General features: G+C 65.3%; 41 protein-coding genes, 2 pseudogenes and 1 riboswitch (1 of these 44 running past the window's edge). Of the genes and pseudogenes, 22 read left to right on the top strand and 21 right to left on the bottom strand.

Annotated features, from left to right (window positions below; genetic code table 11):
- From lpdA to AC1DQR_RS25010, 13 genes are all read left to right on the top strand, one after another.
- On the top strand, positions 1-1,584 hold the 3' portion of the coding sequence (gene lpdA / locus AC1DQR_RS25070; protein ID WP_416051930.1) for a dihydrolipoyl dehydrogenase. The gene continues 186 nt to the left of window position 1, outside the view; 1,584 of the gene's 1,770 nt are visible here — the last part of the coding sequence; its start codon lies beyond the left edge, outside the window; its stop codon occupies positions 1,582-1,584.
- 116 nt (positions 1,585-1,700) lie between these two features.
- On the top strand, positions 1,701-3,995 hold the full coding sequence (locus AC1DQR_RS25065) for an NADP-dependent malic enzyme (RefSeq protein ID WP_477133987.1): 2,295 nt from the start codon (positions 1,701-1,703) through the stop codon (positions 3,993-3,995).
- 57 nt (positions 3,996-4,052) lie between these two features.
- Complete coding sequence (locus AC1DQR_RS25060; protein ID WP_477133986.1) at positions 4,053-5,405, top strand: dicarboxylate/amino acid:cation symporter; 1,353 nt, start codon at positions 4,053-4,055, stop codon at positions 5,403-5,405.
- 13 nt (positions 5,406-5,418) lie between these two features.
- Positions 5,419-6,777 carry an NAD(P)/FAD-dependent oxidoreductase gene (locus tag AC1DQR_RS25055; protein ID WP_416051927.1) on the top strand — a complete coding sequence of 453 codons (1,359 nt, stop codon included), beginning with the start codon at positions 5,419-5,421 and terminating at the stop codon, positions 6,775-6,777.
- Between the two features lie 59 nt (positions 6,778-6,836).
- Positions 6,837-8,528 carry a class I poly(R)-hydroxyalkanoic acid synthase gene (gene phaC, locus AC1DQR_RS25050; RefSeq protein ID WP_416051926.1) on the top strand — a complete coding sequence of 564 codons (1,692 nt, stop codon included), beginning with the start codon at positions 6,837-6,839 and terminating at the stop codon, positions 8,526-8,528.
- A gap of 62 nt (positions 8,529-8,590) precedes the next feature.
- Entirely contained in the window at positions 8,591-9,766 is a 1,176-nt protein-coding gene (locus AC1DQR_RS25045) for an acetyl-CoA C-acetyltransferase (protein WP_416051925.1), read from the top strand.
- A gap of 43 nt (positions 9,767-9,809) precedes the next feature.
- Complete coding sequence (gene phbB / locus AC1DQR_RS25040) at positions 9,810-10,556, top strand: acetoacetyl-CoA reductase (RefSeq protein WP_043354246.1); 747 nt, start codon at positions 9,810-9,812, stop codon at positions 10,554-10,556.
- A gap of 66 nt (positions 10,557-10,622) precedes the next feature.
- Positions 10,623-11,282 carry a DUF6781 family protein gene (locus AC1DQR_RS25035; protein WP_416051924.1) on the top strand — a complete coding sequence of 220 codons (660 nt, stop codon included), beginning with the start codon at positions 10,623-10,625 and terminating at the stop codon, positions 11,280-11,282.
- An 85-nt stretch (positions 11,283-11,367) separates the two neighbouring features.
- Complete coding sequence (locus AC1DQR_RS25030) at positions 11,368-12,771, top strand: cytochrome ubiquinol oxidase subunit I (protein WP_416051923.1); 1,404 nt, start codon at positions 11,368-11,370, stop codon at positions 12,769-12,771.
- Between the two features lie 5 nt (positions 12,772-12,776).
- The gene (locus AC1DQR_RS25025; protein WP_477134011.1) at positions 12,777-13,772 is read left to right on the top strand and encodes a cytochrome d ubiquinol oxidase subunit II; all 996 of its coding nucleotides are present in this window, start codon (positions 12,777-12,779) and stop codon (positions 13,770-13,772) included.
- 196 nt (positions 13,773-13,968) lie between these two features.
- Positions 13,969-15,744, top strand: a complete 1,776-nt coding sequence (locus AC1DQR_RS25020) for a sensor histidine kinase (RefSeq protein WP_416051922.1) — start codon at positions 13,969-13,971, stop codon at positions 15,742-15,744.
- Positions 15,737-17,095 (top strand): sigma-54-dependent transcriptional regulator, encoded by a 1,359-nt coding sequence (locus AC1DQR_RS25015; RefSeq protein WP_416051921.1) that lies wholly within the window; start codon positions 15,737-15,739, stop codon positions 17,093-17,095. The genes AC1DQR_RS25020 and AC1DQR_RS25015 overlap by 8 nt, the downstream gene beginning before the upstream one ends.
- Before the next feature lie 111 nt (positions 17,096-17,206).
- Positions 17,207-18,448 carry a polyhydroxyalkanoate depolymerase gene (locus AC1DQR_RS25010; protein ID WP_043354240.1) on the top strand — a complete coding sequence of 414 codons (1,242 nt, stop codon included), beginning with the start codon at positions 17,207-17,209 and terminating at the stop codon, positions 18,446-18,448.
- A 90-nt stretch (positions 18,449-18,538) separates the two neighbouring features.
- On the opposite strand, the gene AC1DQR_RS25005 is transcribed toward AC1DQR_RS25010, so the two are convergent.
- The 6 genes from AC1DQR_RS25005 to AC1DQR_RS24980 all read right to left on the bottom strand — a co-directional run bounded on the left by AC1DQR_RS25005 (position 18,539) and on the right by AC1DQR_RS24980 (position 27,825).
- Complete coding sequence (locus tag AC1DQR_RS25005) at positions 18,539-19,423, bottom strand: amino acid ABC transporter substrate-binding protein (protein WP_477134010.1); 885 nt, start codon at positions 19,421-19,423, stop codon at positions 18,539-18,541.
- Positions 19,424-19,577: 154 nt separating this feature from the next.
- The gene (locus AC1DQR_RS25000) at positions 19,578-20,891 is read right to left on the bottom strand and encodes a dicarboxylate/amino acid:cation symporter (RefSeq protein ID WP_477133985.1); all 1,314 of its coding nucleotides are present in this window, start codon (positions 20,889-20,891) and stop codon (positions 19,578-19,580) included.
- A gap of 196 nt (positions 20,892-21,087) precedes the next feature.
- Positions 21,088-22,152 carry a C45 family autoproteolytic acyltransferase/hydolase gene (locus tag AC1DQR_RS24995; protein ID WP_477133984.1) on the bottom strand — a complete coding sequence of 355 codons (1,065 nt, stop codon included), beginning with the start codon at positions 22,150-22,152 and terminating at the stop codon, positions 21,088-21,090.
- Positions 22,153-22,185: 33 nt separating this feature from the next.
- Positions 22,186-23,703 (bottom strand): biotin carboxylase, encoded by a 1,518-nt coding sequence (locus AC1DQR_RS24990; protein ID WP_477134009.1) that lies wholly within the window; start codon positions 23,701-23,703, stop codon positions 22,186-22,188.
- 77 nt (positions 23,704-23,780) lie between these two features.
- Positions 23,781-26,588: an aminotransferase class I/II-fold pyridoxal phosphate-dependent enzyme gene (locus AC1DQR_RS24985; RefSeq protein ID WP_416051918.1), complete on the bottom strand. Its 2,808-nt coding sequence runs from the start codon at positions 26,586-26,588 to the stop codon at positions 23,781-23,783.
- A gap of 340 nt (positions 26,589-26,928) precedes the next feature.
- Complete coding sequence (locus AC1DQR_RS24980) at positions 26,929-27,825, bottom strand: carbon-nitrogen hydrolase family protein (RefSeq protein WP_416051917.1); 897 nt, start codon at positions 27,823-27,825, stop codon at positions 26,929-26,931.
- A gap of 260 nt (positions 27,826-28,085) precedes the next feature.
- Here AC1DQR_RS24980 and pdxR point away from each other — a divergent pair, with 260 nt between their 5' ends.
- On the top strand, positions 28,086-29,588 hold the full coding sequence (pdxR, locus tag AC1DQR_RS24975; RefSeq protein WP_416051916.1) for a MocR-like pyridoxine biosynthesis transcription factor PdxR: 1,503 nt from the start codon (positions 28,086-28,088) through the stop codon (positions 29,586-29,588).
- Positions 29,589-30,123: 535 nt separating this feature from the next.
- On the opposite strand, the gene AC1DQR_RS24970 is transcribed toward pdxR, so the two are convergent.
- A complete protein-coding gene (locus AC1DQR_RS24970) occupies positions 30,124-30,459 on the bottom strand; it encodes a DUF1484 family protein (RefSeq protein ID WP_416051915.1) in 336 nt (111 codons plus the stop codon).
- A gap of 177 nt (positions 30,460-30,636) precedes the next feature.
- Complete coding sequence (locus AC1DQR_RS24965; RefSeq protein WP_416051914.1) at positions 30,637-31,188, bottom strand: DUF1484 family protein; 552 nt, start codon at positions 31,186-31,188, stop codon at positions 30,637-30,639.
- Between the two features lie 184 nt (positions 31,189-31,372).
- On the opposite strand from AC1DQR_RS24965, the gene AC1DQR_RS24960 reads away from it, so the two are divergent.
- The gene (locus AC1DQR_RS24960; protein WP_416051913.1) at positions 31,373-31,810 is read left to right on the top strand and encodes a hypothetical protein; all 438 of its coding nucleotides are present in this window, start codon (positions 31,373-31,375) and stop codon (positions 31,808-31,810) included.
- 443 nt (positions 31,811-32,253) lie between these two features.
- Here the strand turns inward: AC1DQR_RS24960 and AC1DQR_RS24955 are convergent, their stop codons facing one another.
- The 4 genes and pseudogenes from AC1DQR_RS24955 to AC1DQR_RS24940 all read right to left on the bottom strand — a co-directional run bounded on the left by AC1DQR_RS24955 (position 32,254) and on the right by AC1DQR_RS24940 (position 36,329).
- A complete protein-coding gene (locus AC1DQR_RS24955) occupies positions 32,254-33,057 on the bottom strand; it encodes an ABC transporter permease (RefSeq protein ID WP_477133983.1) in 804 nt (267 codons plus the stop codon).
- Between the two features lie 5 nt (positions 33,058-33,062).
- Positions 33,063-33,897: pseudogene (locus tag AC1DQR_RS24950) on the bottom strand (ABC transporter permease).
- Positions 33,898-33,903: 6 nt separating this feature from the next.
- Positions 33,904-34,761: an ABC transporter ATP-binding protein gene (locus tag AC1DQR_RS24945; RefSeq protein ID WP_477133982.1), complete on the bottom strand. Its 858-nt coding sequence runs from the start codon at positions 34,759-34,761 to the stop codon at positions 33,904-33,906.
- A gap of 164 nt (positions 34,762-34,925) precedes the next feature.
- The gene (locus AC1DQR_RS24940; protein ID WP_477133981.1) at positions 34,926-36,329 is read right to left on the bottom strand and encodes an aminotransferase-like domain-containing protein; all 1,404 of its coding nucleotides are present in this window, start codon (positions 36,327-36,329) and stop codon (positions 34,926-34,928) included.
- 306 nt (positions 36,330-36,635) lie between these two features.
- Between AC1DQR_RS24940 and cyoA the strand changes: the two genes are divergently transcribed.
- The 4 genes from cyoA to cyoD all read left to right on the top strand — a co-directional run bounded on the left by cyoA (position 36,636) and on the right by cyoD (position 40,551).
- The gene (gene cyoA, locus AC1DQR_RS24935) at positions 36,636-37,517 is read left to right on the top strand and encodes a ubiquinol oxidase subunit II (RefSeq protein ID WP_477133980.1); all 882 of its coding nucleotides are present in this window, start codon (positions 36,636-36,638) and stop codon (positions 37,515-37,517) included.
- A gap of 80 nt (positions 37,518-37,597) precedes the next feature.
- Positions 37,598-39,574, top strand: coding sequence for a cytochrome o ubiquinol oxidase subunit I (cyoB, locus tag AC1DQR_RS24930; RefSeq protein ID WP_174425386.1), 1,977 nt, complete (start codon positions 37,598-37,600; stop codon positions 39,572-39,574).
- A 3-nt stretch (positions 39,575-39,577) separates the two neighbouring features.
- Positions 39,578-40,180, top strand: coding sequence for a cytochrome o ubiquinol oxidase subunit III (gene cyoC / locus AC1DQR_RS24925; RefSeq protein WP_043354234.1), 603 nt, complete (start codon positions 39,578-39,580; stop codon positions 40,178-40,180).
- Entirely contained in the window at positions 40,177-40,551 is a 375-nt protein-coding gene (gene cyoD, locus AC1DQR_RS24920) for a cytochrome o ubiquinol oxidase subunit IV (protein ID WP_441631173.1), read from the top strand. Before cyoC ends, cyoD begins: the two co-directional genes overlap by 4 nt.
- Before the next feature lie 102 nt (positions 40,552-40,653).
- On the opposite strand, the gene AC1DQR_RS24915 is transcribed toward cyoD, so the two are convergent.
- The 5 genes from AC1DQR_RS24915 to AC1DQR_RS24895 all read right to left on the bottom strand — a co-directional run bounded on the left by AC1DQR_RS24915 (position 40,654) and on the right by AC1DQR_RS24895 (position 48,310).
- Positions 40,654-41,295: a hypothetical protein gene (locus AC1DQR_RS24915; protein ID WP_477133979.1), complete on the bottom strand. Its 642-nt coding sequence runs from the start codon at positions 41,293-41,295 to the stop codon at positions 40,654-40,656.
- A gap of 188 nt (positions 41,296-41,483) precedes the next feature.
- Positions 41,484-41,723: a DUF2789 domain-containing protein gene (locus AC1DQR_RS24910; protein ID WP_174427886.1), complete on the bottom strand. Its 240-nt coding sequence runs from the start codon at positions 41,721-41,723 to the stop codon at positions 41,484-41,486.
- Between the two features lie 77 nt (positions 41,724-41,800).
- A complete protein-coding gene (locus AC1DQR_RS24905) occupies positions 41,801-42,958 on the bottom strand; it encodes an acyl-CoA dehydrogenase family protein (protein ID WP_477134008.1) in 1,158 nt (385 codons plus the stop codon).
- 124 nt (positions 42,959-43,082) lie between these two features.
- Positions 43,083-43,742, bottom strand: coding sequence for a response regulator transcription factor (locus tag AC1DQR_RS24900; protein WP_416051906.1), 660 nt, complete (start codon positions 43,740-43,742; stop codon positions 43,083-43,085).
- 221 nt (positions 43,743-43,963) lie between these two features.
- Positions 43,964-48,310 (bottom strand): ATP-binding protein, encoded by a 4,347-nt coding sequence (locus tag AC1DQR_RS24895; RefSeq protein WP_477133978.1) that lies wholly within the window; start codon positions 48,308-48,310, stop codon positions 43,964-43,966.
- A gap of 343 nt (positions 48,311-48,653) precedes the next feature.
- Here AC1DQR_RS24895 and AC1DQR_RS24890 point away from each other — a divergent pair, with 343 nt between their 5' ends.
- Both AC1DQR_RS24890 and AC1DQR_RS24885 read left to right on the top strand, forming a co-directional pair.
- Positions 48,654-49,052, top strand: coding sequence for a response regulator transcription factor (locus AC1DQR_RS24890; RefSeq protein WP_477133977.1), 399 nt, complete (start codon positions 48,654-48,656; stop codon positions 49,050-49,052).
- Between the two features lie 20 nt (positions 49,053-49,072).
- Positions 49,073-50,260 (top strand): MFS transporter, encoded by a 1,188-nt coding sequence (locus AC1DQR_RS24885; protein ID WP_416051903.1) that lies wholly within the window; start codon positions 49,073-49,075, stop codon positions 50,258-50,260.
- Between the two features lie 16 nt (positions 50,261-50,276).
- On the opposite strand, the gene AC1DQR_RS24880 is transcribed toward AC1DQR_RS24885, so the two are convergent.
- Together AC1DQR_RS24880 and AC1DQR_RS24875 are read right to left on the bottom strand one after the other, a co-directional pair.
- The gene (locus AC1DQR_RS24880) at positions 50,277-51,908 is read right to left on the bottom strand and encodes an MFS transporter (protein ID WP_477133976.1); all 1,632 of its coding nucleotides are present in this window, start codon (positions 51,906-51,908) and stop codon (positions 50,277-50,279) included.
- A gap of 167 nt (positions 51,909-52,075) precedes the next feature.
- Positions 52,076-53,074, bottom strand: a complete 999-nt coding sequence (locus AC1DQR_RS24875; protein ID WP_416051901.1) for a helix-turn-helix domain-containing protein — start codon at positions 53,072-53,074, stop codon at positions 52,076-52,078.
- Between the two features lie 356 nt (positions 53,075-53,430).
- On the opposite strand from AC1DQR_RS24875, the gene AC1DQR_RS24870 reads away from it, so the two are divergent.
- Positions 53,431-55,857, top strand: a complete 2,427-nt coding sequence (locus AC1DQR_RS24870) for a DUF3772 domain-containing protein (RefSeq protein ID WP_416051900.1) — start codon at positions 53,431-53,433, stop codon at positions 55,855-55,857.
- A gap of 13 nt (positions 55,858-55,870) precedes the next feature.
- Here AC1DQR_RS24870 and AC1DQR_RS24865 read toward each other — a convergent pair whose 3' ends face one another.
- Positions 55,871-57,139, bottom strand: a complete 1,269-nt coding sequence (locus AC1DQR_RS24865) for a D-amino acid dehydrogenase (RefSeq protein WP_416051899.1) — start codon at positions 57,137-57,139, stop codon at positions 55,871-55,873.
- A gap of 168 nt (positions 57,140-57,307) precedes the next feature.
- A riboswitch (glycine riboswitch) is annotated at positions 57,308-57,404 on the bottom strand.
- A gap of 98 nt (positions 57,405-57,502) precedes the next feature.
- Positions 57,503-57,649: pseudogene (locus AC1DQR_RS24860) on the bottom strand (hydrolase); the annotation flags it as partial.
- Positions 57,650-57,671: the final 22 nt, after the last annotated feature.

Below are 57,671 nucleotides of genomic sequence, written 5' to 3'. Positions count from 1 at the left end.
AAGGTCAACGATAAGGTGAGCGAGGGATCGGTGATCCTGGTGGTGGAGGCTGCCGAGGCCGCCGCAACCGTTGCCGCGCCCGCCGCGCCAACGCCTGCGGCCCCAACGGCGCCGCCCAAGCCAGCGCCAGCCGCCGCGCCCGTCCCCAACGCTGCCAGCTACACCGGCAAGGCGGACATGGAATGCGAAATGCTGGTGCTGGGCGCCGGCCCCGGTGGCTACTCCGCCGCGTTCCGCAGCGCCGACCTGGGCATGAAGACTGTCCTGGTGGAGCGCTACGACACGCTTGGCGGTGTCTGCCTCAACGTGGGCTGCATCCCCTCCAAGGCGTTGCTGCACACCGCATCGGTCATGGATGAAGTGGCGACCCTGCCGGACCACGGCATCCGCTACGGCGCGCCCGAGATCGACCTGGACAAGCTGCGCGGCTTCAAGGACAGCGTCATCAAGAAGCTGACCGGCGGCCTGGCCGGCATGGCCAAGGCACGCAAGGTCGAGGTGGTGACCGGCGTCGGCAGCTTCCTCGATCCGTATCACCTGGAAGTGGTGGCGGCCGATGGCGGCAAGCGCGTGATCAAGTTCGCCAAGGCCATCATCGCCGCGGGCAGCCAGGCGGTGAAGCTGCCGTTCATGCCCGACGACGAGCGCGTGGTCGATTCCACCGGCGCGCTGCTGCTCAAGTCGATCCCCAAGCGCATGCTGGTGGTGGGCGGCGGCATCATCGGGCTGGAGATGGCCACGGTCTACTCCACGCTGGGCACGCGCATCGACGTGGTGGAGATGCTGGATGGCCTGATGCAAGGCGCGGACCGCGACCTGGTCAAGGTGTGGGAGAAGAAGAACGCGCACCGCTTCGACCACGTCATGCTCAAGACCAAGACGGTGGGGGCCAAGGCCACCGCGGCGGGCATCGAGGTCAGCTTCGAGGGCAAGGAGGCACCCGCACCGCAGGTCTACGACGCGGTGCTGGTGGCAGTGGGCCGCAGCCCCAACGGCAAGTCCATCGGCGCGGACAAAGCCGGCGTGGCCGTCACCGAGCGCGGCTTCATCGAGGTCGACAAGCAGATGCGGACCAACGTCGGGCATATCCATGCGATCGGCGACATCGTCGGCCAGCCGATGCTGGCGCACAAAGCGGTACATGAAGCGCATGTGGCCGCCGAGGCCGCGCACGGCGAGCCCGCCTTCTTCGACGCGCGGCAGATCCCGTCGGTTGCCTACACCGATCCCGAGGTGGCCTGGGCCGGCAAGACCGAAGACCAGTGCAAGGCAGAGGGCATCAAGTTCGGCAAGGCCGTGTTCCCGTGGGCCGCTTCGGGCCGGGCCATCGCCAACGGCCGCGACGAAGGCTTCACCAAGCTGCTCGTCGACGAAGCCACCCATCGCGTGATTGGCGGTGGCATCGTCGGCACGCATGCCGGCGACCTGATCAGCGAGATCTGCCTGGCCGTGGAGATGGGCTGCGAACCCGCCGATATCGGCAAGACCATCCACCCGCATCCGACGCTGGGCGAATCCATCGGGATGGCGGCCGAGGTGTTTGAAGGGCATTGCACCGATTTGCCGCCTGTGAAGAAGAAATAAGAAGAAGAAATAAGCGACAGGCGCACGGCGCGGCAATTGCGCCGTGCGCTACGTCCAAGAGATCACAAGAACGTCTATCGCCGATCTGGCGCCCTGACCGAGCCACAGAGACAACCATGACCGAAAACCTTCGCGAAGCCGCACTCGACTACCACCGCTACCCCACGCCCGGCAAGATCTCCGTGACGCCGACCAAGGCAATGGCCACGCAGCGCGACCTCGCCCTCGCCTACTCGCCCGGCGTGGCCGACGCCTGCATGGAGATCGTGCGCGATCCGGCCGAGGCGATGAACCTCACGTCGCGCGCCAACCTGGTCGCCGTGATTACCAACGGCACCGCGGTGCTGGGCCTGGGCAATATCGGGCCGCTGGCGGGCAAGCCGGTGATGGAGGGCAAGGGCTGCCTGTTCAAGAAGTTCGCGGGCATCGATGTGTTCGACATCGAACTGGCCGAGGACGATCCGGACGCGCTGATCGACACCATTGCCCGCATGGAGCCGACCTTTGGCGGCATCAACCTGGAAGACATCAAGGCGCCCGAGTGCTTCTACATCGAGAAGAAGCTGCGCGAGCGCATGAAGATCCCGGTSTTCCATGACGACCAGCACGGCACGGCCATCGTGGCCGCCGCGGCCATCCTGAATGCGCTCAAGCACGTTGGCAAGGATATCGCCGAGGTCAAGCTGGTGGCATCCGGCGCCGGCGCCGCGGCACTGGCCTGCCTGGACCTGATCGTCAACCTGGGCCTGCCGATCGGCAACGTGTTCGTTTCCGACAGCAACGGCGTGGTCTATCAGGGCCGCAAGGAGGCGATGGACCCGAACAAGGCGCGCTATGCGCAGGACACATCCGCGCGCACGCTGGCCGACATCATCGGCGGCGCGGACATCTTCCTGGGGCTGTCGGCCGGCGGCGTGCTCAAGCCGGACATGGTCAAGGTGATGGCGCGCGACCCGATCATCCTGGCCATGGCCAACCCCACGCCGGAGATCGCGCCGGAGGATGCGCTGGCGGTGCGTCCCGATGCCATCCTGGGCACCGGGCGCTCGGACTATCCGAACCAGGTCAACAACGTCCTGTGCTTTCCGTTTATCTTCCGCGGTGCGCTGGACGTCGGCGCCACCACCATCAACGAGGAGATGAAGCTGGCCGCCGTGCGCGCCATCGCCGAACTGGCGCACGCGGAAATCCCCGAAGTGGTGGCCCAGGCCTACGGCGCGGTGGGCCTGCGCTTCGGCGCCGAATACCTGATTCCCAAGCCGTTCGACCCGCGCCTGATCGAAGCGGTCGCGCCCGCCGTGGCCAAGGCCGCGATGGACAGCGGCGTGGCAACGCGCCCGATCGCTGACATGGAGGCGTATCGCCAGCGCCTGGGCCAGTTTGTCTACCAGTCGCGCAGCGCCATGGGGCCGGTGTTTGCCGCTGCCAAACGCGCGCCCAAGCGGGTGATCTACGCCGAAGGCGAGGACGAGCGCGTGCTGCGCGCCGCCCAGGTGGTGATCGATGAGGGCATCGCGCGCCCGTTGCTGGTGGGCCGCCCCAATGCGATCGTCCAGCGTATCGCGCAGTTCGGCCTGCGCCTGCAGCCCGGCGTGGATTGCGAGTGCGTGGATCCACTGGACCCCGCCGTCTACCGCGACGCGGCCGAGGCGTACTACCGGCTGAGTTGCCGCGACGGCGTCTCGCGGGCGCTGGCACAGGCGGAGGTGCGCAGCCGCGGTACGCTGCTGGGCGCCATGCTGGTACGCCAAGGCCGGGCCGATGCCATGCTGTGCGGCACCGTGGGCCGCTTCCAGGACCACCTTGGCTATGTGCGGGACACCATCGGCCTCAAGCCCGGCAGCGAGACGCTCGCCGTCATGCAGATGCTGATGCTGCCGGGCCGCCAGCTGTTTATCTGCGACACCCACGTCAACCTGGATCCGACGGCGCAGCAGATCGCCGACATCACGTTGCTGGCGGCCGAGGCGGTCAGGCGTTTCGGCATCACGCCTAGCGTGGCCCTGCTCTCCCACTCCAACTTCGGCGGCTCCACCGCGCCGGCCGCGGTGAAGATGCGCGAGGCGCTGGCGCTGGTGAAGGCGCGCGAGCCGTCGCTGGCCGTCGAAGGCGAGATGCGCGGCGATGCGGCGCTGTCCAAGCACATCCTGGAGCACGAGTTCCCCGAATCCTGCCTGCCCACCGAAGCCAACCTGCTGGTGATGCCCAACGTGGATGCCGCCAACATCTCCTACAACCTGATGCGCATCGCCGCGGGCGGCGGCATCACGGTGGGCGGCATCCTGCTCGGCGCCGCGCGCCCGGTGCACATCCTGACGTCGTCATCGACGGTACGCCGCATCGTCAACATGAGCGCCGTGGCAACGGTCGACGCCAGCGCGCAGCGTGCAACGGCCTGGGCAATCGACTGACCTGACCCGCTACGGCGCCGGCGCCGGCGACCACGACACCCCAAAGAGGAGACACCCATGGACAATGACAATCATCCCAAGCCGCTGTACCGATCCCTGTACTTCCAGGTCATCACCGCGATCGTCATCGGCGTGATCCTCGGCCACTTCTACCCGCAGGCCGGCGAGGCGATGAAGCCGTTGGGCGATGGCTTCATCAAGCTGATCAAGATGATCATCGCGCCGATCATCTTCTGCACGGTCGTGGTCGGCATCGCCGGCATGGAGGACATGAAGAAGGTCGGCAAGACCGGCGGGCTGGCGCTGCTGTACTTCGAGGTGGTGAGCGCCGTTGCGCTGGTGGTGGGTCTCGTGATCATCAACCTCGTCAAGCCCGGGGCGGGCATGAATGTCGACGTGAGCACGCTCGATACCAAGAGCATCGCCGCCTACACCGAGCCCGGCAAGATGCAGGGCACGGTGGATTTCCTGCTGCATGTGATCCCCAATACCGTGGTAGACGCCTTCGCCAAGGGTGAGATCCTGCAGGTGCTGCTGTTTGCCGTGATGTTTGGTTTCGCGCTGCACAAGTTCGGCGGGCGCGGCACGCTGGTGTTCGACTTCATCGAGAAGTTCTCGCATGTGCTGTTCACCATCGTCGGCTACATCATGAAGGTGGCCCCCATCGGGGCGTTCGGGGCCATGGCGTTCACCATCGGGAAATACGGCGTGGGCTCGCTGCTGCAGCTTGGCCAGCTGATGGCAACGTTCTACGCAACCTGCCTGTTCTTCATCTTTGTCGTGCTTGGCGGCATCGCGCGCGCGCATGGGTTCTCGATCTGGAAGTTCATCAAGTACATCAAGGAGGAACTGCTGATCGTGCTGGGCACGTCGTCGTCCGAATCGGTGCTGCCGCGGATGATGGCCAAGCTGGAGAACCTGGGTGCGCGCAAGTCCGTCGTGGGGCTGGTGATCCCCACCGGCTACTCGTTCAACCTGGATGGCACGTCCATCTACCTGACCATGGCGGCCGTGTTCATCGCCCAGGCCACCAATACCGACATGAGCCTGATGCAGCAGCTGACGTTGCTGGCCGTGCTGCTGCTCACCTCCAAGGGCGCGGCCGGGGTCACCGGCAGCGGCTTCATCGTGCTGGCGGCCACGCTGTCGGCGGTGGGCCATGTGCCGGTGGCGGGCCTGGCCCTGATCCTGGGCATCGACCGCTTCATGTCGGAGGCGCGCGCGCTGACCAACCTGATCGGCAACGGCGTGGCCACGGTGGTSGTRGCGAAATGGACCGGCGACCTGGACGTGGCGCGCATGCACCGCCGGCTGGACAACGAATCGGACGCCGAGGCCGACGAGCCGGAGGCCGTGCTCGATCCGATGGTGGCACGCATGCCGGCCTCCGGCACCACGCTGACCCGGTGACCGGCAGGCCGCGATGAAACCTTCCACCTATCGTCCCGACGCCAGCGTCAAGGCACCGCACCGCATCGTCATCGTCGGCGGCGGCGCCGGCGGGCTTGAGCTGGCCACCCGGCTGGGCAACACCCTTGGCCGGCGCCGGCAAGCCGAAGTCACCCTGATCGAGAAAACCCGCACCCACGTGTGGAAGCCCAAGCTGCACGAGATCGCCGCCGGCAGCATGGACATGAGCGCCCATGAAGTGGGCTATCTCGCGCAATCGCACTGGCACCACTTCCGCTACCGCGTCGGCGAGATGGTGGGACTGGACCGGGAGCGCCAGGAGGTGCTGGTGGCGCCCTATGTGGATGACGAAGGCACGCAGATCACGCCGCCGCGCACCTTTGGCTATGACACGCTGATTATCGCGGTGGGCAGCCAGAGCAACGACTTCGGCACCCCTGGCGTCTACGAGCACGCCATGCGGCTGGAGTCCGCCGCGGACGCGCTGCGCTTTCACTCGCGCATGGTCAATGCCTGCATCCGCGCGCATGCGCAGACCGCGCCCCTGCTGGCCCAGCAGCTGCACGTTGCCATCATCGGCGCCGGCGCCACCGGGGTGGAACTGGCGGCCGAGCTGCACCGCACCACCCGCGAGGTGGTGGCCTTCGGCCTGGACCGGGTCGACGCCGACAAGGACATCCGCGTCACGCTGATCGAAGCCGCGCCGCGCGTGCTGCCGGCGCTGCCGCCGCGCCTCTCAAGCGCCACGCAGGGCCTGCTGCGCAAGCTGGGCGTGGAAGTACTCACCGACGCCAAGGTAGCCGAGGTGCTGCCCGGCGGCGTGCTGCTGGGCGATGGCCGCCTGCTGCCGGCGGAGCTGGTGGTATGGGCAGCGGGCGTGAAAGCGCCCGACTTTCTCAAGGACCTGGCGGGCCTTGAAACCAACCGCATCAACCAACTGGTGGTGCATCCCACGCTGCAGGCCAGCCGCGACGAGAACATCTTCGCGATCGGCGATTGCGCGGCGTGCGCATGGCCCGAGGCCAACCAGGGCAAGGGCGGGTTCGTGCCGCCGCGCGCCCAGGCCGCGCACCAGCAGGCCTCGCACATGGTCAGGCAGGTCCGCGCCCGCATGGCGGGCAAGCCGCTGGCCGACTACCGCTACCGCGATTTCGGCTCACTGGTGTCGCTGGGCGAGTTCAGCACCGTGGGCAACATGATGGGCGGCCTGATCGGCGGCAGCCTGATGGTGGAGGGACTGTTCGCCCGGATGATGTACCTGTCGCTCTACAAGATGCACGAACTGGCCTTGCACGGCTTTGCCAAGGTGGCGCTGGACACGCTGGCGCGCTCCATCGTCCGGCGCACCGAGCCACATGTGAAGCTGCACTGAACCCGGTGCCGCTGTCCCGCACACACACACGCACACGCAACCGCACAAATCCGGACCCCATGACCACGCCCACGCCCGACCCCTCCCGCTGGATTGCCGAGCTCTTCAGCGCGCAACAGACCATGCTGCGCGCGTTCGGCGCCGCTCCCGGCCAGGCACCGCAGGACGCCGACACCACGCCCGCGCCGGTCTCCATGCTGGCGGCAGCGCGCGCGCTCGCCGCCTGGCCGGAACAGGCCTTCAGGCAAATGAGTGCGCTCTGGCCGGCGGGCGAGCCTGCCGGCACCGCGGACCGGCGCTTTGCCGCACAGGCCTGGCGCGATGACCCGCGCTTCGCGCTGGCGGTGCGCCACTACCAGAGCTACGCCACGCTGCTGCAAGGCGCGATCGAGCAAGCGCCGGCCGATGCGCAGACCAAAGGCCAGTGGCAATTTGCACTGCGCCAGGTGCTGGACGCGCTCAGCCCGGCCAACTGCCTGGCCACCAACCCCGAGGCGCTGCAGCTGGCCGTGGACTCCGGCGGCGCCAGCCTGGTGGAGGGCATGCGCCTGTTCCTGCAGGACCTGGCCAAGGGGCGCGTCTCCATGACCGATGAGCAGAGCTTCGAGGTTGGCCGCAACGTGGCCACCACGCCCGGCGCCGTGGTGCATGAGAACGAGCTGATGCAGCTCATCCAGTATGCGCCGGGCGCGGGCAAGGTCCATCAGCGCCCCCTGCTGATCGTGCCACCCTGCATCAACAAGTTCTACATCCTCGACCTGCAGCCCGAGAACTCCTTCGTCGCCCATGCGGTGGCGCAAGGACATACGGTCTTCCTGGTGTCCTGGCGCAACGTGGCGCAGGCGCAGGGGCACCTGACCTGGGATGACTATCTCGAGCAAGGCGTGCTCCGCGCCATCGACGTGGCGCAAGACATCACGGGCGCCGACCGCGTCAACACGCTGGGCTTCTGCGTGGGCGGCACGCTGCTGGCCTGCGCGCTGGCCGTAGCCGCCGCGCGCGGCGAGGACAAGGTGGCCAGCGTCACGCTGCTCACCACGATGCTGGATTTCCACGACACGGGCGAGATCGGGCTGCTGGTCAACGAAGCCATGGTCGCCATGCGCGAGGCCGCGATCGGCCGCGGCGGGCTGCTGCGCGGCCGCGAGCTGGCCCATGTGTTCGCGGCGCTGCGCGCCAACGACCTGATCTGGCCCTATGCCGTCAACAGCTACCTGAAGGGGAGCGCGCCGCCCGCATTCGACCTGCTGTCCTGGAACTGCGACGACACCAACCTGCCCGGGCCGATGTACTGCTGGTACCTGCGCAACACCTACCTGGAGAACCGCATGCGGGTGCCCGGCGGCACGGTGCAGTGCGGCGAGCCGGTGGACTTTGCCCGGGTCCAGGTGCCAGCCTTTCTCTATGCCTCGCATGACGACCATATCGTGCCGTGGGGCAGCGCCTATGCCACCACGCGCCTGCTGGGCGGGCCCACGACCTTCGTGCTGGGCGCCAGCGGCCATATCGCCGGCGTGATCAACCCGCCGGCCAAAGGCAAGCGCCACCACTGGACCGGGCCGCTCCAGAGCGATCCGCAACGCTGGCTCGACGGTGCCGAGCGCGCCGAAGGCAGCTGGTGGCCGGCCTGGACCCGCTGGCTGGCGCAGCACGCCGGCGCGCGCACCGCTGCGCGCCGGTCGCCCGGCAACGCCGCTTACCCCGTGATCGAGCCCGCACCCGGGCGTTACGTCAAGGCGAAGGCCAGCTAGCTAGCTAGCCGCCCCGTCAATCCGCTATCCACCCTACCCCCAGATTCACCCAGGAGAGTCACATGGAAGATGTTGTTATCGTCGCCGCAGCCAGAACCGCCGTGGGCAAGTTCGGCGGATCGCTCGCCAAGGTGCCGGCCCCCGAGCTGGGCGCCACGGTCATCAAGGCCTTGCTCGAACGCAGCGGCCTGAAACCCGAGATGGTCGACGAAGTGCTGCTGGGCCAGGTGCTGACCGCTGGCAGCGGGCAGAACCCCGCGCGCCAGGCCGCCATCAAGGCCGGCTTGCCCAACACCGTGCCCGCCATGACCATCGGCAAGGTCTGCGGCTCCGGCCTGAAGGCCGTGCACCTGGCGGCCCAGGCCATCAAGTGCGGCGACGCCGATATCGTCATCGCCGGCGGCCAGGAAAACATGAGCGCGTCGCCGCACGTGCTGGCAGGCTCGCGGGACGGCCAGCGCATGGGCGACTGGAAGCTGACCGACACCATGATCGTCGACGGCCTGTGGGACGCCTTCAACCAGTACCACATGGGCACCACCGCCGAGAACGTGGCCAAGGCCTACAACATCTCGCGCGAACAGCAGGACGCGTTCGCGGCCGCGTCGCAACAGAAGGCCGAGCTGGCACAGAAGACCGGCCGTTTCAAGGACGAGATCGTGCCGGTCTCGATCGTCTCGAAGAAGGGCACGGTGGTGTTCGATACCGACGAGTTCATCAAGCACGGCACCACGGCCGATGCCCTGGCGGGCCTGCGGCCGGCGTTCGACAAGGCCGGCTCCGTCACCGCGGGCAATGCCTCTGGCCTGAACGACGGCGCGGCGGCGGTACTGATGATGTCGGCCAGCAAGGCGCGCGAGCTGGGGCTGACGCCGCTGGCCCGCATCGCCTCCTATGCCAGCGCCGGGCTTGACCCCACGATCATGGGCATGGGCCCGGTCCCGGCCTCGCAGCGTTGCCTGCACAAGGCGGGCTGGAGCATCAACGACCTGGACCTGATGGAAATCAACGAGGCCTTCGCCGCCCAGGCGTGCGCGGTCAATCAGGAAATGGACTGGGACGCCAGCAAGATCAACGTCAATGGCGGCGCCATTGCCATCGGCCATCCCATCGGTGCGTCCGGCTGCCGCATCCTGGTCACCCTGCTCCATGAAATGGCGCGGCGCGATGCCAGGCGCGGCCTGGCGTCGCTGTGCATCGGCGGCGGCATGGGCGTGGCGCTGGCCGTCGAGCGCTAATCGAGCGCTAAGACAACATACATTCCACAAGGAGAAAACAACCATGAGCAAGCAACGCGTAGTACTGGTCACGGGCGGCATGGGCGGCCTGGGCGAAACCATTTCCACCAAGATGGCCGATGCCGGCTACCGGGTGGCGGTCACCTATTCGCCCGGCAACACCACCCATGGCGAATGGGTTCAGCAGATGAAGGCACGCGGCTACGACATCCTCGCCGTGCCCTGCGATGTGGCGGACATCGATTCGTGCGCGAAGGCGGTGGCGGCCGTGACGGAAGTCGCCGGCCCGGTCGATGTGCTGGTCAACAACGCCGGCATCACGCGCGACATGACGTTCAAGAAGATGGACAAGGTGAACTGGGACATGGTGCTGCGCACCAACCTGGACAGCCTGTTCAACATGACCAAGCAGGTCGCGGACGGCATGGTCGAGCGCGGCTGGGGCCGCGTGATCAACGTGTCGTCGGTCAACGGCTCCAAGGGCGCGTTCGGCCAGACCAACTATTCGGCCGCCAAGGCCGGCGTGCACGGCTTTACCAAGGCACTGGCCCTGGAGGTCGCCAGGAAAGGCGTGACGGTCAACACCATCTCGCCCGGCTACATCGGGACCAAGATGGTCACCGCCATTCCCGAGGAGATCCTGAATACCAAGATTCTCCCGCAGATCCCGGTAGGCCGCCTGGGCAAGCCGGAGGAAGTGGCGGGCCTGATCATCTACCTGGCCTCGGAAGAAGCCGCCTTCCTGACCGGCGCCAACATTGCCATCAACGGCGGCCAGCACATGCAGTGACGCGGGCGCAGCGATGACGGCCATCTGGCAAGACAACAACAAGGCAAGGCAGCAACCGGAGACCATATGAAATCCATGGGCATCGATCACGACGCGCTGATCAAGCAGTTCGCGCAATCGTCGCAAAAGCAAGGCGAATCCCTGCAACAGGCTGTCCAGCAGGCGACCCTCAAGGCGTTGCAAGGCCGGGAGCTGACCCTGAAGAGCATCAAGGACACGCTGAAGATGGTCACCCAGGCGGCCTCCGCCGGGGCGGCCAGCAGCGGGCTCGCCGGGCCGGGGCTGGAGCCGATGTTGTCCCAGGTCGCGCAGGGCTTGGACGCCGCGCTGGTGCAGGCGGTGGAAGCCAATCGCCGGGCGTTGCAGCAGATCGTCGACCAGGGCGCGCAATTGCGCGAGACCCACCTCAAGAAGGCCGTGGCCGACATCGAGAAGATGGAGGACGCGCTGTTCAGCACGGTGGCCAAATCCATCGGCGAGTTGCCGCAGTCGGTGCAGGGGCCGTGGTCGTCGGTGCTGGAGGGCATGAAGCTCAAAGGCACGGCGACCGGCGCCAGCGCCACGGCAGTGGTCGAGCAACTGACCACCCAGGCGCGCGAGCTCGCGCGCGAGGGACGGGCCTTTGCGCAAAGCAGCACCGAAGCCTGGCTCGAGCACTACGCCACGCTGGTCAGCGGCGTGCTGATCGGCATGTCGAACGGCCTGAACGGCGAAGGCAAGCGCTGACCTCGCGCTAGCCGCGCCACCATGCAGCAACCGGGACGCCGCACGCGCGGCGTCCCGTCCACAACCCACGGAGGAGCCCGGACAGATGGATCCCATCCTGCTGGCGCGCATGCAGTTTGCTGCCAACATCACCTTCCATATCTTGTTCCCGACCATCAGCATTGCCCTGGGATGGTTGCTGCTGTTCTTCCGCTGGCGCTATCTGAAGGCGGACACGCCACCGCTGCGCCATGCCTGGCTGAATGCTTACCGGTTCTGGACCAAGGTGTTCGCGCTGACGTTCGCGCTTGGCGTGGTCAGCGGCATCACCATGAGCTTCCAGTTCGGCACCAACTGGCCGGGCTTCATGGAAACGGTCGGCAATATTGCCGGGCCCCTGCTCGCCTATGAAGTGCTGACCGCGTTCTTTCTCGAAGCCGGCTTTCTTGGCGTGATGCTGTTCGGCCACGGCAAGGTGGGCGAGCGGATACACCTGATGTCGACCTTCTTCGTCGCCTTCGGCACCACGCTCAGCGCCTTCTGGATCCTGGCGCTGAACTCCTGGATGCAGACGCCACAGGGCTACGAGATCATCCGTGGCGAGTTCCATGTGCAGAGCTGGCTCGCCATCATCTTCAACCCCTCCTTCCCCTACCGCTTCTGCCACATGCTGCTGGCCTCGGCGCTGACCTGCGCCTTCCTGCTCGCGGGGCTGAGCGCGTGGCAGTTGCTCAAGGGCACCGGGCAGCTGTCCGCGCCCAAGGTGCTGCGGGTCGGGCTGACCCTCGCCGCTATCGCGATCCCCCTGCAGATCGTGGTCGGCGACATGCACGGGCTCAACACGCTTGAGCACCAGCCCCAGAAGATCGCGGCCATGGAGGGCGTGTGGGAGACCGAGCGCGGCGCGCCCTTGCTGCTCTTCGCCATTCCCGATGCCAGCGCTCGCACCAACCGCGCGGCGATCGGCATCCCGCATCTCGCCAGCCTGATCCTGACGCACCGCGCTGACGGCGAGATCCGCGGGCTGAACACGTTCGGCGACGCGCATCCGCCCGTCCTCCCGCTGTTCTTCGCGTTTCGCGTGATGGTGGGCATGGGTGTGCTGATGCTGGCGGCCAGCTGGCTGGGCTGGTGGTGGTACCGCCGCGCCGGCTGGCAGCCGCAGCGGCTGCCGCGCGCGCTGCTGTGGGGATTCGCGGGCATGACCTTCTCCGGCTGGATTGCCACGGTGGCCGGCTGGTACGTCACCGAGATCGGACGCCAGCCCTTTATCGTCTACGGCCTGGTACGCACCGCCGACGTTGCCTCCAACGTGCCGGCGCCCCATATCGCCCTGACGCTGGCGCTGTTTGCGACGGTATACCTCGCGCTGATCGTCGCCTATGTCAGCGTGCTCAAGTACCTGGCGGAGAAACCGGAAGCCCCGCTCGGGGCCGATTACGCCGGACAACCCACACCGGCGTCCGGCACGATCGCCGCGCGCCCCTTGCCTGCCGGGAGCCAACCATGACCTGGATGCGTTTTGACGACGCCCTGCCCGTGATCTTCATGGCGCTGATGGGCGTGGCCATGCTGATCTACGTGATCAGCGATGGCTATGACCTGGGCGTCGGCATGCTGATGCACCGGGCGACCCCGGCCGAGAAAGACGTCATGGTGGCGTCGATCGGTCCGTTCTGGGATGCCAACGAAACCTGGCTGGTGCTCGGCATCGGCATCCTCCTCGTGGCTTTCCCTAAGGCGCATGGATTGATATTGACCGAGCTCTACCTGCCTGTCACGCTGATGCTGGTAGGGCTGATCCTGCGCGGCGTGGCGTTCGACTTCCGGGTGAAGGTTAAGAGCGCGCACAAGCCGATGTGGGACCGCCTCTTCTTCGCCGGCTCGACGATCGCGTCGGTCTCGCAAGGCTGGATGCTGGGACGTTACATCAGTGGCTTCGGTACCGGTTGGAACTATCCCCTGTTCGCTGCGGCCATCGCCGTGGCGTTGCCGATGGCCTACGTGCTGCTCGGCGCTTGCTGGCTCGTCATGAAGACCGAGGGCGAACTCCAGCAGCGCGCCGTGCGCTGGGCCAGGATCGCGTGGGCGCCGATGGTGTGCGGGCTGGCATTGATCTCGATTGCCACGCCTTGGATCAGCCCGGCGATGCGCGAGCGCTGGTTCGTGCTGCCGCAGATTGTCGCCCTGGTCTCCATCCCGCTGGTGACCGGCGTCGCGCTCGTGGCCGTGCGCATGCTGCTGAACACCCGCGTGGTGCGCGGGCCAGTGAGCTGGCTGCCCTTCGTGCTGCTGATCGGGGTCTTTGTGCTCAGCTTCCTCGGGCTGGCCTACAGCATCTTTCCGTTTGTCGTGATCCACCGCCTGACGATCTGGCAGGCCGCCAGCAGCCCGGAGGCCTTGAAGGTGATCCTGGTGGGCGTGTGCATCTCGGTGCCGGCCATTGCCGGCTACACGGTGTTCTCGTACCGGGTATTCCGTGGCAAGACCGGCGAACTCCGCTATGCCTAGCTGGCCTTGGAACATGCTGCGGCGCGACACAACGCAAGGCCCCGCCGACGGCTGCGCGGGCTTCGCGCAACCGTGCTCCGGGAGTACACTGCATTCACCTGACCTGTGCCTGGACGAGCACAGGTCTCGCTTCTATCACTGGTATCCGGACGACAAGTCCTGCATCCTTGAGGACCGCGGAGAAAGGGCTCGCGACATGAATCTCGGCCGTATGCGCATGGGGATCTGGTGCGGTATGGCATTGGTAGCGATCGCGCTGGCCACGTGGCTGGCCTATGCCATGGCGTTGCGTGCCGGGCTCGATCAGCTGCGGGTTGCCGCCCAGCATCGCCTTGATGTCGTGTCCGCGCGGCTTGACGGCGAGCTGTCCCGGTTCGACTACCTGCCATCGTTGCTCGAATCCACCACGGATGTCTTCGCGTTGCTCAGCCGGCCCGATGACGTGGCGCTCAAGCAGCAGGTCAGCCGTTACCTGCACGGCATCACCGCAACCGCCGGCGCGGACAACCTGTACGTCACCCAGCGCTCCGGCCTGACCCTGGCGGCGGCCGACTGGGACCAGCCGGGCACCCCGGTGGGCGCGGATCTCTCGTTCCGGCCGTATATGCGCGATGCGCTCGAGCACGGCCGGGGCCGCTTCTACGGCGTAGGGTTTACCTCCGGCCGGCCCGGCTATTACCTCGCCTACGCGCTGCAGCAAGGCGGCGCGCAGCGCGGCGTGGCCACGGTCAAGGTCAACCTCGACGCGGTGGAACGCAACTGGGTCCAGATCCCGGGCAAGGTGATGGTGGTCGATGCCCGCGATGTGGTCATCCTCGCGTCGCTTGCGCCGTGGCGGCTGCGCCCGCTGGCGCCGCTGACGCAGGCGATGCTGGCCGAGGCCGGCCTGGCGCGCACCTACGGCAAGTCCGACCTGATGCCGCTGGACTGGCAGGTACGCGCCAGGCTGGATGCGCACACCACGCGCGTGCGCCTGGATGGCGTGGATTACCTGGCCTCGGAGCGCACGGTCAACCACGGCCTCTGGCGCATCATGCTGCTGGATGACGAACTGCCGGCGCGCAACCTGGCCCGCAACGCCGCCATCGGCGCCCTGCTGGCCTGCATGGTGATCCTGTTGCTGGCGCTGGTAATTGCGCTACGCCTGCGCGCCGCGCAACAACAAGCCGCCGCGCAACGCGCGCTGCGCGCCGCGCACGATGGCCTGGAGGCCAAGGTGCTGGAGCGCACGGCCGAGCTGCGCGCGCTGCAAAGCGACCTGGTCCACGCCGGCAAGCTGGCCGCGCTCGGGCAGATGTCCGCCGGCGTGGTGCATGAACTCAACCAGCCGCTGGCGGCCATGCGCACGCTGTCGGACAACGCCGAGGTGCTGCTGGAAAAAGGCAGGCTCAAGGATGTGGCGGGCAACCTCCAGCGCATCGCCAAGCTGATCGATCGCCTCGGCCGGCTGACGCAGCAGCTCAAGGTCTTTGCCTTCAAATCCCAGGATGCGGTGCAGCCGGTCCTGGTACGCCAGGCGGTGCAGGACGCACTGCTCCTTGTCAGCACCCGGATGCGGGAGCGCGATATCACGGTCAGCGTGGTGATCGACCCCGACGACATCAGCGTCCTGGCCGACGAGATCCGCGTCGAGCAGGTGCTGGTCAACCTGCTGGGCAATGCCGCCGATGCCTTGTCGGGCGCGCCGGTGCGGGATCTGGAGATCCATGCGGCCCGGCAGGACCAACTCTGCATCATCACCATCCGCGACACCGGCCCCGGCATCCATCCCGACGTGCTGCCGCGCCTGTTCGACCCATTCATTACCACCAAGCCGGCGGGCAAGGGCCTGGGCCTTGGCCTGATGATCTCGGCGCACATCGTGCGCGAATTCGGCGGGCGCCTGTACGCCCGCAACCTTGCGCCTGCCGGTGCCGAGTTCGTGGTCGAGCTGCCGCTGGCGCCGTCGCATGAGAGACAAACCAATGACTGACACCCATCCCATCCGCGTGGTTTTTGTCGAGGACGAGGAGGATGTGCTGGTCGGCAGCTCGCAGGCCCTCGAGCTGGCGGGCTTCGCCGTGAACGGCTTTGCCTCGGTGGAGCAGGCGCGCAGCAGCATCGGCATCGGCGAGCCGGTAGTGGTGGTCTGCGATGTGAAGCTGCCGGGCATGAACGGCGTGGCCTGGCTCAACGAGATCCGGCACATCGACCCCGACCTGCCCGTGATCCTGATGACTGGGCACGGCGACATCTCCATGGCGGTGCAAGCCATGCGCGAGGGCGCGTACGACTTTATCGAGAAACCGTGCTCCTCCGAGCGTCTGGTCTCCGTGGTCAGGCGCGCCGCCGACCGGCGCAAGCTCAGCCTGGAAGTACTGGGCCTGCGCGAGCAGCTGGAAAGCTGGCACGGGATCCAGGCCTGCCTGATCGGACGCTCCGCGCAGATGGAGCGGGTGCGCCGCGCCGTGCGCGCGCTGGCCGATGCGCCGGCGGACGTGGTGATCTATGGCGAGACCGGCACGGGCAAGGACCTGGTGGCGCGCTGCCTGCATGACCATAGCGCGCGCCGCACCGGCAACTTCGTGCCGCTGAACTGCGGTGGCCTGCCCGAAGCCCTGGCCGAGAGCGAGCTGTTCGGGCATGAGGTGGGTTCCTTCACGGGCGCCACGCGGCGGCGTTGCGGCAAGTTCGAGCATGCGCAGGGCGGCACCCTGTTCCTCGACGAGATCGAAAGCATGCCGATGTCGGTGCAGGTCAAGTTCCTGCGCGCGCTGCAGGAGCGCTCCATCGAACGGGTGGGGTCCAACGAGCCCATCGCGGTGGATTGCCGGGTCATTGCTGCCAGCAAGGAAGACCTGAAACTCCTCAGCGAGCAAAAGAAGTTCCGTGCCGACCTGTACTACCGCATTGGCGTGGCCTTTATCGACCTGCCACCACTGCGCGAGCGGCGCGAAGATATCCCGCTGCTGTTCGAGCATCTCATCCTGCAGGCCGCTACCCGCTTCAACCGGCCGGCGCCGGTGCTCGGGAACGCGCAGTTCGAGCTGCTGCTGTCCCATTCATGGCCTGGCAACGTGCGGGAGCTGCGCAATGTGGCCGACCGTTTCGTGCTCGGGCTGCTGTCCGATGATTTCGAGCTGCATGGCGGCCATGCCGAGCACGGCAACAGCCTGCCCGACCAGCTCGAACAGTTTGAACGGGTGGTTGTCATGGAGGAACTCAAGCGGAACAACTGCGACGTGGCGGCTACCGCCAGGGCACTTTCCATCCCCAAGCAAACGCTGTACTCCAAGCTGCGCCGTCTGCAAATCGCCTATGACAAGGTGCAGGCCGAGGAGTGACCCAGGCGTAATCCAACTGAGCCAACTGGCCCAACTGATCCACCTGATCCACCATCGCCCCCCGGTAGCGCGGGGGACGCCCCCTATTTTCAAGACTGACAGGTATTTCCCATGCTTTACCAATTCCACGAACTCAAGAGCGCCTTGCTGTTGCCGCTCACCGCTCTGGCGCAAGCCACGTCGCGCACCTTTACCAATCCGCTCAGCCCGCTGTCCATGATGCCGGGCGCGAACCGGATGGCCGCCGGCTACGAACTGCTCTACCGCCTCGGCAAGGATTACAAGAAGCCGCCCTTCGACATCAAGTCGGTGCAATGCCACGGGCGGGACGTTCCCATCGTCGAGCAGACCATCGTGGAGAAGCCCTTCTGCAAGTTGCTGCGCTTCAAGCGCTATGCCGACGATCCGCAGGTCATCCAGTGGCTGAAGGACGAGCCGGTGGTGCTGGTGTGCGCCCCGCTGTCAGGCCATCACGCAACCCTGCTGCGCGATACGGTGCGAACCCTGCTGCAGCATCACAAGGTCTACGTGACCGACTGGATCGATGCCCGCATGGTGCCGGCGGAGGACGGCCCGTTCCACCTGACCGACTACGTACACTACATTCAGGACTTCATCCGCCACATCGGCGCGGAAAACCTCCATGTCGTCTCCGTGTGCCAGCCGGCCGTGCCTGTGCTTGCCGCCATCTCGCTGCTGGCTTCCGCCGGCGAGGCCACGCCGCGGACCATGACCATGATGGGCGGCCCGATCGATGCGCGCCGCAGCCCCACTGCCGTGAACGCGCTGGCCACCGACAAGTCCTTCGAGTGGTTCGAGAACAACGTGATTCATGCCGTGCCGGCCAACTACCCGGGACACGGCCGCAAGGTCTACCCGGGCTTCCTGCAGCACGCCGGCTTTGTGGCCACCAACCCGGATCGCCACCTCTCCTCGCATTACGACTACTACCAGAACCTGGTCGATGGCGACCTGGACGACGCCGAGGCCCACGTGCGCTTCTATGACGAGTACAACGCCGTGCTCGACATGGCCGCCGAGTATTACCTGGATACGATCCGCGATGTGTTCCAGGAATTCCGGCTGGCCAGCGGCACCTGGGAGATCGACGGCAAGCCGGTACGGCCGCAGGACATCACCGGCGCGGCGCTGCTCACCATCGAGGGCGAACTGGACGACATCACGGGAGCGGGCCAGACCGCCGCGGCGCACGATCTTTGCGCGGGCATTCCCGGCGCGCGCAAGCAGCATGTGACGGCGCAGGGCTGCGGGCACTACGGCATTTTCTCCGGCCGGCGCTGGCGCGAAGAGATCTATCCGCAGCTGCGCGCGTTCATCGCCAGCTATCGCTGAACAGTCCGGCTCGCCATTCCAAGGGCCGAGGAGCGCGCCCTTGAGCGGCGCTCCCCAGCGATGGCATGAAACTCTGGATGCGCGAGCGGCTTAATCCGACTGGTCCGGGATGGCCCGTATCAGCTCATCGAGCTGCGCGCTCATGGGCAACCCGAGCCGCTCGCCGGTGGGCAGCTTGTTCATGAACCATTGCTTGTACGTGCGATCCAGTTCCCCGGACACGGCCATCTCGCGCACCGCCTTGTCCACCACGGCGGCGAACTGCGGATCGCCCTTGCGGAACATGATCCCGTAGGGATCGTAGGAGAGGAAATCGCCGACGATCTGGAACCTGCCGCCGGCGCTGCTGCTGCGCAAAAATCCATACAACAGCACATCGTCGCCCGCATAGGCGTCCGCGCCACCGTGCTGCAAAACCTGGAACGCATCGGCATGGTCCCGCGCCGTGATGACGTTCAGCTGCAGGCCGAAGCGCGCCGAGAGCCGCTCAAGCGCCTCCACGTTCGTGGTGCCGCCGGTCGCGACCACGGTCTTCCCCTTCAGGTCCTTGAACGACTTGATCGGCGATCCCTTCGGCACCATCAGCTTGGTCCCGGCCACGAAGATCACCGGTGAGAACGACACGCGCTTCAGGCGCTCGACGTTCCTGGTGGTCGAGCCGCATTCCAGGTCGACCTTGCCGGACGTGACCGCATCGAAGCGATTGTCCGAGGTGACCGGCACCCACTGAATGCTGACCTCGCGGCCCACCTCCGCCGCCGCCGTATCCACTATCGCGCGGCAGACATCGATGGAGTAGCCGACCGGCTTGCCGAGCCTGTCCAGGTACGAGAATGGCAAGGACGACTCGCGATAGCCGATGGTCAGGGTGCCGCTCTCCTTCGCCTTCTTCAGCGTGCCGGCCAGTTCCCCCGCCTGTTGCGCCAACGCCGCGCCGGCGGCCAATGCCGCGCACAGCGCAACGGCCGCCCACATCACGATTTGCCGGTCGCCGCGGCTGCCGCGCCCGCCACCCACGCGTGCTCCATTTGAACGCATTTGATTTGCACTCCTGCAGTGATCGTTCGCACAATGCCCGGCACACCGCGCGCGAGGCCGCCTGCGAGGCGCCCTCGCGCGCGCTGGCCGGTCAGGCCTGGACCGGGCCTGGCTTGCCGAGTGGGGCGCGCGCATCCGATGCCGTGCTGTCGCCCTCGCCGTCCAGATCCGACTCGCTCGCCAGCTGGCCCTCCCACTTCGCCACCACGGCAGCGGCAATCGAGTTGCCGACCGCATTGGTGGCCGAGCGGCCCATGTCCAGGAACTGGTCGACCCCCATGATCAGCAGCAAGCCAGCTTCCGGAATGCCGAACTGGTTCAGCGTGGCGGCAATCACCACCAGCGATGCGCGCGGCACCCCGGCCATGCCTTTTGACGTCAGCATGAGCAACAGCAGCATGGTGATCTGGGTACCGATCGGCAGGTGAATGTCGTAGGCCTGCGCGATGAACAGCACGGCGAACGTGCAATACATCATGGTGCCGTCGAGGTTGAAGGAGTAGCCCATCGGCAGCACAAAGCTGGAGATCTTGCGGCTGACGCCGAACCGGTCCAGCGCGGTGAGCATCTTCGGATAGGCGGCCTCCGAGCTGGCCGTGGAAAAGGACAGCAGGAAGGGCTCGCGAATCAGCCGGATCAGCGTGAACACCCGCTTGCCCAGGAAGAAGAACCCGGCCGCCACCAGCAGGCCCCACAGCACCAGCAGGCCAAGATAGAAGCTGCCCATGAACTTCGCGAAGGTGATGAGAATGCCCAGCCCTTGCGTGGTCACGGTGGAAGCAATGGCCGCGAACACCGCCAGCGGCGCCATCCACATCACGGCGCCGGTGATCTTGAGCATGGTCTGCGCCAGGTCGTCGATGACGCCGGCCAGCCGCTTGCCCGTCTCCCCCAGCGTCGACAGCGCGGTACCGAAGAAGATCGAGAACACCACGATCTGCAGGATTTCATTGGTGGCCATGGCCTCCGCCACGGACCTCGGCACCAGGTGCGTAATGAAATCCTTCAGCGTGAAGGCGTTGGTCTTCAGGTTGGTGRCCGCCCCCACGTCCGGCAACGGCAGGCCGATGTTGTGGCCGGGCTGCAGCAGGGTGGCCAGTATCAGGCCTAGCGTGAGCGAGAGAAACGAAGCCACGATAAACCAGCCGAGCGCCTTCACGCCGACGCGGCCAACGGTGCTCGCATCGCCCATGTGCGCGATGCCAACCACCAGCGTGGAGAACACCAGCGGTGCGATGATCATCTTGATCAGGCGCAGGAAGACATCGGTGAAGATCGATATATAGCCGGCGATCTCCTTGGCGGTACCGGGATCCGGGAAGGCCTTGTTACAGCTATAGCCGACGATGACGCCGAGAATCATCGCGATGACGATGTAGGTGGTGATTGGGCGCTTTTTTTTCATGACTGCTCCTTGGATTCTTGCGAGCCTGCTTTTCCGAAGCCGCCACCCCCGGATATGTTCTGGCGAATTGGGCCGCTGCGGTCCGGACCGGGCCGCGTCCTGCTTGCGTTTGTGCGTATTCGATGGTTAGCCTGCGGCCAAAGGCAGCCCGGATTCGCCATGCATGCCTTTCCCCATGACTATGAGACTAGGAAACTCACTGAAAACTGCCAACATCGTCGAGCATCCACCGGCGCGCCGGCGCCACCGCATGCGGCAGCGCGGTGCTTTCCACGTCGAACTCGATCATCCGGGCGCCGGGCAGGAAATGGCTGCAGGACTGCCGCCAGACGGCATCTGGCCAGACCATTTCGACGGAACCGTCATAGGGGTGATAGACGGCGCTGTACAACGTGCCGTGGCCACGCCCGTAGGCAGTTTGAAACAGCGGCGGGCGCAGCAGCGCGCGCAGGACAGCCTTGGCATCCTCGGCCTGCCGCACCGCAACAGCCAGCGTCTGCTCCCTGGCCTCGGCCAGGGTCGCATTGGCGTGCGCCGTCCACTCGACGCCATGCTGCAGGTTGCTCACCGCCTGCTTGCGCACCACCTCCAGCGGCCGGTCCGGCGTGACAAACACCGTTGCCCACTGTGCGCGGCGGTCAAGCAGGCTCACCGTGTAGCTCATATGCACCGGGATGCGCGCGAGCATTTCCACGGCCTGGTCGACGTTCTCCGCGAACTCCAGCACGTAGCGCAAGACCAGTGGAATGCCGAATCCATTACCCACCGCCTTGCGGCCCCCAAACGACAGCGACGCGGCCAGGCCGCTCTCGTTGATGCCGTCGAGCGCGCCCCACAGGCAGTCGTTGACCGCCACCACCCGCTTGCCATGCCATCTGGACGCCAGCCATACGCCCTCGAGCAAAGCCGGGGCGAAATCGTAGTTGCGCAACAGCGCGGGCGTGGCACCGGCGGCCTGCTGCCCGTCCACCGGCAGCCACACCGCCTGCGAGCAGCCGGCAATGTAGGGCGGCGGCCCCCACATCGACAGGAAGCGCGCTTCCAGGTCGCCGCCGCCGGACAGCTCGACCAGCCGCTCCCAGGTCGGGACCAGCTCCGGCATGTGGTGCCGCAAGGCCTTGCGGCACATCAGGAAGCCGGGCCGCGCGCGATCGCCGTCGCGCAGATACCATTGCCGGTACCCGGGCCAGAACTGCCGGAAGATGTTCTGCCATCGCTGGCCGGGCAAGTCTTCACTGATCGCTTCGAATGTACAACGCATGAATTCCTGGCCTCTCGTGGTTGGACCTTCGGCCTACAGGATCTTGAACGCGCCCGGCTGCGGCGCCAGCTCGGCCTGTGCGGCAACCAGGGGCTTGGCCACGTAATACTGCTTGATGCCCCGGATCCATTGGTGCGCGCGCTCGTTGAGCTTGAACTCGTCGTTCATCGAACGGCCCCGCGTGATCAGGATGCCCAGATCCGCGCCTTCGTAGCGATAGTCGCCGGGCCCGGTGATACGCAGGAAGAAGGCTTCTTGCTCGCTCTCGATCTCGCGACGGTTGGAGTCGAAACGGTGGTAGGACACGGAGCCGTCGGATGCCATGCGATAGATGCCCGAGGGCGGCGCATGGGTCACGATATCCACGTTGTCCTCGGTGTACTTGATGACCAGCTGGGACCAGCCGTCGATGAACGACTTCTCGGCCCAGCGCTCATTGAGCTCGCGCACATTGAGGTCGAATGGCACACCCGAGAATTCCAGCAGGTGGAACAGGAACAACGGCGCGTCCGCATAGGCGAAGGCAGCATGATTGGTCATTGGGCTGGCGCCGCAGATGCGGGGATTCAGCTCACCGAGATACACCTCGCCGCTATCGACGTCGATCAGGAAGTCCAGGTCAAAGTAGCCGCGATAGCCCTCCTCCAGCAACTGGTTGCCGAAACGGAAGGCCATGTCGCGCGCCTTCATCCTGACGTCTTCCGAGAACGCCCCGGGGAAGATCTCGTTGCCGCACCAGCCGCCCTTGTAGGGGGTCAGTTCACGCGCGCCCACCACCTCGGTCAGCAGCGGCCCGACCAGCGTGCCTGACTGCGTGGCGCAGGCCTCCAGGGTCGCGCCGCGGCAGTTGATGCGCTTCATGATCTTGACTTCGGGGTCGTTGACGATCTCATCCTTGTGCTTGTTGAAATCGTCAACGCTTGCGATAAAGAAGGTGGTGTGGCCGGAGTCGCCGAACGCGCTCTGCACCACCAGGTCATTGCCCAGACCGTGGTGCTCCGCGATCTGCATCAGATGCTCGTAGCTGTCCACCTTCTCCAGTGCGTTGGGCACCGAGTGCACGCCAGCTTTGTTGCCGATGCGCACAGTCTCCATCTTGTTGTCGCAACGGCTGCGCAGCGCGGCCGGCGGGAACCACACGTCAAGCCCCAGCTCGTCGGCCAGCTCTTCGGTTTTCTCATCGAACATCAGGAAGGTCGCGGCAGGCCGTCCCCCCCGCTGCTCGATCATTTCCACCGCGTCCTTATGCTGCAGCAGGTAGTTGTTGATGTCCTCGATCGAGGTGAACTCCTCGTGCGGCAGCGCCTGCGGCACGAAGACATTGGGATGGCGGCCGTCGAAGCAATCGATGTAGTTGATGTACTTGAAACGGTTGACCCACTGATCGATGCCCAGGAGATTGAAGTTAGTGGCGCTGATGAAGTAGATGGGCTTCTCGTTCCTGTGGAACATCACGCGCAGATCTGAGACATTACGGACTTTTTGCATCGCGGCTTTCTCCTGATGAACTCGGGGCCGGCTGGACGCGGGTTTCCCGCGGTTCCTGGACATCCAGGTCCGGCATTCTTTTTTTGTCGACATGGGCTCTGTTGCGAGAAGCCGGGCGCCTGTCCCAGCCTCCCGCCTCGCTACTTTTTTGCCGCGGGGCGTTCCGCCAGGGCCGCCGCCGCCACTTCATCGACCGTTGCCGTCGAGACTTCCACAACGGCCGAGACCGACGCCTTCGCCGCGGCCGCGACCGCCGCAGCTGCCTCGCCGGCGGCCTGGAGCGCCAGTTGCTGGAGCGCCCCGTCGCTGAACACACGGAAGCCCAACTCCGGGCGGTAACCGTGGATCTCCCGCACATCCAGCGCCTGCATGAACTCCAGAATCTCGGAGCTGATCACCTGCCCCGGCACCAGGATGGGGAAGCCCGGGGGGTAGGGAATCACGAACAAGGCCGATACCACTTCACGGCCCTTGGAGATGGCCTTGGCCACCTCGGCCATGTTCAGGTACTCGCAGTTCTCCTCGTCATAGGACATGAAGAAGGCTTTGCGGATATCGCCGTCCGGCGTCTCGATCTGCCCGCTGTTGCACACGCTGCGGAACGCAAAATGGAAGTGCGAGAAGTCCGGCAGCGGCGGCAGTTCCTTGGTCAGCGACGAAACGCGCTTCTCGTGCAGGCGGCGCTCGATCACGCTCATGTCCGCCGTGCGCTCCTCCAGCTCCCTGGCAATCTTGATCAGCACCTCGATCAGGTAAGCCACCGACGACCGCGTGGTACCGATATTGGTCATGAACAAGACGGTGTTGCGCGACGTCTTGTTGATCTGGATGCCGTACTTGTCCATCAGGTACTTGTTCTTGAACGTGTCACCGTCAATGCCGGAGGTGCCAATCGACAGGGTCAGCCGGGTCGGGTCCAGCGCGAATTCATCGACGCGCCACGCGGCTTCCATATTGGCCCAGCCGGATTCCGGGCTGTAGTACGCCTCGATGCCGGATGGCCGGTACGCGGTCGGCACCACGCGGGAGACGTTGAGGAACTGGAAGTACTTCTTGAGCAACGGGTGCGTGTGGATCCACTCACGCAGTGTCATGGCCAGTTCCATCTGGCGCTGCACCAGCTCGTAGCCCTCCAGCTCCACCTGGCGGCGGCCGACATCGAGCGAGGCCAGGATCTGGTAGTTCGGCGAGGTGGAGGTGTGCGTCATGTACGCCTCGTGGAACGCCTCTTCCGCCTTGTCCTTGAAGTCCTGGTCCCACACGTGAATCATGGAGCCCTGGCGCAGCGAGGTCAGGGTTTTGTGGGTGGACTGGGTCGCGTAGACCCGCACCCGCGCGCGGTCGGGATCCGGCATCAAGCGGGTGGCGACAAGCTTCTCCTCGTCATCCCAGTCCGCCCCGCCGAACGATGCGGTGAATGCGTCGTAGCGCCGGCGATAGTCCTCGCTATCGAGCTCGCGGCGCAGGCGCGACGCCGAATCCATGCCGGTGCGCTGGCGGTAGGTGGGATGAAAGCGGGCGAAGGCAAACCAGGCCTCGTCCCACAGGAAGATCAGGTCCGGCTTGATGGCCAGGCACTCCTCCATGACGCGCTTCACGTCGTAGACCACGCCGTCGAACGTGCAGTTGGTCAGCAGCACCATCTTGACCTTGTGCAGCGTGCCCGCCCGCTTGAACCGCAGCAGCGTGCGCTTCATCTGGGCGATAGGGACCGCCCCGTACATCGAGAAATCGTCCAGTGGATAGGAGTCGAGATACGCCACCTTGGCGCCCGCCAGCACCATGCCGTAGTGGTGGGACTTGTGGCAGTTGCGGTCCACCATCACGATATCGCCCGGCTTGACCAGCGCCTGCACCACGATCTTGTTGGCCGTCGAAGTGCCATTGGTCGCGAAGAAGGTGCGGCGCGCGCCAAATGCGCGCGCGGCATACTCCTGCGCGACCTTGATGGGGCCGATGGGGTCCAGCAGCGAGTCGAGCCCGCCCGACGTAGCGGAGGTCTCGGCCATGAACAGATTCAGGCCGTAGAACTGCGCCATGTCCTGAATCCAGTGGGAGTTCATGATCGACTTGCCCCGCGCCAGCGGCAAGGCGTGGAACACCCCGGTCGGCTGCTTCGAGTACTCCTTCAACGCCGTGAAAAACGGCGTCTTGTAACGCTCCGACACGCCTTTCATGATCGACATGTACAGCTCGGTGTGGTCCTCCTCCCGGAAAAAGATCCGGTTGAAGACCTCGCCCAGCCGCGACGCGATCTCTTCGGCCTTCACGTCCGTGACCAGGTACAGGTCCAGTTCCGGCCGCAGCTCCGCAATCTTCTGCCCCAGCAAGGGGCCGCGCTCGGATTCCGGCTGCTCCTCGATGCCCTCGTCCAGCCCTTCCAGGAACTTGCGCAGCAGGTCCAGCTCATACTCGGACTTGAACGGAAAGCCATGCCGGATCACGCAAGCCTGCAGGTTGAAGTTGAAGAGCGTGGCGATCAGCGCATCCTCGAAGCTTGGCACCACCACCACGTCCCACACGAAGGGATCATCCACGCGCTGCTTGCGCTGAACGCGCCGGCGCAAGGCCTCTTCATCCTCGCGCGTCATGTCGTCGACGATCAGGACCTCAAAGTACGGTCGTGCTATTTGCGCCTGCATCTCCTCTTCCGTCTCGATCTCGGACGGCTCCTCCGACTCCGCATCCAGCGACAGCTTCTTATGGCGATAGGTATCGCTGGCCAGCATGCGGTTGATACGGTGCACGGCGATGTTCAGCCGGCCCAGGTCGCCAGCCTCGAACCACGCGGTCAGCTCCTCGAACAATCTGTGCCCCGGGAACGCCCAGAACCGCTCGATCGGCTCAAGCATGGCCAGCGTCTCTTTTACCCGGGCGTGGCGCTCGATGAATTCCTTGCACTCCCGCGCGAGATTGACCAGGCGGCCCAGGTCGTCAGTCAGATTCATCCAGCCATCCGCGCGCATTTCCCAAACGCTGCGGTAACGGTTTAGGGAAATGTTTTGCCCGGTCTTTGCTTTTCGTGCCGTGCTGCGTGCCATGTTATTCCTCTGCTAACGAGATAATCTCAATGCGCGGATCTGCAACTGCGAATCCGTTTAATCGAACGACCGTTTTATTTCCGTCCCGATATTCACCGGCACCTGTTTATCAAGCGGGTCAATAGCAACCTTGAAGGCAAGCGCTATCCATTGGGCCAGCCATCACGCTTTCCCTTGGATATTTGAATTCTTTTTTTTTGCCGCGCCGGAATAACGTGGCGGCCTGCCGGGGCTTTTCCCCCGGCGGCTACTCGCCCGCTGGCCCGGTCACTTCCGGCTGTGCGTCTTCCAGGACACCCGGCTTCACCAGCTTGCCAAGCGTGTGGAGATAGGCATCCGCGCCGCTGTTGCGCTGGTAGACCGGGAACTCCACCGCCCGGTCGCGGAAGCTCTTGAGCGGCTGGCCAAGCCCGCGCAAGCCGCGCTCGCGCTCGCGCCGGACCTTTTCGAAATCGATCTCCACGGGGATGATCTCCGCGGTGCCCGGGCCGGCTTCATGCAGCACATAGCCAGCGGGATCCACCACGATGGAGCGGCCCACGCCACCGTCCCCGACACCGTTGATATCGAAAAAATAGACCTGGTTGGTTGCCGCCGATGCCCGCACGATCGACAATTCGATGTCGCGGTCAATGGTGTCCGTCATGGTCGGGTGCAGGATCACTTCAGCGCCCATCGCAACCAGTGTCCGGGTCGTCTCCGGGAACCACATGTCATAGCAGATCGAGATGCCGAAGCGCCCCGCCTCCGGCACATCGAACACCACGAACTCGCTGCCCGCGGCGATGCCTTGCTCATAGGGCCGGAAGGGAAACAGCTTGCGGAAACGGGCAACCACGTTCCCGGCGGGGTCGATCACCGGCGCGGTGTTGTAGATCGCGCCGCCGCGACGCTCGAACAAGGATCCGGGGATCAGCCACAAGCCGTACTTGGCAGCCATCTCGCACAGGCGGGCCTCGGCTGCGCCCGGCATTTCCTCGGCCTTGGCCGGGCTCGGGCCAAACGCCGCCAGCTCGGAGAACATCACCATGTCGACCCACGGAAAGCGGTGCCTGACATGGGCCAGGTAGCGATTCATCTGCGTGATGTTCTCTTCGAATGCCGACACCGGCATCTGGATACCTGCTACTGCAAAACGCTTCATTTAATGCCTCGATAAATACAGCATACTGGTGCATCAGCACGCACCGATATGGGGATATTCGCCATTGCCCCATCGCATTTATATAGCGAATTAAGTGCCCGCTCAATAGCTGGTCTTTCACACTTTTTGGGGCGACGCCGGCGGTCTGTTACTTAGTTGAAATGGTTATGTGGTAATGCCGCGACATGATGGGATCTACTCTACAAGCCCGTTGGCTCCACTGTATAGTGCCGGTACAAATTTTCAGATGGAGCCAAGAATTGAGAGAGACGCCGCTGACCGATTGGCTTCTCGCGCGCAGTCATTGGAGCCAGCCCGAACGATCCGGCGCTCCCCTGAACAGGCAGTTGTTCGACGACATCCGCGAGGCCATCCTCGCCGGCCAGCTATCCCCGGGCACACGGTTGCCACCCACCCGCGAACTTGCCCGTGAACTGAGCATTGCCCGCAACACGGTCCTCTATGCCTACGAGCGGCTCACCGACGAGGGCTACACGCACACGCACGGCGGCAGCGGCACCTACGTTGGCGACACCGCCCCCGACCCCGCCCTGCTCGCCCGCATCGTCGACCCCGGCCGGGCCGGCGAACCCGCGCTTCCCGGCGATCAATCCAGGCTCTCCCTTCGCGCGCGCGAACTGCTGGCCAGCGTTGGCGCATCGGACCTGCAAGTGGGTGCGTTCGTGCCCGGCATTCCGGATGTCAGCCAGTTCCCGCGCGGCGTGTGGCAGCGCCTGATCACCAAGGTCTGGAAGACCGCCAGCCAGGAGCAACTGGGCTATGGCAGCCGGCATGGCCATCCGCCGCTCAAGCGCGCGCTGACAGAGTACCTGTCGCTCGCCCGCGGCGTGGATTGTTCGCCGGAGCAGATCATCGTGACACAGGGCAGCCACCAGGCCATCGATCTCTGCGCCCGCCTGCTCGCGGACCCGGGCGAACTGGTCTGGGTCGAGGACCCATGCTATTGGGGCGCGCGCAGTGTCTTTCGCTCGGCGGGCCTGCAGATGGAGGGCATTGCGGTGGACGAGCACGGGATCCGGCCGCCGGTTGCGCCAGAGAGCGCGCCAAGGCTGATCTTTGTCACCCCCTCTCACCAATACCCGAGCGGCGTGGTGATGAGCCTTGCGCGCCGCCGCCTGCTCACAGAGCTGGCGCATCGCCACAACGCATGGATCATCGAAGACGACTACGACAGCGAGTTCCGCTATCAGGGCGCACCCTTGCCGTCGCTGCAGGGGCTGGACCCGCACCGCAACACCATCTATGTCGGCAGCTTCTCGAAGGTGCTCTATCCCGGCTTGCGGCTCGCCTTCCTGATCGTGCCACCAGAACTGGTCGACGCCTTCTCGGTAGCGCAATCCGAGTTGCATCGCGGCGGGCAGCTATCGGTGCAAGCCGCGCTGGCGGAGTTTATTTCCGATGGCCATTACGCAGCGCACGTACGGCGCATGCGCAAGATCTACGGCGAGCGCCAGGTGTTGCTGATTGACGAACTGCAGCGCCAGCTCGGCGACGAGGTGGCGATCGTGGGCACCGATACCGGGCTGCATCTGAGCGTCATACTCCGGCATGCCAATGACCAGTTGGTGTCGCGTTTCGCGCTGGCGCACGGGATCGTGGCGCGACCGTTGTCGTCGTATTTTGCTGATTCGCTGCAGGCGCAGAATGGGTTGGTGCTTGGCTATGGTGGGGTTGCGGATGCGGAGATTGCACCTGCGGTTGGTAAGCTGGCGCGGGCTATTGAGTTGGTGAAAGGGTCTTGAGTTGGGGCCGCAGGGCCAGTCTTCTAGCGCTCCTAGCTGCTGGCGCGGCTGTGCGCCTTTGGCCGTTTTCGCTTGGGGGGAGATGTCACTTTTCTTTACGAGTTAGATACGAGAATATTGAATTCAGAATCTGAACGGGGCCATTCACTGAGCGACGGTCATCGCACGAAAGGTGAGATGGGGATGGGCGTGTGTGCATCTAACGCCGACATGAATGTGCTGCTGCACCCCCACGGCGCGGGGCGTGGGGCGCGATTGCCGCGGATGAGAGAGATGCGGGCGGGAGCAAGGACGCGCCCGGACGCTGAGGCCAGCGCGCACAACTACTCCACCATGAAAAGGTGCGCAACGTTAATGGCTGAGCGAACGCCGCCAAGCCATCGGCTCAGAACATTTCGTCGATTCGATTCACATTGGCGAGAAGCTGCTGCTGCAACGGCAGCTAGCAGGCTATACAAACCGACGCAATCAATCGCGGTATCGGCGCGCAGATCGAGCGGCGTGAGGACGGCGCCAATGCGCAGGCCCCCGCCAGTTACGGCTCAGCGCGCGGCGACGCAAGCGCTGATCGAGAACGAACCCCGCAGGCCCGGGTACAGCGTCTGCACCGGCTCAATGCCTGGTCCAGTTGCTGCTTTAGCGGTGTCAGCAAGGCATGCAGGCGGCTATCGCCCGCGTGCAGGTTCAGCAGCGTGATGACAGATTCCAGATGCGCGCTGATGCGCAGCAGTTCGTGGCAGCCTTGATGGGTAGGCTCGCGGCGCGGATCCGCTTCGTTGTCCGGCAGCAAGGGCTCGGCGATCAGCCTGGCCTCCATGGCGGCTTCCCGTGCTTCGGCAGCGGTGCGCGGGCGACGTTGGCGGGCGGTCATGGGTACCTCCTGTTTTGTGATCTGACTACGACCCTGGAAATCAGAGTTTCGAGGGGCAGCGTTGGCGACCATCGTCCCCGCACGAGGCAGCAGTGAGTTGTTGTGCTGATAGGCGTGCGTATCCCCACCGCCTGCGGCCTTGCGGCCCGCGGTGCAGGTGCGGGGAACAGGCGTGGCTCAGTACAGCGCCTGCACGCGGTTCACTGCTTGGTCCAACTGCTGCTTCAGCGGCGCCAGCAAGGCATGCAGACCGTTGTTGGCGGCGTGCTCGTCAGCCTGTAGCTCCAGTAGGAGCAGGAGGGATTCCAGGCCCGCGCTGACGCGCAGGAGGTCATGGCAGGATTGGTGGATGGTTTCGCGTAAGGCTGCGCGGTCAGTCTCGGTTACGTACTCTGACATCAACGACTCCATCTGTGGCAGCGTGTCCGCGGCATGTGAGGCGATGCGCGCGAGCACGTCGGACGATTGTTGGACGGGCGCCTTCCCCGTGAGGATCTGCGTGTCTGATAGACTTTCGCGGCTTGCATCCGGTGCAGAATGCGGCGCGATGTAGCCCTGTTCGGGCTGGGCATCGGCGCGATTGCGGGTAGCTAGACGACCTGAGAAGGGCCATCTATTGATGTAGAGATGCTGGCACGCCGAATCGTCGCGTTTTGCGATTGGGGCAGCGCTGCCGGCACAACACAAGGTGTCGACCGTCGCAGTGTCCCGGGTGTCTATGGAAATCAATGTTAGCCAATTTTGGCTATAAAAACAAGCCAAATATGGCTATGTGCATCCACCCCTCTCCATGCGTGAGGGAGCGGTCGCTGTACACCGTTGATTTATTTGATTATTTCTAGTGAGCTGAGCCGGCGCTCGACCAGTTCGACCGCCCTCCCCTCATCTTAGAACTTGAGGAAAAAGTAAGGACATGTCGCTCGTTGATCGGCTTCGGCAATGCGCAGAGATAGCTGGAAGTGGCGATGAACTTGCCCGCAGGGCGGCCATCCCGAGGAGGACGCTGGAATACTATCTCGCTGGCGAGTCGGACCCCAAAGCCAAGCGGCTGACAGCGATCGTCGAGGCAACTGGCGTGAACGGGCACTGGTTGCTGACGGGAAGCGGCCCGATGCTGGCAAACGATGCGCGGCTGCCGTCGAATCGTGCGACGGCAGCGATGGATGCCAGCCGACTCGGTTCGGCGTTAAGCGAGGTGGAGCGGAGTCTTGCGGCCACGCAGCAGCATGTGCCGGCTGAACGGCGCGCCAAAATCGTGCTCTTGGTGTACGAGCACCTTGAGAGTGGAAGGACGCCCGAGGAGAGCGCCGCGTTTGCGCGGCAACTCGTCGGGCTGACTAGTGGGCCGTAACGTTTAAATTGGAAGTAATTCACCGAGAAGGATCGAAATATCTCCATTTCACGGGTTTCGGCTGTTTGTTGTAGTGGCGGATATAGCGCACGAGTTTTCGCTTGAGATCTGTCACGGAGGTGAAGACGCCGCGGGCAATGACGCGGTCGGTCACCTTATAGCGCTCACGCCCGGCATGGCGAGTGAACAAGCCAGCCAACCGCTCAGCGTTAAAGCGCTTGCTCCAACGATCAATCTAGCTGTCACTGCAGTCGAGCTTCGCCCGAATCCCGGCCCAGGTGAGACCATCTGCCAGCAGCAAGATCCGTCGTGCCCGCCGCGAGGAATCGGCACGAGCCGTCCCTGCTCTGGCCTGTTTCTCAAGTTCCGCGCGTTCGCTACCGGTCAGTTTCATCACGCCCTCCATGGGCATAGTGACACTTCCTATTAAACGTTACGATCCACTAGCTGCCGGTCGAGGCATAGTGGCGCAACCCGACACGCCACGCGCCGAAGGCCGCCAGGAGAAAAACGAAACCCGCCAACGGCGACACCAGCCCTGTCCAGGCAGGCGCACCGAGTGGATCGGCCTTGCCCAATATGGTCAGCGCAGGGTAATAGGCGACACAGGCCAGTGGCACGGCAAAGGTCAGCACGTACCGGAACCATTGCGCATACAAAGCCAGCGGATACTGCGTCGCCTGTACGCCGCCGTATGTCAGGACGTTGGCGATTTCGAGGCTCTCGATGGTCCAGAAAGACAGCGTGCCCTGCAGTACCAGGATGCCCAAAAACAGCGCCACGCCGCCTGCGACCGCAAACAGGGCGATGGCGATGGATCCCGGTGTCCACGCGATGCCCACCTGCACCGTTGCGAAAGCCAATACCATCAGCCCTTGCAACAAGCGCCCCAGACGGCTGATGCGGACGTCGTGCCCCATCAATTGCAGAGCCAAGGGACGAGGCCGCAATAGCAATCGGTCGAATTCGCCGGTGCGCAACAACGCCGTGCCCAGCACGTCGAAGCCGCGCCCCAGGGCATCGGCGATGGCGAACATGCAGTTCACCAGCCCGTAGAACAGCGCCACCTCGCCGATTCTCCAACCCTGCACGTCGCCGAAGCGGTGGAACAGCGCCCAGACCGCGACCACCTCGACTCCGGTGACGAGGAACTGCCCCACCGTAAGCATCAGCGCCGAGGCCGGATAGCGTGCCTGGCCGCTCAGCGAAGCCATCACGAGGCGGGCGAACAATGCCAGAGAGCCCATGCGCCTCAGCCGCCTTGCACGTCGAGCCGGCGCATCGTGCGGCCCATGGCCGCATGGCCAACGCTCACGAGCAGCACGATCCACAGGCATTGCAGGCCCAGCCCGCAGAGCATCTGCGCGCCGCCCAGCTGCCCGAAATAGATCCGCGCCGGAATATCCATCACCCCCGCTAACGGTTGCACCAGCAACACGGTCTGCCAGGTGTCGGGCAGTAGTGCCAGAGGCAGCAGGTTCCCGGAGAACACGATGACGACGGGTCCCGCCAGCGTATTGATGCCGCGTTCGTTGAGCGCCGCTGCCGCCGCGATGTTGAGCAGCATCACCAGCGATGTGGACAGCAGCAGCGCGAGCAGCACCGAGGCGATGAAGCCCAGGCCCGCAGCCAGTCCGGCAGGCGGCCGCCAGGCCCATTCACCCAGCCCGGCAATTGGCAGCGCGACGCCAGCAAAGGCCAGCATCAGCGCCACGCGCGGTAGCGCGCGCGCCGCCGTCCAGCCGGCCGAGCGCGCAAACCACAGCGCATAGGCATTCACCGGCCGCAGCCGGTCGTATGCCACGGCACCGGTGCGCACCGCCTGCGCCACCTCGGGGTCGCCCATCCACGGCAGCAGCGCGAGCAGGCCTTGGGCCAACCATGTGTAGGTGATGGCCTGCGCGAGCGACAGCGGCGCGCTCGCCGCCGCGCTGCGGTAGAACGCCACCAGTACCATGATCTTGATTCCCCCCCCACCAGCACTGCGTAACGAAGCCCGCGTATACCGCCACCCGGTACTGCAGCATCTGCAGGAACCGGGATCTGAACGCGGCGAGATAGGGACGCACGAGTTCGCGCGGCGCCATCATGGACTAGGCCTCGACCGCGCCGTGCATCGCGTAGAAACGCGCGATGACGGCCTCGATGGTCATACCCTCGTCTTCCGCGTCCGCTGACAGGCCCTCATCCAATCGGCGCGCAGCCACCACCTGGGACCGCAACGCCTCGACCGCGCAGTCGGCCAGCACGCGGCCGTGGCCGATCACGATCACACGCTTGGCCAGCGCCTCGATGTCATGCATGTCGTGCGTGGTCAGTAGCACGGTGGTGCCGCGTTCTTGGTTGGCGCGCCGCACGAAGTCGCGGACCGCGAGCTTGGTGGGCGCATCGAGCCCGATCGTCGGCTCGTCCAGGAAGAGAATGTCGGGTTCATGAAGCAACGCCGCCGCTATCTCCGCCCGCATGCGCTGCCCCAGCGACAACTGGCGCACCGGCTGGTCAAGCAGGCGCTCGAGATGCAATAGCGCGACCAGTTCGTCGCGCGTGCGGGCAAAGCGCACCGGGTCGACCCGATAAATGTCGCGCAGCAGCGCGAAGCCGTCGCCCACCGGCAGATCCCACCAAAGTTGCGTGCGCTGCCCGAACACCACGCCGATGCGTGCCACGTGCCGCTCGCGGTCGGCGAAAGGGACGCGCCCGTCGATTTCGAYGCGGCCGCCGTCGGGCCGCAGGATACCGGCAAGGATCTTGATGGTGGTCGATTTGCCAGCGCCGTTCGGGCCAATGAGGCCCAGCAGTTCGCCGCGCTGCAATTCGAATGACACCCCCGCCAGCGCATCGACCGTGCGATAGCGCGGCCGAATCAACGCACGCAGCGCACCGAGCACGCCCGGGTCGCGCTCGTGGATGCGGTAAGTCTTGTGTAGACGACTAACGATGATCTGGGGCATGGCGGCGCGGTATGGCGGCGCGAAGAGGGCGGGAGAGCTTACATGAAGTGTGGTCAACGGTCCACCCCAACCTTTCCGATCTTGCGGCGACGGTGCTTCCGTCTGGCATCGTCTTGAGACCCTCATTTCGCCACGCAGATCGGCGGAGATCCAAAAAACACGCCCTAAACCACGATCTCCCGCGACGTCTGCGGCCTGCGCACCAACAACTCGGCCAGCTTCTTCAACGCAGCAGCAAGATGGGCACGCGTCTCGACACCTCCCAGCGAGATGCGGATCGCATTGGGCGGCGTGGGGCCAGCATAGAACGCATCGGAAGCGGTAACACGCAGATCCTCCGCACGCGCGGCCTGCGTCAGCGCCAGCGAAGTCCAGTAGCTCGGCAAGCTGTGCCAGACGTGTATGCCGCTGGGTGGTGCCTGGTCCGCACTGAAGAGCAACTGCCGTGCAAGCTCGCGCCGCGCGAAGGCTTCCGTGCGGATCCCGGCCAGCAGCTGCGCGGCGGAGCCTTCGTGAATCCACTGCGTGGCCAGGGCTGTCGACAGCGGCGTGGACATCAGCGCGAAGGAGCGCAGCGCGGCCAGCACGCCCGCCCGGCTGCGCGCTTCGGGCAGGCGGATATAGGCGGTCCGCAGCCCCGGGCTCAGGCATTTCGACAGCGTGGCAACGTAGTAGACCTGGCCCGGCGCGAAGTGGGCCACGGGCGGCGGCGCGTCGCTGCCTAGCAGCCAGTAAGGATCGTCCTCGATGATCCAGGCGCCGCACTTCTGCGCGGCCAGCGCGACATCGCGGCGCCGGTGCGCGGGCATGGTCCGCGTGGTCGGGTTCTGGATGGTCGGGTTGAGGTAGATCGCGCGTGCGCCATGCTCGCGCAACGCTTGCTCCATCGCATCGGGCCGCATGCCGTCGTCATCGGCGGCCACCGTCACCACGCGGCGCCCGAGCTGCTCGGCCGCCGCGCGCAGGCCGGGATAAGTCAGCGGCTCCGCGAGGATGGCGTCGCCGGGCTGCGTGAGCGTGAGGATCAGCGCCGCCAGCGCGGCCTGGGCGCCGGGGCAGGCAATCAGCTGCTGCGGGCTGACCGACTCCAGCACCGGCTTGAGCCACATGGCGCCGGCGGCCCGGTCCGCCCTGCTGCCGCCACCAAGCTGGTAGGTCATGAGCAGGTGCGCATCGGAACGCAGCAGCACCTGCGACATCCCGCGTTGCAGCAAATCATGGAAATCCACGCCGGCGGGCGGCGGCGGCACGTTCATGCTCAGGTCGACCATCTGCGCCAGTTCGACCTTTGGCGGGGCGACGAAGGTGCCCAGCGCCCCGCGCGCCTCGATCAGGTTGCGCCGCTTGGCCTCAGTGAACGCACGCGTCACCGTGGTGAGATCCACCCCGAGCTGCCTGGCCAGCTCGCGCTGCGGCGGCAAGCGGTCACCGGGGTTCAGGCGCCCGTCCCCGACCGCGCGCTCGATGAAGCCAACGATCTGCTGGTAGCGCGCGCCCTCGCCGCGCACGAAGGCGGCGGCCCAGCCGGGACCGGCGCCGTCATCTTGTATGGATTTACTCTGATGCATTTTGCTTTATGTATGGCCTTTGTCTTACATTATCATGCGCCGCAGCATCACACAAATCCATACATTTAACGCTTTGTATGCGTTTCCCGCCAGTCCGGCGGAATCCCCTCTCTCGCGATGGTTTCCAGCGTGCCGTGGCAGGCAGTCCCGACGCGCGCGCCGGTTATGTGATGCATAACTAAGGTGTGTCTTATGCGTAACTCAAATGCCGGGGCAGACGCTGCTGTCCGGCGAGAATCCAGCGCTTGGCTGAAAGCTTGCAAGGGAGGGCTCCGCCATGCGGGACTATTCCTCGGTGGAGCAGCGATGCTCCTTCTCAGTGGCTGCCAGCTGGAGCTGCTATCCCCGAAGGGCGACATCGGGCACCAGGAAAAGACGCTGATCCTGGTCTCGCTGTTCATCATGCTGCTGGTCGTCGTGCCCGTCATTTTCCTGACGCTGTATTTCGGCTGGCGCTATCGCGCCTCCAACACCAAGGCAACGTATGCGCCCAAGTGGGCGCACTCCACGCGGATCGAGGTGGTCATCTGGACCATCCCGTGCGTGATTGTGGCCGGCCTGGCGGTGCTGATCTGGAACACCACGCATTCGCTGGACCCCTACAAGCCGCTGGAGTCGACCGTCAAGCCCATCCGCGTCGAAGCCGTGGCGCTGAACTGGAAATGGCTGTTCATCTACCCGGACTACGGCATCGCCTCGGTCAACCGGCTGCCGATCCCGGTCGATACGCCGATCAATTTCAGCATCACCGCGGAATCGATGATGAACTCCCTGTTCATCCCGCAGCTCGGCAGCATGGTCTATGCCATGGCCGGCATGCAGACCAAGCTGCACCTGATCGCCGACACGCCCGGCACCTACGCGGGCATGTCCGCTGCCTACAGCGGCCCCGGCTTCTCCGACATGCACTTCGACACCGTGGCCACCTCGCGCGAGGCGTTCGACGCGTGGGTACGGCAGGCCAGGCAGTCGCCGCTGACGCTGGACGAGAAGGCCTACAAGACGCTGGAGCTGCCGAGCAGCAAGGAGCCGGCGACGGTCTACGCGGGCGTTGCGCCCGGCCTGTTCCAGAACATCGTCAACAAGTACATGCATAGCGATATGCGCGCCAATATGCGCGGTAATACGCGTGGTGATGCGCCTGGCGACGTATGCACAGCCCAAAGCCCCCCGCTGGCCGTCAACTGATGAAGCCAATGAATCCGAAACACATGCACTGCATGCCACACACACAACGCCACCACGCCGCGGCCACGGAGCACTGATCCATGTTCGGCAAACTGAACCTCGAGGCGATTCCGTACCATGAGCCCATCATCATGGGTACGCTGGCCGCCGTCATTCTGGGCGGCGTCGCGCTGCTCGGCGCCGTGACCTACTTCGGCAAATGGAAGTACCTGTGGACCGAGTGGATCTGCTCGGTCGACCACAAGCGCATCGGCGTGATGTACATCATCATGGCGCTGGTCATGCTGCTGCGCGGCTTTGCCGACGCCATCATGATGCGCGCGCAGCAGGCGATCGCTGTGGGCGATGCGGCCGGCTACCTGCCTCCACACCACTACGACCAGATCTTCACCGCCCACGGCGTGATCATGATCTTCTTCGTGGCGACGCCGTTCATCCTCGGCTTGATGAACGTCATCGTGCCGCTGCAGATCGGCGCGCGCGACGTAGCCTATCCGTTCGTCAACTCGCTCAGCTTCTGGCTGGCGGCAGCGGGCGCGGTGCTGGTGATGATGTCGATGTTCGTCGGCGACTTTGCCGCCACGGGCTGGGTCGCCTATCCACCGTTGTCCGAGCTGGGATATAGCCCGACGGTGGGGGTGGACTACTACATATGGTCACTACAGATATCGGGCCTGGGAACCACGCTTACCGGGATCAACTTCATCGTCACCATCCTGCGCATGCGTGCCCCGGGCCTGACGCTGATGAAGATGCCGGTGTTCACCTGGACCGCGCTGATCACCAACATCCTGATCGTTGCCGTGTTCCCGGTGCTGACCGCCACGCTCGCGCTGCTCACCGCCGACCGTTACCTGGGCATGCACTTCTTTACCAATGAGCTTGGCGGCAACGCCATGATGTACGTCAACCTGATCTGGGTCTGGGGACACCCGGAGGTCTACATCCTCATCCTGCCGTGCTTCGGAGCCTTCTCGGAGATCATCTCCACGTTCTCCGGCAAGCCGCTGTTCGGCTACAAGTCGATGGTGTACGCCACCTCGTCCATCGGCATCCTGTCGTTCTTCGTCTGGCTGCACCACTTCTTCACGATGGGTTCGGGCGCGAACGTCAATGCCTTCTTCGGGATCATGACAACCATCATCTCGATCCCGACGGGCGTGAAGCTGTTCAACTGGCTGTTCACGATGTATCGCGGCCGCATCCGCTACCACTCTTCCACGCTGTGGACGATCGGCTTCATGGTGACCTTTGCCATCGGCGGCATGACGGGCGTGCTGCTGGCCGTGCCCGGCGCGGATTTCTTGCTGCATAACAGCCTGTTCCTGGTCGCCCACTTCCACAACGTGATCATTGGCGGCGTCATCTTCGGCTGCCTGGCCGCCATGAGCTTCTGGTTCCCCAAGGTGTTCGGCTTCACCCTGAACGAGCGCTGGGGCAAGATCTCGTTCTGGTGCTGGCTGGTGGGCTTCTACCTGGCCTTCATGCCGCTCTACGTGCTCGGCTTCAAGGGCATGACCCGCCGGATGAACCACTACACGCACGCCGACTGGCAGCCCTACCTGATCGTGGCGCTATGCGGCGCCGTGATCATCGGCGCCGGCATCGTCGCCCTGCTCATCCAGCTGGCCGTGAGCGTGCGCGACCGCAAGCAAAATCCCGACCTCACCGGCGACCCGTGGGATGGCCGCAGCCTGGAGTGGGCCACCGCATCTCCGGCTCCTTTCTACAACTTCGCCCATGTGCCGCACATCACCTCGCTGGAACAGCACTGGGATGACAAGGAGGCGGGGCGCGCCTATGTGCGGCCCGCCCACTACGAGGACATCCATATGCCCAGGAACACCAGCGCGGGCGTGATCGTGTCGGCGTTCGGCCTGGTGCTCTGCTTCGCGCTCGTCTGGCACATGTGGGCAATCGCGGGCCTTGGCCTGCTGGGCGTGATCGGCACCTTCATCGCACGGACCTACAACCGCGACGTGGACTACTACGTCCCGGCGGCCGAAGTCGAACGCATCGAAAACGCGCGCTATGCGCAGCTACGCAAGGCGGCTTGACCCATGAGCTACACAGTCATTCACAACACGCACGAGCACGTCGCGCACGACGACGGATCCAAGACCACGCTGGGGTTCTGGATCTACCTGATGAGCGACTGCCTGATCTTCGCCGTGCTGTTCGCCACCTTCGGGGTGCTCGCCGGCAATACGGCAGGCGGCCCGAGCGGCCGGGAGCTGTTCGAGCTGCCGTTCGTGCTCGGCGAAACCATGCTGCTGCTGATCAGCAGCTTCACCTTCGGCGTGGCCATGCTGAACATGCAGCCCGGGCGGGAGCGCCAGGTCATCCAATGGCTGGGCATCACGTTCCTGCTTGGCGCGGCCTTCATCGCCATGGAGCTGTATGAATTTGCCGAGCTGCTGCATGCCGGCGCGGGGCCGGGCGTCAGCGCGTTCTTGTCTGCCTACTTCTCCCTGGTGGGCACCCACGGCCTGCACGTGAGTTGCGGCCTGCTGTGGATCCTGGTCATGATGCACCAGGTCAAGTCCTTCGGCCTGGATGGCGTGACCCGGCGCCGCCTGGCCTGCCTCAGCCTGTTCTGGCACTTCCTGGACCTGATCTGGATCTGCGTGTTCACCTTTGTCTATCTGCGAGAGTTTGTATGAAGACCGCCCATCTCCACACAGGATCCGCGGCACACGCCGCGCACGGCAGCCTGAAAGGCTATGCGATCGGCTTTGCGCTGTCGCTGGTGCTCACCCTCGCGTCGTTCGGCGCGGTGATGGGCGGGTTCGTGCCCAAGGGCATGGGCCTTGCCGCCATCGTGGTGCTTTGCGTTGCGCAGCTGGTGGTGCAGCTGGTGTTCTTCCTGCATATCGGGACGTCCGCGGACCAGCGCATGAACACGGCAATCTTCGTGTGCACCGGGCTGCTGATCGCCATCATCGTGGCAGGCTCGCTGTGGGTCATGCATAACGCGAACGTCAACATGATGCCGATGGATATGTCGCCGGAACGCGCGCGTCTGCGCGACTAGCACCATGGCCGCCAAGGGCACCATGGCGTGGCCGCCCCCTCGGCGGGGGCCGGCCATGCGCCGCCGTCAGGCGGCGTGCTTGCGAATGACTAGATAGAATGACTAGATAAGCAGGCTGCCGGCGGCCGCCGTGCGGCTGGCCGCGGGCCAGTGGCGGATATTCTGAAACCGCGTGGTCCGATCGCCAAGCATGCTGGCGCCCCCTTCCCAATAGACCCAGCTCCGGCCCCTTCTAAGGCGGTCCAAATAAGCGTCTTCAAACCCGGCTGGCAAGCGATTGGCCATGGCGGCCAGCGCGCTTTCGTCAGCGCCGAATGCACCGGCAAGCCTGAATTTCCCGCCAGACAGGCCATCCGCGATTCTCAGGTCCAGGTAAGGCACGAACAGGCCGATGCGGCGCAGCGCCGCCGGCATCGCACAGCCCCATGCCTGGACGGCAGCACGCACCGCACCGAGCGCGAGCAGGAACGCCCGCTCATTCCTGGCCGTCAGCACACGGCCGCTAAGCACGCCATCCATTAGTTCCTTGCCCGCGGCGGTGAATGCCAGCAGTGCAAGCGAGACACCTTCGGGATGCCCCCGGCCGAGAAGCACAAGGCAAGCCGCGAGGCCGCTTGCGCTTTGCTCGCCCATGCTCAAGGCCGGACAACGCGGATCGGATTCGGAAAGCAGAACCAGCACATCGGCAGCGTGGCGTGGCGACGCCAGCACGATGCGGTCATAGGCGAGACCGGCGTCTCGCATGCACAGTTCAAGCGCGGTGCAGGCCGGACATCCGGCCAATACAAATAACTGGTACTTCATGGCTGCGGCGGTTTCCCCTGGCGTCGACAATGACGCGCGTCCAGGGGATGTTGCCGCACCGCAACAATGCAGAACAGGAGCAGAAGTACGTTATTTGGAGCGGAGCAGAGTCGAATTTCGCCGGGGCGTTAACCGGGCACCCGCAGCGCCGCATTCAGCTGGTCAACCACTTCCGCCCAGTCAGCATCTTCCAGGATTTCCTCCCGCAGCAACGTGGCCTGCGCGGGCGTCCAGAACGGGGCGTCCGCAAGCACGACATCGGGGGCCAGGGGAGAATGCGCGGCCAGGAATTCACGGATTGCCCGATCGTCGGCGGGCAGGCCGAGTTGCGCAAACAACTCGGAAAAATGGTGGAAGGAATTGTCCACGGCGAGCGTACCTCCTATGGTGAAGACACATCACTGCATCACTGCATCACTGTTCGACCCTGCGCGCTGAAACCGGCTCAGCCCCGCGCAATCCGCTTGGCCATGCTCCAGCGATGCACCTCCGAGGGACCATCGTAGATCCGGAAGGCGCGCATGTCGCGGAAGATGCGCGCGACAATGGTTTCGTCGGTCACCCCGCTGCCGCCAAGCACCTGCACGGAACGATCCACCACCCGCCACAACGCCTCCGAGCAATACACCTTGGCCAGGCTGGACTCGTCGCGCCCCTTCTCGCCCTGGTCCAGCACCCAGGCGCAGTGCCAGATGGTCAGGCGCGCGGTGTGCATATCCATTTCGTTGTCGGCCAGCATGAACCCCACGCCCTCATGCTCCACCAGGGTCCGGCCAAACGCAAGGCGCTGCCGCGCATAGTTGACCGCAATGTCATGCGCGCGCCGGGCCGCCCCGAGCCAGCGCATGCAGTGCGTCAGGCGCGCCGGGGCCAGGCGCAGCTGCGCGTAGCGGAATCCTTCGCCAAGCTTGCCGAGCACGTCGCGCTCGGGGACGCGCAGGCCATCGAAGCGCACCACGGCATGCCCACCCGTGAAGCACGTATCGAGCGCATCCATCTGCCGCTCGATCTCGACACCGGCCTGGTTCATGTCAGCGAGGAACATGGTTGCGGTGCCGTCTTCCATCCGCGCCATGATGATGGCAAAGGTGGCGCCGGTGGCGCCCGTGATAAACCATTTCCTGCCCGTGATCACGAAATGATCCCCATCGCGCACCGCCGTGGTCTGCAGCATGGACGGATCGGCCCCCGCGCCTGGCGCCGGCTCGGTCATGCAAAAGCAGGAGCGCGTGTGCCCAAGGATCAGGGGATGTAGCCAGCGCGCCTTCTGCTCCGGCGTGGCGACCAGTTCCATCAGGTGGATGTTGCCTTCGTCCGGCGCATGGATGTTCATCGCGACCGGCCCCAGCGGCGAGTAGCCCGCCTCTTCAAAGACAATGGCCTTGTCCCGGTGCGAAAGCCCGAGGCCTCCGGCCTGCGTGCTGGCGTGGGGTGTCAGCAAGCCCACCGCCCTTGCCTTTTCCACCAGGTCCGCACGCAAGTCCTCGGTGGGGCCATGCGGCGTTTGCCGGGGATCGCGCTCCATCGGCATGACCTGGTCCGCAATGAACTGGCGGGTGCGATCCTGCAGCTCCCGTTGAACGGGCGTCAAACTGAAGTCCATCATCTTGCCTCGCCTTGCTTCGTTTTCTGATTGGGCCGTTGCAGCCATGCAGAATAAATTGTAGGCGAGGCAGGTGTCCCGGTGCGAGGCGTGTAGATATGCAGGTGTGGCTATCCCAGCGCGGTTAGCACGGGACGTGGCAGACGCCAAGTTGCTGGGCCATCAGCACGAGATCGGCAAACGTGCGCGCTTTCATCTTGCGCATGGCCTGCCCGCGGTGGATCTTTACCGTCACTTCGCTGATGCCGATGCGGCTGGCAATCTGCTTGTTCATCAGCCCGGATGCGGCCAGTGCCATCACCTCCGACTCGCGCGGCGTCAGTGTCTCGAAACTGCTGCGAAGCCCCTGGGCCCTGCGCATTCCCTCGCGTCGCCGGCGGTCCTTCTCGAGCGCGGCCGAGACCGCATCGAGCAGGTCCTGATCGCGAAACGGCTTGGCCATGAAGTCTTCCGCGCCAGCCTTCATCGCTGCCACGGTCATGGCAATATCGCCATAGCCTGTCATGAAGATGATCGGGACACAGATGCCCAATTGCCCCAGGTGCGCCTGCAGGTCCAGTCCACTCTGGCCGCGCAGCCTGACGTCGAGCACCAGGCAGCAAGGTGCCTCCGGCAACCGGTATTCAAGTAATTCCGCGGCCGAGCCGAACAGCGCGGCACGCATGCCGACCGAGCGGAACAGGTTGCCAAGCGCACCGCGCAGCGGCGCATCGTCGTCGACGACCAGCACCAACCCTTCGTCCGGGGTAAGCGTCTCGACAGGCTCCAGGCTTTGAATTGTCACGGTCAGTTTCTCCAGTCAGCTTCAAAGGCGCCAGCAAGAACGCGGACAACGTCAATCGTTGTGTCGGGCTGTGCGGGGCTGTGTCGCCGTGTGGCCACCCCGCGGGCACTCTACGCTTTTGCCTTGCCGGCATATTGTCAATTTGTGCCGGCTTTTGTCTACTGTGGCTGATTAGCGCGCGCCTCACATTCCAAGTTGAACAGCGATCACTTTAAGAGGGGTCATGGTTGTGGTTGCGGCACCGGCAGGGTAAAGGAGAAGGCCGCGCCGGGACCCGCCGGATGCTGGCCGCTCTGCGCCTCGGTGCGCACGGGAGACTCGGCCCATATGGTGCCGCCATGCGCTTCGACGATCGATCGGCAAATCGACAGGCCCATGCCCAGCCCTTGCTCGCGCGTGGTGTAGAACGCCTCGAACAGCTTGTCCAGCTTTCCCGCGTCGATACCCGGGCCGGTATCCTCCACGCGCAACAGTACCTGGCCTTCGGCTGGCGCCGCCGTGATGACACGAAGGTGACGGCGCCCCGGGCGGCGGCATGACATTGCCTGGATGGCATTGACGAGCAGGTTGATGACCACCTGCTGCAACTGGATGCGGTCGCCGAGCACTTGCGGCAGCCCGGCCACGCAGTCCTGGGCAATGACGATGGCGTGAGCCTCGGCCTGGTGCTTCACCATGGCTACGGTCTCGGCCACAAGGTCGCTCAGCTGCAACGGCAAGCGACGAGACTCCCCCTTGCGCGCGAGCGCCCGGATGCGCCGGATCACCTCGCTTGCACGCAGTCCTTCCGCGATCATGTTCTCCACCGCATGACGCGCCTCATCGAGATTGGGCTCAGGACGGTTGATCCAGCGCAGGCACGCGCCGCCATAAGTGACGATGCCAGTCAGCGGCTGATTGACCTCGTGTGCGATCGATGCCGCCAGCTCGCCAAGCGTGGTAACACGGGAGACGTGCGCCAGTTCGGCTTGTGCCCGCTGGCGCTCCTGGTTCTGGCGGAGCAGCTCGGCATACAGCCTGGCATTCTCCAGCGAGATGGCCGCCTGGGAGGCCAGCATGGCCAGCAGGTTGATTCGCCGACCGGTGAACAACGCATCCGCCAGATTATTCTCCAGGTAGAGCACGCCGATCAGCGCGGCCTGCTTTGCCAACGCCAGGCAGGCCACCGAGCGCACGCTGCGCGCCTGGACGTCCGGATCCTGCCCGAACTTCGCATGCGTCCTGGCATTGTCGAGGACGAAATCCGCGCGGGTCGCGAGCGCCGCGTCGACGATGGCACGGGGATAGGGCACGGTACCGGCCGGATCCAGGTCGACCACAATGCCGGATTGCTCGGTGCGGGCTTGCGCGGCCAAGCGCAGTGCACCGTCCTGCCGGAGAAACAGCAGCGCCCTCTGCGCGGCCGCCTGCTGAAGGGTGGTTGTCAGCAGGGTGTTGATCAGGCGGTCGAGCTGTATCTCGCCGGCCAGCGCCTGCGTCGCCCTGATGGTGGTGTCGAGGTCCAGCTGGGAGGCCGGGCCGATATAAGTAGCGGGCTGAAGGGCCGCCGCGTCGGCCTGCTCGATCGCCGCGCGGCCCGTGTCCAGATCCGTGCCGTCATGGGCGCGAGCGCGCGCCTCCAGCTTGCGCACCTGGCCGTCAGCGCCCCAGTTGCCATAGGCATCACGTGCCTTGCGCAGGTAAGCCATTGCCGGCGCCGCCAGGCCCTGTTCGAAACAGCAGCGCGCGCAAAGATCGTAGGCCAGGGCCTCGTCATGAACCTGGTCCCGCTCTCTCGCCTGGCGGGCCGCTTGTTCGTACTGCCGCATGGCCTGCAAGGGATCCCGCGCCATGCGCAAGGCTTCGGCCGACAGGATGCCCGCGCGCGCGCCGAAGTTGGCGGGATTCTCCCGTGCCCAGGCGCTCAGCTGGTCGTGATGGCGCTTGAACGCCGCCGCGTGCGCGCTGCCAGGCACGTGGCCCGATGTGTGGCCGGGTGCGTGGCCCGGGAATGCCGGCGCCCAGGCCAGCGTGAGCGCCGCGAAAAAATGATAGTCCGCGATCTCCAGGAAATACGGAGCGGTCCAAAGCAGCGGCTCCGCCTTGCCCGCCGCGTCCAGCGCCCCCCGATAGTCGTCCGCGGCGAAGCAGGCCTGCAGCTTGCGAATCCAGTAGCAGCAGGCGGCGACGGCGAGGCGGGGGTCGGCCTGCAGTCTTGCCTCGGCTTCCGGCGGCCCCGGCTCGCTGGCGTCCAGCGCCATCCAGCCCGCGGCCCTGCCCCGCAGCACCGCAACATACCTGGATTGCGCGCTGAGGATATCGACGACCCGTCCCAGGCCCAGCGAGCGGGCGAAAGCCAGGCCAGCCTCGATCTTCGCCTCCACGTCGGCCAGCGGCTCTGCGCAAGCCAGCAGATGGGTCACCAGCTGGTTGCGGCTGTAGGCAGCGAAATTGAAATCCCCCGTCTGCCGGCCTTCTTCGAAACTGCGCTCGATCAGTTCGCGCCCACCGCGGATGGGCTGGGTCCACGGCAGCAGCAACGCGCCAAAGCACATATGGACCTTGGCGCGAAAGCGGCCCATGCCCTCCTGCGCGACCAGCGCCAGGCCGGCCTGGCCCAGGCGATAGCCCAGCCCGTAGTCGCCACGGCGCGGCCCGATCGTCATGCCAAGGTGAACGTAGGCAATGCAGGAGGCTTCGTCGTTGCCATGCTCCAGGCTGATGAGCACCATCCAGAGCGGTATCAGGTCGCGCAGGTTCCGGTCCATGAACGACGCGGGCGACATCACCTCGGCCAGGACGCTAAGCGTGGCGCGCCACACCGGGCTATGCATGCGCGGCAAGCTGGCCAGCGACTCGACCGGCCGATCGCCCAGCAACGCAAGGAAGCGCTGGTACTCCTCCTCCACCTGCCCCCGCGCGCCGGGCCGGAAGTCCAGGCCCATCGTGCGGATGAACCCCAGCCCCAGCCGGACGGCGTGGTCGGACTGGTCAAGCGCCGTATGCACCGCCACTTGCAGCCGCGTGACCGCCGCCAGGTCATAGGGTGTCCGCGTCCTGGCGCTCAGGTCCAGCAAACTGGCCGCGGCAGCCCCAAGCCGGCCACCAACGAATTCGCACTCGGCGCGCCCCATCGCCAACGCCAGCGCTAATGCGTGATGGGTCTCCCATGCCCCGTCTGGCAGCCATCGCTCGCCGGCGGAAAAATAGGCATTGGCGCGTTCGTAGGCGGTTGTCTTCATCGCGCGACGTGCGGCCTCCAGGCTCAGTTGAGCAACCTGGAGCCGCTCGCCGCCATCGAGGTGGATGCCGACTGCGCGGTTGAACTGGTCAACCGCGCAGAAGATGCCGCCGTCGCGGCTGCCTTCGCTGTTGTCGCCGCTGTTGTCACCGCTGTTGTCACCGTGCTCCACCCGCTGCGCCAACCGGCGTCCAAGCCGCAGGTGCAAGGCCGGGCGATCGGCCGCCGGGATCAAGGCATAAGCTGCCTCCTGGACCCGTTCGTGGGCGAAGTGATAGCAGGCGCCGCGGACCACGATGCAGCCCCCCGCCACGGCTTCGGCCAACAGGCCGCCAAGGCGTGCCTCGCTGACATCCAGCGCCTGAGCCACTGTTGCCGCCGGCACCATGCTGCCCAGGCAAGACAGGGCCATCAGCAAGGCGCTTGTTTCTGGCGGCAGTCGCTGCAGGCCCTCGGCAAGCAAACCCGGCGCATCGCCCGGGATATCCGGCGAGTCAGGCAATGGAGCGCTTGCGACCAGATCCAGGCTGCCCTGGCTGCGCCACGCCTCCAGGCACCGCCGCAGTTCGCCGGCAAGCGCGCTCGCGCTGGGGTAGCGTTCCTCGGGCGCCTTGGCCAGCAACCGCATCACCATGGCCGACAACACTGGCGCAACGGCGTCGTTGCGCTCCGACGGCGCCACCGGCAGTCTCGCGAAATGGCTGTGCACCCAGCCGACCGGCTCGCTGGCTTCGAGCGGCAGGACACCCGTAAGCATCTGATACAGGATCACGCCCAGCGCGTAGAGGTCCGCCCGTGCGTCGACCGCCGACTCGCCCCTGGCGGCCTGCTCGGGCGCCATGTAGGCCAGGGTTCCAGCCAGCATCGGGGGTTGCGCGCCGGGCAAGGTGCCGGACGATGCGACGGTGGCAATGCCGAACCCGGTAATCCAGGCCCGTTCCCGGTTCGGTGCGACAAGGAGATGCGCCGGCTTGATGTCCCGGTGGACGATGCCGGATTCGTGCATGGCCGCGATTGCGGCGGACACGGCGATCGCGATTTCCAGGAAGGCATCCAGCTGAAACGGCTCGCCAAGCAATTGGGCCAGCGGCAAGCCTCCTTCGTCTTCCGCGAGCAGGGCCGGCCTGCGGTCATAGCGGATCAATGCCACCGGAACCGCAGCCCAATCGGATCGCAGCAGGTCCCGCAAGGTGTATTCGTGCTCGAGGCGCCGCCGTACGCCAGCCGCGCTGGCGGCCGGGCCGGCGAGCGAAAGCAGCACGGGCGCGCATCCGGCGGCAGTCCCGCGAAGCAGCGCGATCTCACCGTCCAGCAAATACTCGAGCTTGTAGCTGCGCAACGAATTCATCGGACCTGGGACAGCATCATGAAAGCTGGGAATCACAGAGTATATTGCGCCCAGGAGGGGCAATCCGTTGTGGAGGATGCGCCCGCCGGTGTCGCCGCCTCATACTTTGGTGTTACCCCTGGCCACGCCAGGCCTCGCCCGCGCGGGCCAGGCCCGGCCTGATAGCACGGTGAGGACGGTGCGGCCGGACCGCCCTCCCCTCCGCGCCCGGGGGGAATCCCTGACCGATGCCGACAATACCACCGTATGATTCCACTGAGTGCGACAGCGCGATATCCTCGAAGCAAGCGATGGGGGCCTCCGACCGCTTCGTCACCGCTCATGACAAAAGGAGGAATATCGTGTGATAGCTACCCCGGTGATCGCCATCGTCGACGACGATGCTGCTGTTCGACAAGCCCTGGGAAGCCTGCTCCGCTCCTTCAACATGAGCGTCGAGCTTTATGCGAGCGGGAACGACCTGCTTCAGTCAAACACCATCGATGCCATTTCCTGCCTGGTCGCCGACGTGCAGATGCCCGCGATGAACGGCTTCGCGCTTTGCGAACACCTGCGCGCACGCGGGCTTTCCACGCCGGTGATCTTCATGACGGCCTTCCCCGAGGAGCGCTACCGGCAACGCGCCGAGGCGATCGGCGCTGTCTGTTTTCTCAGCAAACCGTTCATGGAAGCTGACATCATCCGTTGCATCGGGAACGTGCTGGCGCGAAGCGCGAATTCCGGGCCGCAGCCAGGGGACTGAAGACGATGACCGAAAGCGTGATGCCCCTGGCACTCGGCATGCGCCACGAGCGGGTTGCCCTGGGCCTGAGCGGCTTCTTTGCCGCCGCCTCCATCCGGGCTGCCGACACGCTGCTGCCGGCCTTGTCTCGCGATTTTGGGATCTCCGCGGGAAAGACCGGTGTGGCGGTGACAAGCTTCATGCTTGCCTATGCCGCATTCCAGCTGATCTACGGGCCCCTGGCCGAGCGCTACGGCAAGCTGCGTGTCATCGCGGCCGCCTTGCTGGCCTGCGCCGTTGCCAATTTCAGCCTGTCGCTGGCGCCTGGCTTCGAATGGCTGGTGGTGCTGCGCGCCATGGCCGGTGCCGCAGCCGCGGGCGTCATCCCGATCTGCCTGGCGCGCCTCGGCGATACCGAACCACTGGTCTCGCGGCAGAGCCTGCTCGCGCGCTATTCGGTGGCCACGATTTGCGGACTGATGACCGGCCAATGGGTATCCGGACTCGTCGCCGATGCGCTGGGCTGGCGTGCCGCCTTCGCGCTGCTGGCAGCCGGCTTTGCCTGCGTGGCCGCGATCCTGGCCAGCCTGGCACGCCGCGATGAAACTGCCGGCTATTGGCAGCGCGGGGCACCCGGCCCACGGCCAGGGCCAGCAACCCTGCTGAAATCCGCGTGGGTGCGCCGGGTACTCGGCATGACCTTGCTGCTGGGCTTGCTCTGCCCGAGCGTGTTCGCCTTTGTGCCGACCTACCTCAAGCTCCGCTTTGCCTTGTCCCTGGCAGCGGCCGGCGCCATCACGTCGATGCACGGCATAGGCGGACTGCTGTATGCCGGCTTCGCGCCGGTGCTGATTCGCAGGATGGGACGGCAGCGCCTGGCCAGGCTGGCGGCCACGCTGCTTGGCGCGGGGATGGCCTGCATTGCGCTTGGGCAACACTGGCTCTGGATCGCCGCAGGGTGCCTGTGCGCGGGCTGTGGCTACTACATCGTCCTGAATGCAATGCAAACCGCCGCCACGCAGATGGCACCTTCGCAACGCGCGAACGCCGTCGCCTTGTTTGCGTTCTGCCTGTTCGCCGGCCAGGGCCTTGGCGTGCTGCTGGCCGCGCGCCTGGTGGACACGGCCGGCATTCCGGCCTTGTTCGCCATCAGCGGCGTGCTCGTGATCCTGCTGATCCTGGCGCTGTCCAGGCAACTGCTGCCGCGCCTGGACGCCACCCCGCCCTGATCCGGCGCAGGGGTGGTCAGCTGCCGTCCGGTGCTGCCAGGTGGCGCACGACGGGCGGCGCGGCACCGCGGTGAAAACCATGCACGCGCGTCTGGATCAGTTTGTCGTTCATGGTGTGGCGCTCGTGCTGGCGCAGATGCTCCAGCCACGACTCCACCAGGAAGGTCTCGATAAAGCGTCCGGGCGCGGCCAGGTCTTCGTAGACACCCCAGGACAGCGCACCGCTGCGACGACGAATCCGGCGCATCTCCTGCACGGCCTTGGCAAACGCTGCCGCATCCTCGCGCGCAACCTCGTACTCCACGCAGATCATCACCGGCCCACGGTCGTGAGCCACGTCCAGTTCACCCGGGTGCAGAAAACCTGAAGGCGCCAGGTCCAGTTCCGGCGAGATGCCCAGTCGCCACCGCAGCGCGGTGGCGCATGCAAGGACCAGCCCCGCTGCCGCCAGCACCAGGGCGACGGGAATGCCCAGCAGCGCGGCGGTCTTGCCCCATAGCGCGCTCCCCGCGGTCATGGCGCCGAAGAACACGGTCAGGTAGGCCGCCAGCGCGCGTGCCTTGACCCAGCCCGCGGCGCTGCGCTGGGCGGCCACATTGAGCGTGGACAGTACCGCGATCCAAGCCAGCCCGGCAAACAACAGTGCGGCTGCCAGCAGCCAGAAATGCCGCACATAGGCCAGCGCGAGCAAGCTCAGCGCGAACAGCAAGCTTGCCAGCACCACCATGCGATCGGCGGAGACCCGGCTGCGCAGCTTGGGGAGCACAAGGGCGCCACCGACGGCGCCCAGGCCGATGCTGGCCAGCAGCAAGCCATATCCGCCCGGACCGAGGCCCAGTTCCCGCCGGGCCACCAGCGGGAGCAGCGCCCAGCCGGCACTGCCGAAGAGAAAGAACGCGACCGCCCTGACCAGCACGACCCGCAGCAGCGGCGCGGCCTCCACGTACCGCAGGCCGGCACGCACGGCCGAAAGGAAATGCTCGGACGGCAGGTTCCGCCGGGCGGGCTCGGCCTTCCACCGGTACAGCACCAGCGTCACGCCGAGCACCGACAGCGCGTTGAGCAGAAAGACCACCGCGGGCCCGGAGAACGACAGGATCAAGCCGCCCAGCGCGGGGCCGATCGCACGGCTGATGTTGATCCCCAGGGAGTTCAGCGCAATGGCCGGCGGCAAGTCCGCCTTGTCGACCAGGTCCGGCACGATGGCCTGGAACGGCGGCGAGCTCATCGCCGCGCCGGTGCTCAGCAAAAATGCAGCAAGCAGCAGCACATGGGCGTTGACCAGGCCGGTAAGCGCAAGCACGCCCAGCGTGGTCGCCACGGCCAGTGTCCAAAGCTGCGCGAAGATCAGGTACTTGCGCCGGTCGACGATATCGGCCAGCACCCCGGACGGCAGGGCGAACAGGAACATCGGCAGGCTGCCCGCTGCCTGCACCAGGGCGACCATCAGGGGATCGGGATCGAGCGACGTCATCAGCCAGCTGGCACCCACGTCGTTCATCCAGGTGCCCACATTGGACGCCACCGTGGCGATCCATAGCATCCGGAAAGTGCGGTGCCGCAGCGGGCTCCACGGCGAGCCGGCAGCACCGGCGCTGCCGCGCTCGGCGGCAGGCGTGCCGGCAGTGCCGGCTTGAGAGTCATTCATGGCTTGGTCGCAAGTTGCTCAGGCACTGACGGTGGTAATGCCAACAGTGGCACAGCCGCATTGTGTGGAGCACAGCGAGCGCCGTCTACCCATACCAAGGGACAATTGTTTTGTGCCTCGGCACCGGCTAGCATCGGCGCCGACGCATTGGCCTTGCGCCCAGCGCGTCAGGCGTGAACCCTGCGGCGCCAGTTGCCGGGAGAGACGCCGACCGCTTGCGAGAACACGCGGGTGAAATGGCTTTGATCGGAGAAGCCACAAGCCACGGCCACTTCCGCCAGGGAGAGTCCTGATTCGCGCAGGAGCCCGCGGGCGCGCTCCAGGCGCTGGGCCGCCAGCCACTGATAGGGTGTCTGGCCAGTCGTATCCCGGAAGGCACGGGTGAAATGGCTACGCGACAGGTTGCAGGCGTCGGCGACGTCCGCAATGGACAGATCGCCATCGATCTTGGCGATCAGCATTTCCTTGGCCGTCGCCACGCTGCGTTGCGACAGCAACCGGTTTGTCTTGGGCGTCGCGACGGATCCATTCCCATAGTGCTCGACGAGATAGGTCCCGATGGTGAAGCCCAGCTGATCGACGAACAGCTTGCTGGCCATCCCGGGGTGGCTCAGCGCCGGCGCCGCCGCCTGGGCGAGATGCGCCAGTACCTGGTCTTGCTCTCCCGCCGCGCTGCGCAGCCCCAGGATGCGCGAGCGGCCTAGTTCCGCGCTGGTGCGTTCGATAAAGGTGCGGGAAATCTCCAGCAGGATGAAATCGAAATAACCATAGAAATCGGCTTTATAGTCTTCAAAGAAATTCCGGATATAGATGGAGTTCCTTTCAAATTCGTGGGTGCTCGCGCGGCGCTCATGAAACACCCGGCGGCGATGTCCCGTGCACAGCGAAACCCCCACCAGAAAGCCACGATTCGACGCCGAAGTGATAACCTGGCTCGCCTTCTCGCCTGGCGAGCTTTTGCGGAAAAACTGGATCTCGCTGCCGGCGAGCTTCTGATCCTTGGAGAGCTTTTCCGCGGCGCACCCGAATGCGTCAATCGATACAGGGGCTGCGAGCGAGATGGAGGCATTGGCGTTGACGGACATGATCTCACACGGGAATAAACCACCACCATGAAAACCCACGCCGCGGCAGCAGCGGCCGACCAAGAATAGCAGAGCTTGCATGCAGCTCGCGTGAAACCTTGGATGGTGAAGGTCGAGTGACGCAAGCGCCTGTTGCCTGCTGAAAACCAAGGGCGCGCGATGCCTTCTGTATAATTGAGGCTCTTTCAGGCAATTCTTCCGCATCAAGTGGCGTGCCAATCACGCGGCATCGCCAATAGTCCGACGGACTATAGAGCACACGCCGGCAAGATCGCCCCCAGGCGCTCCGATCGACTCCCATCGCGATCGCCGCGCGGCCGCCCAACATCCTGATCGTCGCCCGCCGGTCATCGACCGTCTGACGAGCCGTGGCAATCCACGCGAACCTGCGCGATTGCCGGCCCGGCAAGCCGATCAGTAAGGATCTATCTCTTTCTATGAGCAAACTCCCCAGGCTCGTGCTGAGCCTTGTGCTGGTTGCGCTATTGCACCTGATCCCCACCGCGCTCCCGGCCGCAGCCGCCGACACCACCTTGAATGCGGATGCGCCCGCCGCCAGGCCGCCATCGCGCGCGGATGCCGTTGCCGAGCTGAAACGGCTCCAGACCGAGCAGGACCGCATCAAGCAACTGGCGTCGTCGCCCACCAGCGGCACGCAGCTCGAAGGGCTGGATGACGCCATCCACCAGTTGGCAGGCGACGTCGACAAGCTGAACGCGGCGCTCACGCCCCAGCGTGCGCAGTTGCAGGCACAGCTCGACGTGCTCGGGCCGCCACCCGCCGCCGGCACCACACCGGAGGCAGCTGCAGTCGCGCAGCAGCGGGCAGACCTGAACGCGCGCAAGGCGCAACTGGACAGCGGACTGAAGCAAGCGGCCGAGGTCAAGGGCAATGTGACCAACCTGACCGAGCAGATCGCCAAGCTGCAGCGCAGCCGATTGAAGAACCAGCTCGCGCTGCGCTCGGCCAGCATTCTCAGCACGGCATTCTGGGAGCCGTTGTTCGCGCCAAGCCAGGAGGACCAGCAGCGGCTAAACGCGTTCAAGGGGCAAGTTACCCCGTTGTGGGACCTGGCCTGGCAGCCCGGGCGACAGGCGATCACCGCCCTGCTTCTGCTGCTTGCGATCGGCGTCTGGACCATCGGCCGACGGCTGATCGAGCGGGCGCTGGCATGGTTCTGCCTGACGCGCTTGCCCGAGAGCCGGCTGCGGCGCAGCGCGCTCGCGCTTGCCACGGTACTCGCGACGGTTGCGGCGACCGCCATCGCGGTACAGGTCGTGTGTTTTGCTTTCGCCCCGCACTACGATCTGCCAGCTCAGGTGCAGGACCTGATCAGCGAACTTGGCAAGCTGACGCTGACAAGCGCACTGATCGCGGGCCTGGGACGGGCATTGCTGTGCACGCGCCATCCCTCATGGCGCGTGCCTGCACTCGCCGACAAGGTCGCGCTGGCGATGCGTCCGTTCCCTAGTGTCCTCGCGGGCCTGCTGCTGATCGCCGGCACACTCGAGCAACTCAACCGGACCGCGGACACAAGCCTGCAGGTGACCTTGCTAGGCCGCGGCCTGGTGTCGCTTGTGGTGGTGCTGACGATCGGCGCGGCGCTGCTGCGCGCCAACCGCGTGCGCACGAAGCTGGCCGCGGCGGGCGAGCGGCCTGAAGCGCGCTCCACCTTCGCCGGCCTGATCCACGCTGGCGTAACGGTGACGGTCGTCGCCTCGCTGATGGCGCTGCTGATCGGCTACATTACGTTCGCGCGCTTCCTGACCTACGAGCTTGTCTGGATCGACATCGTCCTGTGCAGCCTGTACCTGTTGACGCAACTGACCCGCGACGTCTGCGAAAGCGTGTTCAGCGCGCACCATCCAAGCGGCAAGGTCATCAAGCAGTTGTTCGGACTCGGGGACAGCCATCTCGCGCAGGCGTCGACGGTGCTCTCGGGGATCGGCACCAGCCTGTTGCTCCTGGTGGCCGTCATCGCGCTGCTGACCGGCGGCTTCGGCACCACGCCGAGCGACCTGCTCAACAGCCTGCTGACGATGCTCGGCGGCGAGCGGCTGCGCAGCCTCAACATCATGCCCGACCGCATCCTGAACGCGGTCATCGCGCTCTCGGTCGGCACCTACCTGCTGCGCTCGGTGCGGCGCTGGCTGGACGCGGAACTCCTGCCGCAGGTCTGCATGGAAGCGGGCCTGCGCGCATCGCTCATCACGCTGTTCAGCAACATCGGCTATGTGCTGATCGTATTGCTGACGCTGTCGCTGCTGGGCGTCAGATGGGAAAACCTGGCCTGGATCGTCAGCGCGCTGTCCGTGGGCATTGGCTTCGGCCTGCAGGAGATCGTCAAGAATTTCGTGTCGGGGCTCATCCTGCTGACCGAGCGGCCGGTGAAGGTCGGCGACATGGTGAGCATCGGCGGCGTGGAAGGCGACATCAAGCGCATCAACGTGCGCGCGACGGAGATCCTGCTGGGCGACCGCTCGACCGTGATCGTGCCCAACTCGCAGCTGATCTCGCAGAACCTGCGCAACGTGACGATGAGCAACAGCACGCAAGGCGTCGCGACGCTGCTGCTCACCTTCCCGTTGAACATCGATCCCGAGCAGGTGCGCGAACTGCTGCTCGACTCCTATCGGGAAAATGAAGCGATTCTCGACAAGCCCGCGCCATCCGTCACGTTCAGCCAGCTGGCGCCGAACGGGATCACGCTTAGCGTGACGGGCTACGTAGGCAGCCCGCGGATCGCCACCGCGACCAAGAGCGACCTGCTGTTCGAGATACTGAAGCGGCTGCGCGCGGCCGATATCTCGCTGTCGGTCCCGCAGACCTTGCGGGTGGAGAATATGGCCGCGCTTGGCGCGTAACGCGTCCGGCCTCTTACGGGGTCACCAGCGCCACCGCGTCCTGTACGCCATGTGCACGCCTGGCGCCCATGGCCTGCTGCACCACATCGCCGATCATGTCCGCGGTGACCGCCGACAGCGTCCATCCCAGGTGGCCGTGGCCGGTGTTGTAGAACACGCAGGACGCACGGCCCCGGCCCACGCGCGGCAGCATGGTAGGCATCATCGGCCGCAGTCCGGCCCAGGGCACCACGCTGCGCGTGCTGACACCGGGGAAGCACTGGTTGACCCACTCCACCAGCGGACGGATGCGGTCAGCGCGGATGTCGCGGTTGTAGCCGTTGAACTCCGCCGTGCCCGCCACGCGGAAGCGGTCAACGCCCAGGCGGCTGGTGACCAGCTTGGTCTCGTCGTCGAGCAGGCTCACGACGGGCGCGGCCGCCTGGCTTTGCGCGTCGTTCAGGTTGACTGTGATCGAATAGCCCTTGACCGGATAGATGTTGACGCGATCGCCAAGGCTGGCCGCCAGCGCCCGGCTGGCGGTGCCGGCACAGACGACCACGCCGTCGAACACGCGCGATTCGGCCTGCTGGCCGTCGCTGCTGACGATGGTGACCTGCCGGCCATCGGTGCTGACCGACTGGACATCCTGGTTGTACAGGCAACGCACGCCCAGGCGGTCGATGGCTGCGGCCATGCCGCTGGTGAACTTGTGGATGTCGCCAGTGGAGTCGCTCTGGGTGAAATAGCCACCGTAGTACTGCCCGGCCAGGGTCGGCTCGATGGCGCGCATGTCTTCCGGCGTGACGGCGTGGCGCTCCAGCCCGCCCTCGGCCAGCAGCTTCGACACCCTGCCTGCATGCTCGAAGCCCGCCTTGTCGCGATAGATATGGAGGATGCCTTCCTTCTTCAGGTCGAAATCGATGCCTTCGGCCGCCGCCCAGGAGAACAGGTGGTCGCGCGCGGCAATCGCCAGGCGCGTGGTCTCGATGGTGTTCTTTCGGTAGTGGGGAATGGCGGCGATGAACTCGGCGAACCAGGACAGCTTGTGCCAGCTCGGGCGCGGGTTGACCAGCAGCGGCGCATCGCTCTTGAGCATCCACTTGATGCCCTTGAGGATGGTGGACCAGTGTGTCCAGACTTCGGCGTTGGAAGCGGAAAGCTGGCCGCCGTTGGCGAACGAGGTTTCCATGGCGGCATAGCGGTGTTTTTCGAGCAGGGTGACCGAGAAACCGCGTTTGGCGAGCGCGTAGGCAGTGGTCACGCCGGTGATGCCACCACCGATAACGGCAATTGATTTCATCTCTATGGTTCCAGGACGTCGGATGGGAGCCTCTTGCGCAGCATGCGCAAAAGACGCCCCCTCTGTCCTTGACCTGAGAGATTCACGATACGCCACTTTGGGGGTGGCGGGGATCGCTTGCTCCTTCGGTACCGCCGGCTGACGAGCGCCGGGGTTCTTCAGAGTTCAAACGTGATACCGGTCCTTTTGCCTGAGAGTTTCCGGGGCGGTTGCTCCTTCGGCGCTGCCCGGCGCATGGCCAGGCAGTCTCTCCCGATATCAACTTTGCATGATGCCGCCGGGCAATACCAGGTGACATGGCTCGGAACTTTAGCACTAGTCTGACTGCCTGGGGAATTTCCCTGCGGGTTCAGGCTGGGAATATCAGCGGGCCGGAACCGGGGCGATCGACGCGTGCGGCGTGGCGGTGCGCTGCGCGGCCTTGTGCACCATGGTGTAGGCGTAGTCCACGCCCATGCCGTAGGCACCCGAGTGTTCCTTGACCAGCTTCATCACGGCGTCATAGCTGTCGCCACGGCGTCATAGCTGTCGC

The sequence above is a fragment of the Cupriavidus sp. 05L411 genome (assembly GCF_056398045.1).
Note: the sequence above shows the minus strand (reverse complement) of the source record. Positions and strands in the feature narration are given on the sequence as shown.

Bases quoted from the DNA above. Each gene is read 5' to 3' on its own strand.
- AC1DQR_RS25055 (WP_416051927.1), top strand. From the start codon at position 5,419: ATGAAACCTTCCACCTATCGTCCCGACGCCAGCGTCAAGGCACCGCAC.
- phaC (WP_416051926.1), top strand. From the start codon at position 6,837: ATGACCACGCCCACGCCCGACCCCTCCCGCTGGATTGCCGAGCTCTTC.
- AC1DQR_RS25045 (WP_416051925.1), top strand. From the start codon at position 8,591: ATGGAAGATGTTGTTATCGTCGCCGCAGCCAGAACCGCCGTGGGCAAG.
- phbB (WP_043354246.1), top strand. From the start codon at position 9,810: ATGAGCAAGCAACGCGTAGTACTGGTCACGGGCGGCATGGGCGGCCTG.
- AC1DQR_RS25035 (WP_416051924.1), top strand. From the start codon at position 10,623: ATGAAATCCATGGGCATCGATCACGACGCGCTGATCAAGCAGTTCGCG.
- AC1DQR_RS25030 (WP_416051923.1), top strand. From the start codon at position 11,368: ATGGATCCCATCCTGCTGGCGCGCATGCAGTTTGCTGCCAACATCACC.
- AC1DQR_RS25025 (WP_477134011.1), top strand. From the start codon at position 12,777: ATGCGTTTTGACGACGCCCTGCCCGTGATCTTCATGGCGCTGATGGGC.
- AC1DQR_RS25020 (WP_416051922.1), top strand. From the start codon at position 13,969: ATGAATCTCGGCCGTATGCGCATGGGGATCTGGTGCGGTATGGCATTG.
- AC1DQR_RS25015 (WP_416051921.1), top strand. From the start codon at position 15,737: ATGACTGACACCCATCCCATCCGCGTGGTTTTTGTCGAGGACGAGGAG.
- AC1DQR_RS25010 (WP_043354240.1), top strand. From the start codon at position 17,207: ATGCTTTACCAATTCCACGAACTCAAGAGCGCCTTGCTGTTGCCGCTC.
- AC1DQR_RS25005 (WP_477134010.1), bottom strand. From the start codon at position 19,423: ATGTGGGCGGCCGTTGCGCTGTGCGCGGCATTGGCCGCCGGCGCGGCG.
- AC1DQR_RS24995 (WP_477133984.1), bottom strand. From the start codon at position 22,152: ATGCGTTGTACATTCGAAGCGATCAGTGAAGACTTGCCCGGCCAGCGA.
- AC1DQR_RS24990 (WP_477134009.1), bottom strand. From the start codon at position 23,703: ATGTCCAGGAACCGCGGGAAACCCGCGTCCAGCCGGCCCCGAGTTCAT.
- AC1DQR_RS24985 (WP_416051918.1), bottom strand. From the start codon at position 26,588: ATGAATCTGACTGACGACCTGGGCCGCCTGGTCAATCTCGCGCGGGAG.
- AC1DQR_RS24980 (WP_416051917.1), bottom strand. From the start codon at position 27,825: ATGAAGCGTTTTGCAGTAGCAGGTATCCAGATGCCGGTGTCGGCATTC.
- AC1DQR_RS24970 (WP_416051915.1), bottom strand. From the start codon at position 30,459: ATGACCGCCCGCCAACGTCGCCCGCGCACCGCTGCCGAAGCACGGGAA.
- AC1DQR_RS24960 (WP_416051913.1), top strand. From the start codon at position 31,373: ATGTCGCTCGTTGATCGGCTTCGGCAATGCGCAGAGATAGCTGGAAGT.
- AC1DQR_RS24955 (WP_477133983.1), bottom strand. From the start codon at position 33,057: ATGGGCTCTCTGGCATTGTTCGCCCGCCTCGTGATGGCTTCGCTGAGC.
- AC1DQR_RS24940 (WP_477133981.1), bottom strand. From the start codon at position 36,329: ATGCATCAGAGTAAATCCATACAAGATGACGGCGCCGGTCCCGGCTGG.
- cyoA (WP_477133980.1), top strand. From the start codon at position 36,636: ATGCTCCTTCTCAGTGGCTGCCAGCTGGAGCTGCTATCCCCGAAGGGC.
- cyoB (WP_174425386.1), top strand. From the start codon at position 37,598: ATGTTCGGCAAACTGAACCTCGAGGCGATTCCGTACCATGAGCCCATC.
- cyoC (WP_043354234.1), top strand. From the start codon at position 39,578: ATGAGCTACACAGTCATTCACAACACGCACGAGCACGTCGCGCACGAC.
- cyoD (WP_441631173.1), top strand. From the start codon at position 40,177: ATGAAGACCGCCCATCTCCACACAGGATCCGCGGCACACGCCGCGCAC.
- AC1DQR_RS24915 (WP_477133979.1), bottom strand. From the start codon at position 41,295: ATGCGAGACGCCGGTCTCGCCTATGACCGCATCGTGCTGGCGTCGCCA.
- AC1DQR_RS24905 (WP_477134008.1), bottom strand. From the start codon at position 42,958: ATGGACTTCAGTTTGACGCCCGTTCAACGGGAGCTGCAGGATCGCACC.
- AC1DQR_RS24895 (WP_477133978.1), bottom strand. From the start codon at position 48,310: ATGAATTCGTTGCGCAGCTACAAGCTCGAGTATTTGCTGGACGGTGAG.
- AC1DQR_RS24885 (WP_416051903.1), top strand. From the start codon at position 49,073: ATGCCCCTGGCACTCGGCATGCGCCACGAGCGGGTTGCCCTGGGCCTG.
- AC1DQR_RS24880 (WP_477133976.1), bottom strand. From the start codon at position 51,908: ATGAATGACTCTCAAGCCGGCACTGCCGGCACGCCTGCCGCCGAGCGC.
- AC1DQR_RS24875 (WP_416051901.1), bottom strand. From the start codon at position 53,074: ATGCAAGCTCTGCTATTCTTGGTCGGCCGCTGCTGCCGCGGCGTGGGT.
- AC1DQR_RS24870 (WP_416051900.1), top strand. From the start codon at position 53,431: ATGAGCAAACTCCCCAGGCTCGTGCTGAGCCTTGTGCTGGTTGCGCTA.
- AC1DQR_RS24865 (WP_416051899.1), bottom strand. From the start codon at position 57,139: ATGAAATCAATTGCCGTTATCGGTGGTGGCATCACCGGCGTGACCACT.